The 57,671-nt window shown below is 47.9% G+C and carries 55 protein-coding genes and 1 tRNA gene (2 of these 56 only partly in view); 25 read left to right on the top strand and 31 right to left on the bottom strand.

Annotated elements, in window-relative coordinates; translation table 11 throughout:
* The 19 genes from L0Y31_RS12455 to L0Y31_RS12365 all read right to left on the bottom strand — a co-directional run.
* Window positions 1-80: the 5' portion of a hypothetical protein gene (locus tag L0Y31_RS12455; RefSeq protein ID WP_234733397.1), read on the bottom strand. 118 nt of this gene lie to the left of the window's left edge; 80 of the gene's 198 nt are visible here — the first part of the coding sequence; it begins with the start codon at window positions 78-80; the stop codon falls past the left edge of the window.
* Between the two features lie 12 nt (window positions 81-92).
* Entirely contained in the window at window positions 93-3,131 is a 3,039-nt protein-coding gene (locus L0Y31_RS12450) for an SGNH/GDSL hydrolase family protein (protein ID WP_234733396.1), read from the bottom strand.
* Complete coding sequence (locus tag L0Y31_RS12445) at window positions 3,128-5,959, bottom strand: discoidin domain-containing protein (RefSeq protein ID WP_234733395.1); 2,832 nt, start codon at window positions 5,957-5,959, stop codon at window positions 3,128-3,130. The genes L0Y31_RS12450 and L0Y31_RS12445 overlap by 4 nt, the downstream gene beginning before the upstream one ends.
* A 1-nt stretch (window position 5,960) precedes the next feature.
* Window positions 5,961-7,862 carry a hypothetical protein gene (locus L0Y31_RS12440; RefSeq protein ID WP_234733394.1) on the bottom strand — a complete coding sequence of 634 codons (1,902 nt, stop codon included), beginning with the start codon at window positions 7,860-7,862 and terminating at the stop codon, window positions 5,961-5,963.
* Window positions 7,846-8,172 carry a LytTR family transcriptional regulator DNA-binding domain-containing protein gene (locus L0Y31_RS12435; protein WP_234733393.1) on the bottom strand — a complete coding sequence of 109 codons (327 nt, stop codon included), beginning with the start codon at window positions 8,170-8,172 and terminating at the stop codon, window positions 7,846-7,848. The genes L0Y31_RS12440 and L0Y31_RS12435 overlap by 17 nt, the downstream gene beginning before the upstream one ends.
* Window positions 8,169-8,429, bottom strand: coding sequence for a hypothetical protein (locus L0Y31_RS12430; protein ID WP_234733392.1), 261 nt, complete (start codon window positions 8,427-8,429; stop codon window positions 8,169-8,171). Before L0Y31_RS12430 ends, L0Y31_RS12435 begins: the two co-directional genes overlap by 4 nt.
* Before the next feature lie 17 nt (window positions 8,430-8,446).
* On the bottom strand, window positions 8,447-14,152 hold the full coding sequence (locus L0Y31_RS12425) for a tape measure protein (protein WP_234733391.1): 5,706 nt from the start codon (window positions 14,150-14,152) through the stop codon (window positions 8,447-8,449).
* An 88-nt stretch (window positions 14,153-14,240) separates the two neighbouring features.
* Window positions 14,241-14,987 (bottom strand): hypothetical protein, encoded by a 747-nt coding sequence (locus L0Y31_RS12420; protein ID WP_234733390.1) that lies wholly within the window; start codon window positions 14,985-14,987, stop codon window positions 14,241-14,243.
* Complete coding sequence (locus L0Y31_RS12415) at window positions 14,984-15,685, bottom strand: hypothetical protein (protein ID WP_234733389.1); 702 nt, start codon at window positions 15,683-15,685, stop codon at window positions 14,984-14,986. Before L0Y31_RS12415 ends, L0Y31_RS12420 begins: the two co-directional genes overlap by 4 nt.
* Entirely contained in the window at window positions 15,682-16,200 is a 519-nt protein-coding gene (locus L0Y31_RS12410; RefSeq protein WP_234733388.1) for a hypothetical protein, read from the bottom strand. The genes L0Y31_RS12415 and L0Y31_RS12410 overlap by 4 nt, the downstream gene beginning before the upstream one ends.
* Entirely contained in the window at window positions 16,197-16,667 is a 471-nt protein-coding gene (locus L0Y31_RS12405; RefSeq protein WP_234733387.1) for a hypothetical protein, read from the bottom strand. Before L0Y31_RS12405 ends, L0Y31_RS12410 begins: the two co-directional genes overlap by 4 nt.
* Window positions 16,667-16,834: a hypothetical protein gene (locus L0Y31_RS12400; protein WP_234733386.1), complete on the bottom strand. Its 168-nt coding sequence runs from the start codon at window positions 16,832-16,834 to the stop codon at window positions 16,667-16,669. The genes L0Y31_RS12405 and L0Y31_RS12400 overlap by 1 nt, the downstream gene beginning before the upstream one ends.
* Window positions 16,835-16,923: 89 nt before the next feature.
* Window positions 16,924-17,223, bottom strand: coding sequence for a hypothetical protein (locus L0Y31_RS12395; protein ID WP_234733385.1), 300 nt, complete (start codon window positions 17,221-17,223; stop codon window positions 16,924-16,926).
* A 44-nt stretch (window positions 17,224-17,267) separates the two neighbouring features.
* Window positions 17,268-17,507, bottom strand: coding sequence for an Acb2/Tad1 domain-containing protein (locus L0Y31_RS12390; RefSeq protein ID WP_234733384.1), 240 nt, complete (start codon window positions 17,505-17,507; stop codon window positions 17,268-17,270).
* Between the two features lie 60 nt (window positions 17,508-17,567).
* Window positions 17,568-17,807, bottom strand: coding sequence for a hypothetical protein (locus L0Y31_RS12385; protein ID WP_234733383.1), 240 nt, complete (start codon window positions 17,805-17,807; stop codon window positions 17,568-17,570).
* Window positions 17,808-17,830: 23 nt separating this feature from the next.
* A complete protein-coding gene (locus L0Y31_RS12380; RefSeq protein ID WP_234733382.1) occupies window positions 17,831-18,808 on the bottom strand; it encodes a hypothetical protein in 978 nt (325 codons plus the stop codon).
* Entirely contained in the window at window positions 18,801-19,001 is a 201-nt protein-coding gene (locus L0Y31_RS12375) for a hypothetical protein (RefSeq protein WP_234733381.1), read from the bottom strand. The genes L0Y31_RS12380 and L0Y31_RS12375 overlap by 8 nt, the downstream gene beginning before the upstream one ends.
* On the bottom strand, window positions 18,995-20,260 hold the full coding sequence (locus tag L0Y31_RS12370) for a hypothetical protein (protein WP_234733380.1): 1,266 nt from the start codon (window positions 20,258-20,260) through the stop codon (window positions 18,995-18,997). Before L0Y31_RS12370 ends, L0Y31_RS12375 begins: the two co-directional genes overlap by 7 nt.
* The gene (locus tag L0Y31_RS12365; RefSeq protein WP_234733379.1) at window positions 20,250-20,714 is read right to left on the bottom strand and encodes a DNA-packaging protein; all 465 of its coding nucleotides are present in this window, start codon (window positions 20,712-20,714) and stop codon (window positions 20,250-20,252) included. The genes L0Y31_RS12370 and L0Y31_RS12365 overlap by 11 nt, the downstream gene beginning before the upstream one ends.
* A 1,004-nt stretch (window positions 20,715-21,718) precedes the next feature.
* Between L0Y31_RS12365 and L0Y31_RS12360 the strand changes: the two genes are divergently transcribed.
* Entirely contained in the window at window positions 21,719-22,423 is a 705-nt protein-coding gene (locus L0Y31_RS12360) for a hypothetical protein (RefSeq protein WP_234733378.1), read from the top strand.
* Entirely contained in the window at window positions 22,407-23,246 is an 840-nt protein-coding gene (locus L0Y31_RS12355; RefSeq protein ID WP_234733377.1) for a patatin-like phospholipase family protein, read from the top strand. The genes L0Y31_RS12360 and L0Y31_RS12355 overlap by 17 nt, the downstream gene beginning before the upstream one ends.
* Window positions 23,247-23,380: 134 nt before the next feature.
* Here L0Y31_RS12355 and L0Y31_RS12350 read toward each other — a convergent pair whose 3' ends face one another.
* The 5 genes from L0Y31_RS12350 to L0Y31_RS12330 form a co-directional block, all read right to left on the bottom strand.
* Complete coding sequence (locus tag L0Y31_RS12350) at window positions 23,381-24,637, bottom strand: Y-family DNA polymerase (protein WP_234733376.1); 1,257 nt, start codon at window positions 24,635-24,637, stop codon at window positions 23,381-23,383.
* Window positions 24,634-25,092 (bottom strand): LexA family protein, encoded by a 459-nt coding sequence (locus L0Y31_RS12345; protein WP_234733375.1) that lies wholly within the window; start codon window positions 25,090-25,092, stop codon window positions 24,634-24,636. Before L0Y31_RS12345 ends, L0Y31_RS12350 begins: the two co-directional genes overlap by 4 nt.
* A 545-nt stretch (window positions 25,093-25,637) precedes the next feature.
* Complete coding sequence (locus tag L0Y31_RS12340) at window positions 25,638-26,153, bottom strand: putative molybdenum carrier protein (RefSeq protein WP_234733374.1); 516 nt, start codon at window positions 26,151-26,153, stop codon at window positions 25,638-25,640.
* A 3-nt stretch (window positions 26,154-26,156) separates the two neighbouring features.
* Window positions 26,157-26,513, bottom strand: a complete 357-nt coding sequence (locus L0Y31_RS12335; RefSeq protein WP_234733373.1) for a DUF3127 domain-containing protein — start codon at window positions 26,511-26,513, stop codon at window positions 26,157-26,159.
* Between the two features lie 109 nt (window positions 26,514-26,622).
* A complete protein-coding gene (locus L0Y31_RS12330) occupies window positions 26,623-27,243 on the bottom strand; it encodes a hypothetical protein (protein WP_234733372.1) in 621 nt (206 codons plus the stop codon).
* A 688-nt stretch (window positions 27,244-27,931) separates the two neighbouring features.
* On the opposite strand from L0Y31_RS12330, the gene L0Y31_RS12325 reads away from it, so the two are divergent.
* Both L0Y31_RS12325 and L0Y31_RS12320 read left to right on the top strand, forming a co-directional pair.
* Window positions 27,932-28,198: a hypothetical protein gene (locus L0Y31_RS12325; RefSeq protein ID WP_234733371.1), complete on the top strand. Its 267-nt coding sequence runs from the start codon at window positions 27,932-27,934 to the stop codon at window positions 28,196-28,198.
* Window positions 28,199-28,210: 12 nt separating this feature from the next.
* Entirely contained in the window at window positions 28,211-28,360 is a 150-nt protein-coding gene (locus L0Y31_RS12320) for a hypothetical protein (protein ID WP_234733370.1), read from the top strand.
* A gap of 66 nt (window positions 28,361-28,426) precedes the next feature.
* Here L0Y31_RS12320 and L0Y31_RS12315 read toward each other — a convergent pair.
* Window positions 28,427-28,500: transfer RNA gene (locus tag L0Y31_RS12315), tRNA-Ile, on the bottom strand.
* A 142-nt stretch (window positions 28,501-28,642) separates the two neighbouring features.
* Between L0Y31_RS12315 and L0Y31_RS12310 the strand changes: the two genes are divergently transcribed.
* The 11 genes from L0Y31_RS12310 to L0Y31_RS12260 all read left to right on the top strand — a co-directional run bounded on the left by L0Y31_RS12310 (window position 28,643) and on the right by L0Y31_RS12260 (window position 42,983).
* Window positions 28,643-29,881 (top strand): HD domain-containing protein, encoded by a 1,239-nt coding sequence (locus tag L0Y31_RS12310; RefSeq protein ID WP_234733369.1) that lies wholly within the window; start codon window positions 28,643-28,645, stop codon window positions 29,879-29,881.
* 99 nt (window positions 29,882-29,980) lie between these two features.
* Entirely contained in the window at window positions 29,981-31,009 is a 1,029-nt protein-coding gene (gene lpxD, locus L0Y31_RS12305) for a UDP-3-O-(3-hydroxymyristoyl)glucosamine N-acyltransferase (protein WP_234733368.1), read from the top strand.
* Window positions 31,010-31,061: 52 nt separating this feature from the next.
* Window positions 31,062-32,456: a bifunctional UDP-3-O-[3-hydroxymyristoyl] N-acetylglucosamine deacetylase/3-hydroxyacyl-ACP dehydratase gene (locus tag L0Y31_RS12300; protein WP_234733367.1), complete on the top strand. Its 1,395-nt coding sequence runs from the start codon at window positions 31,062-31,064 to the stop codon at window positions 32,454-32,456.
* Window positions 32,457-32,550: 94 nt separating this feature from the next.
* Complete coding sequence (gene lpxA, locus L0Y31_RS12295) at window positions 32,551-33,345, top strand: acyl-ACP--UDP-N-acetylglucosamine O-acyltransferase (RefSeq protein WP_234733366.1); 795 nt, start codon at window positions 32,551-32,553, stop codon at window positions 33,343-33,345.
* A 62-nt stretch (window positions 33,346-33,407) separates the two neighbouring features.
* Window positions 33,408-34,022, top strand: a complete 615-nt coding sequence (locus L0Y31_RS12290) for an ABC transporter ATP-binding protein (RefSeq protein WP_234733365.1) — start codon at window positions 33,408-33,410, stop codon at window positions 34,020-34,022.
* A gap of 95 nt (window positions 34,023-34,117) precedes the next feature.
* Window positions 34,118-37,351: a DUF7948 domain-containing protein gene (locus tag L0Y31_RS12285; protein WP_234733364.1), complete on the top strand. Its 3,234-nt coding sequence runs from the start codon at window positions 34,118-34,120 to the stop codon at window positions 37,349-37,351.
* A gap of 143 nt (window positions 37,352-37,494) precedes the next feature.
* The gene (locus L0Y31_RS12280) at window positions 37,495-37,950 is read left to right on the top strand and encodes a DUF4920 domain-containing protein (protein ID WP_234733363.1); all 456 of its coding nucleotides are present in this window, start codon (window positions 37,495-37,497) and stop codon (window positions 37,948-37,950) included.
* Between the two features lie 205 nt (window positions 37,951-38,155).
* On the top strand, window positions 38,156-38,665 hold the full coding sequence (locus tag L0Y31_RS12275) for a hypothetical protein (protein ID WP_234733362.1): 510 nt from the start codon (window positions 38,156-38,158) through the stop codon (window positions 38,663-38,665).
* 171 nt (window positions 38,666-38,836) lie between these two features.
* Entirely contained in the window at window positions 38,837-40,525 is a 1,689-nt protein-coding gene (locus L0Y31_RS12270) for a glutamine--tRNA ligase/YqeY domain fusion protein (RefSeq protein WP_234733361.1), read from the top strand.
* Between the two features lie 105 nt (window positions 40,526-40,630).
* The gene (locus L0Y31_RS12265) at window positions 40,631-41,308 is read left to right on the top strand and encodes a hypothetical protein (RefSeq protein ID WP_234733360.1); all 678 of its coding nucleotides are present in this window, start codon (window positions 40,631-40,633) and stop codon (window positions 41,306-41,308) included.
* Window positions 41,309-41,333: 25 nt separating this feature from the next.
* Window positions 41,334-42,983 (top strand): S8 family serine peptidase, encoded by a 1,650-nt coding sequence (locus L0Y31_RS12260; protein ID WP_234733359.1) that lies wholly within the window; start codon window positions 41,334-41,336, stop codon window positions 42,981-42,983.
* Window positions 42,984-43,056: 73 nt separating this feature from the next.
* On the opposite strand, the gene L0Y31_RS12255 is transcribed toward L0Y31_RS12260, so the two are convergent.
* Together L0Y31_RS12255 and L0Y31_RS12250 are read right to left on the bottom strand one after the other, a co-directional pair.
* On the bottom strand, window positions 43,057-43,461 hold the full coding sequence (locus L0Y31_RS12255; protein ID WP_234733358.1) for a hypothetical protein: 405 nt from the start codon (window positions 43,459-43,461) through the stop codon (window positions 43,057-43,059).
* A 126-nt stretch (window positions 43,462-43,587) separates the two neighbouring features.
* A complete protein-coding gene (locus L0Y31_RS12250) occupies window positions 43,588-44,142 on the bottom strand; it encodes an NUDIX hydrolase (RefSeq protein WP_234733357.1) in 555 nt (184 codons plus the stop codon).
* 96 nt (window positions 44,143-44,238) lie between these two features.
* Between L0Y31_RS12250 and L0Y31_RS12245 the strand changes: the two genes are divergently transcribed.
* A complete protein-coding gene (locus L0Y31_RS12245; RefSeq protein WP_234733356.1) occupies window positions 44,239-45,129 on the top strand; it encodes a DUF2911 domain-containing protein in 891 nt (296 codons plus the stop codon).
* A gap of 53 nt (window positions 45,130-45,182) precedes the next feature.
* On the opposite strand, the gene L0Y31_RS12240 is transcribed toward L0Y31_RS12245, so the two are convergent.
* From L0Y31_RS12240 to L0Y31_RS12235, 3 genes are all read right to left on the bottom strand, one after another.
* Window positions 45,183-46,886 carry a sodium:solute symporter family protein gene (locus tag L0Y31_RS12240; protein WP_234733355.1) on the bottom strand — a complete coding sequence of 568 codons (1,704 nt, stop codon included), beginning with the start codon at window positions 46,884-46,886 and terminating at the stop codon, window positions 45,183-45,185.
* Window positions 46,883-47,005: a hypothetical protein gene (locus L0Y31_RS21010; protein ID WP_255772813.1), complete on the bottom strand. Its 123-nt coding sequence runs from the start codon at window positions 47,003-47,005 to the stop codon at window positions 46,883-46,885. The genes L0Y31_RS12240 and L0Y31_RS21010 overlap by 4 nt, the downstream gene beginning before the upstream one ends.
* A gap of 205 nt (window positions 47,006-47,210) precedes the next feature.
* Window positions 47,211-49,481: an OmpA family protein gene (locus L0Y31_RS12235; RefSeq protein ID WP_407084033.1), complete on the bottom strand. Its 2,271-nt coding sequence runs from the start codon at window positions 49,479-49,481 to the stop codon at window positions 47,211-47,213.
* On the opposite strand from L0Y31_RS12235, the gene L0Y31_RS12230 reads away from it, so the two are divergent.
* Window positions 49,390-49,659: a hypothetical protein gene (locus L0Y31_RS12230; protein WP_234733353.1), complete on the top strand. Its 270-nt coding sequence runs from the start codon at window positions 49,390-49,392 to the stop codon at window positions 49,657-49,659. The genes L0Y31_RS12235 and L0Y31_RS12230 overlap by 92 nt on opposite strands.
* 8 nt (window positions 49,660-49,667) lie before the next feature.
* Here the strand turns inward: L0Y31_RS12230 and tilS are convergent, their stop codons facing one another.
* Window positions 49,668-50,954, bottom strand: coding sequence for a tRNA lysidine(34) synthetase TilS (tilS, locus tag L0Y31_RS12225; RefSeq protein ID WP_234733352.1), 1,287 nt, complete (start codon window positions 50,952-50,954; stop codon window positions 49,668-49,670).
* Between the two features lie 178 nt (window positions 50,955-51,132).
* Between tilS and L0Y31_RS12220 the strand changes: the two genes are divergently transcribed.
* From L0Y31_RS12220 to recN, 8 genes are all read left to right on the top strand, one after another.
* Window positions 51,133-52,854, top strand: a complete 1,722-nt coding sequence (locus tag L0Y31_RS12220; RefSeq protein WP_234737168.1) for an OstA-like protein — start codon at window positions 51,133-51,135, stop codon at window positions 52,852-52,854.
* A 105-nt stretch (window positions 52,855-52,959) separates the two neighbouring features.
* Window positions 52,960-53,607, top strand: coding sequence for a T9SS type A sorting domain-containing protein (locus L0Y31_RS12215; RefSeq protein ID WP_234733351.1), 648 nt, complete (start codon window positions 52,960-52,962; stop codon window positions 53,605-53,607).
* A gap of 165 nt (window positions 53,608-53,772) precedes the next feature.
* Entirely contained in the window at window positions 53,773-54,660 is an 888-nt protein-coding gene (locus tag L0Y31_RS12210) for an outer membrane protein assembly factor BamD (protein WP_234733350.1), read from the top strand.
* Between the two features lie 14 nt (window positions 54,661-54,674).
* The gene (locus tag L0Y31_RS12205) at window positions 54,675-54,989 is read left to right on the top strand and encodes a DNA-directed RNA polymerase subunit omega (protein ID WP_234733349.1); all 315 of its coding nucleotides are present in this window, start codon (window positions 54,675-54,677) and stop codon (window positions 54,987-54,989) included.
* Window positions 54,990-55,106: 117 nt separating this feature from the next.
* On the top strand, window positions 55,107-56,318 hold the full coding sequence (coaBC, locus tag L0Y31_RS12200) for a bifunctional phosphopantothenoylcysteine decarboxylase/phosphopantothenate--cysteine ligase CoaBC (protein WP_234733348.1): 1,212 nt from the start codon (window positions 55,107-55,109) through the stop codon (window positions 56,316-56,318).
* A complete protein-coding gene (gene porD / locus L0Y31_RS12195; protein WP_234733347.1) occupies window positions 56,315-57,226 on the top strand; it encodes a type IX secretion system protein PorD in 912 nt (303 codons plus the stop codon). Before coaBC ends, porD begins: the two co-directional genes overlap by 4 nt.
* A 78-nt stretch (window positions 57,227-57,304) precedes the next feature.
* The gene (locus L0Y31_RS12190) at window positions 57,305-57,532 is read left to right on the top strand and encodes a hypothetical protein (protein ID WP_234733346.1); all 228 of its coding nucleotides are present in this window, start codon (window positions 57,305-57,307) and stop codon (window positions 57,530-57,532) included.
* Window positions 57,533-57,577: 45 nt separating this feature from the next.
* A protein-coding gene (gene recN, locus L0Y31_RS12185; protein WP_234733345.1) for a DNA repair protein RecN crosses the window boundary here: on the top strand, window positions 57,578-57,671 show its 5' portion. The gene runs 1,574 nt beyond the window's last position; only the first 94 of its 1,668 coding nucleotides appear in the window; it begins with the start codon at window positions 57,578-57,580; its stop codon lies beyond the right edge, outside the window.

Genomic DNA, 57,671 nt, shown 5'->3' with positions numbered 1-57,671 from the left:
TCTGGCGCTCGGGTCGATAAGACGACCGTCCCGGACACCTGATCGACACTGAGTAGTTTGGGCTTATAGGCTTTTTTCACAGTTATGCATTTTTAGTACACTGTCGCTTTTGAGCCTTCGCATAAGGCCCAATCTAGCCAGGAGTGGTTACCCCCTCCTGTTTTATAGTAAATCCGGAAGACTCTGTTTGCCCCCGCAAATAGCTCACTAGGAGGCATCTGGAAGGTGATGGCAAACGTTTTGCCTCGGTAGTGACGCGTGTTGGCCAATACGTCCGGTGCGGTGCCGTGATTGCCGCCATCGTTCGCCCAACTTCCGTCAGCACGAAGCCCTAAATAAGTAGCGTTGCCATACAACTGCACTGAGATGCCAGTGGCCTCGCCCGGAATCGCACCCACTAGCGTAAACGTCTTACCGGCAAACGTGTCGTTAAACGTTCCCGATGCCTGAGCGTATGCCTGGTTGGAATCAACTGTCGTTAGGTTCGAGCCGTACTTTTCGGAGTAGTTATTATTAACCACTGTTCCTACAATGGTGAATTCGCGCAGATCGACCTCCGTTGTGTTTTGGAGCCGATACAGCCCGAAAAAGCCGCTCTGGAATGGCTTGTAGATTTCTTTCCCGATAGCGACACTCTTGACTGACTTGCCATTGACGGACTCAATATAACGCTGCCCAATGTTGATTTTCTCCACTGGAATTTCACCCGCCACAACGGCACTTGGAATCATGTCACGCAGCTTATCCAAGGCTCGTCCAGGGATACAGGCGTGCTCGGTTCCAGTCAAATAAAACCCATAGAGCTTGGTTGCTGAAAGAGTGATGAGCGGGAAAGCCCCCCCAATGGCCTCAACCGTGTAGTGGCAAATAATTGGGGTATCCGACTCATTTTTGATGCTGAATCCACTGGTAACGGCGTGAGCCGGGGTAAAAACAACGCCCTTGATAGATTGATTGATAACCGCACTGTTCGAGTTGGTATTGATTCGGACTGATGCAGTGCCTTTTCCAACCACGAGGGTGATCGTGAAAACTGCTGGATTATTGACAGCATTGCTGATGCTGCCACCAAGGTTGCTAAAATTGAAGGAGGCGTAGGGTCCATACGTGTCCACCGCCCCGGCTGCAATTGTGGTGTTTACGTCAGGCAGGAAGTTGATCTCTTCGCTCGATGCCCAGGCGGCCTCAATTTCGCCCGTGGCTACGTGGGTAGAGACTCCAATATTCCTGTAGGTACAGAAGGCTCCGTACGCATTTTTCTGGGTACGCTGGACACCGGTCAGACCGACAAAACTTTCTGCATATAATTTGGCGGCCAGCGAAAGAGGTGTGCGCGGTCGGTTGTTGAGCAACGCCACGTCAAATGCCTCGCCTTGTTTCCCGTCGAAATTAAGCCCAGTAGCCGCGTGCAACATATCCAATTCAACCGCGTAACCCACGTTGTTGGGGTGGATGAAATCCCCCGCGAATGTTCCCGCCGCTACGTTCAGGTTGGTAACGCTGTAGTACCGCTTCGACAGCCGATCCAGTTCAACCAGGTCGGTGGTCCTCATGCCACTTTTGCCGTGCCAGTCCAGCACGGTAACGTTGGGCTTTCCGCGCTGATCCAGTAGCAATTGACTGTGCTTCTGGAAGTTTTGGTAGCTACCACTGGCGGGCATAGACATATGCCCGCCCATTTCCACCACCGCGATTAATTGTATCGCCAACTCATTGCATCGCTGAACGATGTACTCAATGCCGGGCTTATAATACTGGTCGAAAAGGCTGGCGGGTCTACCGGCATCGTTGACCAAACTGTGCAGAAATATTACTTTGGGCTTAATGGTGGCATTAAAACCAAAGGCTGCGTCGATGCCATTCCAGCCCTGAATGGCAATCCCATCGATTTGGTTAGATTCTTTCCCCTTCAGGGTTAGGTAGTTGTTAATCGCACTACCTCCGTAGGAACCATCAACGATATACAAACCAGGCCGATCCAGACAAACGTCGTGGCTCTCAATATAGACCGTACCCACCATGTTCTTGATCTCAACCGTGTGCATTCCCGCGCTCGGCCAGGTGAGCGTCACTTCTTGCCCATAGGCCTGTGCGCCCGCGCAACTTACTGTCTGTTTCAGCACGCCATCGGCCCATACTTCGAACGTACCCCCGCTCACTTCTTTCGAATAGCGCAAGACGTACCGCTTCATGTTATGTTGGAATTTTAGGGGCTGTGAACCGGCTTTACTGGCTAGTCGTGAGAAAACGTGGCCACCGTACACCTGATAATCCCAGCCTAACGAAGCGAGCGAACCACCTGTAGATCCCAGATGCCTGGTCTGGTTTCCCGAATCGCCAAGTATCTTGGTAGCAGAAGCTAAGAAACGCTTGGGGGCCGAATTGGAATTATTGAGGATGCTGGTGCCGATAATTCGAACTTCGATGGTTTCTAAGCCCGCGAATTGAAAAGCGCTGAAATTAGCGAGCGTCTGCGTCTTGGAAGCCGTCATCTGTTCAACCGAAAGGGTCAGATTGAGAGCCGCAGACATAGCTAAATCTTTGGACTGCGTTGCAACCGAAGCGGCATTCTGAGTGTTTTGGAGGAGTGTCTGTAATTCAGGCGTAACGCTGCCAATAGGCCCCCGGTAGTCTAACGCATCGGCAATGTTTGTCACATACCCATTGACCCCAAAATACTTTCCGACATCGGTGGTTGGCGCGGTTCCTTCACCACCAACGTATCCAGTAAGCTTGAAAACAATCCGGCTGCCGTCAACTTCCGATATATGCCGGGGAGTCCACCCTTTGTTACCTTGATCTCCCTTGTTGCCCGGCAGCCCCTGAATACCCCGAATGTTGATGGCGTTGGCGATGTTCGTCACGTAGCCATTTTGCCCAACGTAAGCCGGTACGGAAGTCGGCTTGTTGCCGGTACCACCCGACCAGTCTTTGAGTTGAACGACTAGATTTTGCCCATTAACCACCAGGGCCAGTTCAGGCGTCCAGCCGCCCCGTAGCGAGTCCGCTACGCCAAAAAGCTCTTGCCCTAATACTTTGAGAATAGTGCGCAGTTCGGTCGCGCTGATCGCCTGAGTAATATTGGAAGGGAGATACTGATCGACTTTGGCGTTAAACTCTTCGAGGGTCATAAAAACTCGTCCGTGTATTCGTTGGTGAAGGCTCCCTGATCCGATTCAGCGAGCTGGTTAAACCACGCATTTACGTCAAAATCGGTTGTGAACGGACGGGCTTCGATGATCACCTGGCTTCCTGCTTCGACCACCAACACCGAATCAATGCGGTTCAGAATGGTGGGTTCTAAGATGGCTCGGAGGCTGGCAGTGCCGTTTAGAAAAACGATCACTGCCAAACGCTCCGATGTGCCCTGTACCAGAAGCTGGTATACCTGCGGCTCAATGGCCTGTCCGCCGTAAATGCGTTGAACAAAATTGCCCTCCTGCAACCAGCAATTCAAGGTAGTGTTTGGTACAATCGACTTTACAAATGCATAACCAGCTGACTCATAACTGGATAAGTAGGGCTTATTTTGTGCGTAATTCGTCCAGTGCTTCCCCGTTTCCACCACCGTTGCGACGCCATTCATGAGCCTCCGTTTTCCAACGGCAGCCGATTGCTTGTACTCTCCCTCACTACGGAAAGGCTTCCCGTTTATCCACACTTCACGGTGTTTGAGTGCCGCCCAAAGTGCGAGATGGAATGACTCGGGTAAAGCCCGGGTGATGAGCTCCCGTTGTAGGATGCCCGTGGTTCGGTCCCGCACCCGAATTTCGTCGAGCGTGTCCCAGATGTTTTCTTGTTGCTGAAGCCTGCCCTCATTAAGGCAGATGGGTAAGCGCATTTGCTGAAACAAGCCGGGCTCGGAGTATTCGTAGCCGTAGACTTGTTCGGGGTCACCATAGCGGATCACCAGCGTATCTTTTTCGGTTGGTCGAATGCGCAGGTAGTTCGACTGGGCAATGACTTTTTTAGCTTTCCAATCCCACAGCGCTAAGGCGTACCGGTCACCTTTCAAGCCTTCGGGGATAACGACATCGGCCACGAGTTGGCCGCTTTTGGTCCAATTGGCCCCCTCGATGACTTCGACATCCGCAATATGTTCAGGCCCGTAGAGCAGTCCCGGCGTGGCGTAGGCGGTAAGCTGTTGACCGGTCGGGATTTCAACCGTAAACGGATTAGACCCATGCCCAAACTTACGGGCAATGTCGATCGTGGTGTCGTCCTGATCGGCAATGACCGTGGCCGCTCCCAACACGTACTGGTTTCCGCGCCGAATGCTCGACCCAATCGAAATGGCGTACCGATCCACGACTTTGGCCGGGGTGGTTACCTTTCCGGTTAGTCCGAGCGATGGGTTATTCGTGTTTTCGTAGGTTCGGGTACCCGCTATCGCCACAGCGGTCGGGACTTGTCCCTGCGGAATAGCCATTCGCCCGGGATCGCCGCTGTTATTGAAAAAAGCCTCGATGCTGACTTTCGTGTCAGACTCCGTAGCGATTTTCGAGCGCGTGGTCAGGCCCGGAGCCGAAATCTGATACAAGTTTCCGGGTTGTACGTCGGCACCGACAAACGCCTGGTAGATATCCTGACCACCGCCGTTATTACCTGTATACAACAGCTCGATGCGCGGCTGGTTGGTGTTGGCCAAGGTATAGTTGCCTTTCTGAACGCTCAGACCGACAGGCGTACCCGAAGGAACCGTGATTTTCCCGTCCGGAACGCCTAATGCCCGTAAAATAGCGGCAGGCTGCTCCTTCCCGGAGGCGGTGTAGCTCTTACCGGCCAACGTGAAGACGTTACCCGCTTCGATGTCATCACTGAGTACCAATGTGTAGGCATCTTTTGCGCCAATGGTAACCGTCTCCATTTTTCGCGCGGCCATCGTCGGCTGGTTGGTGTTGGATTCAGTCACGGCTCCGAGACCAACGCGAACCGGCGCGTGTCCCAGTCGGAACCGTTCGGAGTGGTGAAAGCGAATTTCCAGTTCGTTCCCATCCTCGATGACACTGACGGGCGTGTATGGATTGGCCTGAAAGTGGGCTTTGATAGCCTGCACATACTCAGTCAGATCGCTTTTTTGCCCCGAAAAGGTACCGCCCAATGTCCGCACTTCGTCGGCTAGTTTTCCCGCAATCTGGACTTCGCCTAACTGGAAACGGTAATACGGGTCCAACGGGTTGATGTACCGTAATTTCGTGGCCCGAATCCTGACGTACCGCCCGTAAGCCTTGGCAGGCATGGCGAAGGTTTGTGGAGCCTGCGGCTGAACAGCCCCCGTTTTGGTAATGGCCGTTGTCCACGTCGAATTATCGTCTGATAGATCAATCGTAAAATCAATGGGCCAGCCTTGGCCAAAGGTCGGCACCAACGTAACCGATTCAATGAGCGCGGATTCTTCCAGATCAATCACCACGTATTCGACATGATCCTGAACCGACAGCTGACCATCTGAACTCCACCCAATACCGCCTAATCCATCGGTCAAGTGCTCGGATGCCCAGGCTGGACCCGCCGCGCTACTTACCATAACCGGCTTATTCAAAGCCAGATTATTATTAAACGAGTTGAGCGCATTGGGAATATCCACTAACAGCGCGAATTGGCGGTGTTCACCTTCTTTCGGCGCGGAATTAACGCGCAGCCTGACCACGCTGCTGATTTCCCCCAATTGTGGCCGCAAACCGCCAATCGGATCGGGTAAAACCGGTTCGGGAGGGGGGTAGTTTATGATCGAATCGTTCGGGGGCGGAAAGTCCACCGGATGACGAAGTAAATGGATGGCTAGACGACTAAAATCAAGTCCACCTAAATCCGAACGGGGCACCAGAAACCGCAGGCGATCACCAGCGACAACGGGCAGATCAGCGTGGGTGCTGTCGGGTTGGTTGTAATTATTCGGCACCGCTTTTCCGTTGTCAGCCAGAGTAAAAAAGCGGAGGAAATGTATGAATGGATTCATGCTACGTGTAAAGAAGAAAAGTGACAGTATTGCCTTCCAGCGATCGGCGCCAACTGGCATCCATGAGCAGGCCCTGTTTCCAGCTTCCAGTGATCGGGTCAGGATATTCAATCAAGTCCGTGAGCTGCGAATAACCCAGCATTGACATAGGTGCTTCGATTTCGGTGATGGTTGTCCCGACCAAGGGCACATCAACCACGAAGTGAATGCCCTGTTCGCTGTATTCGCGGCCATTATAAGCGATCCGGGCGGCGGCATTGCCAACGGACGATTCCAGGCGTAAGGGCAGACAATCAGCCAGCAAATTGGTCCAGCGTTGCAGGTTCGCCCGGGGATTGATACGCAGATTATACGAGCTGGCAGGCTCCAAAACCCCTGAAATAAAGTCTGTATTTTCAAGGCGCTCAGCTTGCCAACCCGTCGCTTTCCGAATGGCGCAAATCACAAATAGGGCTTCGTCAAGCGTGTCAGCTTTGGAACTCGATGCCGTGTCGGGTTGAAACTGCTTTCGCCGCTGTTCTTCGATGAGTGTTCCCGATGCAATGAGTTTTGAGCGTAAATCCAACGTATTGCGCAACGTGGTGATTCCGGTGCGATACTGACGCTGGCTGTTGACTTCTGAGCCTGACGCGAGCGACTCCCCCCGCCACGTCTCGAAGCCTGTGAACACTTCTGAAAACAATAAATCAGTGTTGGGAATCTGGCGAAAGTTGTTCAGTTGGGGAATGCGAGTCACACCGTGCGACGGACCGCCCCTGAAGCTCTTCGGCTCAATGACAACATGACTACCCACAATGTCCATTTTCAGGTTGTATAGCGCGTTCAGCCCTTCGAACACCTCCTGAAAGGAAGCAATAACCGGTTTAGCCAACCCCCGAATATTACCTCCGTTGGTGAGCAGCATCGTAGAGCCTTCGCCGGAACTGAAGAAATTCGATTGGAACGATAACGCTCCGTCCGACGCCCGGTCGATTAGCTTTTCCAGCAATTCGCCAGCGGTAAAGCAGGCGGCTTCCGAATCGGGAATCGTGGTCGATTCCTGAACGGTGATGGCCGTGTCGGGATCGTAGGCAAACGAGTAGCTGCTCACGCTGTCGGAATGAGACCAATCAAGCCACAGTTTTTGGGTGGGGTATACAACAACCGTTAGACTTACCACCGCCGTTATTAGCTCCGGTGTACTGGAAACAGAGAATGACCCGATCGGTATAGGCTCCTGTTCGGTGAGTCGAACCCGCAGGGTTGGAACCAGTGAGTGACTGGCTGAAGCCGTCACCTTGACGAGACCCGAAATGACCAGGCTTTGCGGTCGGTCGGTCGTGTTCTGGTAAATTTCGGTGTTGAGTTCCGGACGAATGATGCTGGCCATGGTACCGGGCAAGGGCTGCTCCCGTTCATCAACCCGTTTGAGCGGCACGCTGTGATTGATCAAAATGTTATACGGAGCCGACCGGCGAACCGTGGCCACGTCCGCATTGAGAACGAGATTGGCCGGACTCGACAGCCGACGGGCGTGAAGCTTCACGCGGTCAGTAGGTTCGAAACTATAGCGGGTTGTTAGGTTCGTGGCCAGGCTGATCACTGTCTTATCGTCCCGCAATGCCGCTGAAACGCGTTCACCATCGTCCGAATACTGCGTGTAATCGATATAACCGTCATAAAGAGTGTAGTCCCCTTCCAGAATCCGAAAGCGTGTTTCAGCCTGCACACCGAACCGGCCAAATCGATCGCGCAGAAGCCGCGTAGCTTTGGGGTCAGCAAAAATGACGCTTCCCGTGCCTTCGACGTAGCCGATCTTTTGAAACAGAAAGCCCCAATAGAGCCGATGGCGGTCCTTTCGCAGCTTCAACCCATCACTACCAAGTGGGGCCTGTATTTGTAGTTCATCAAGCAGGAATCGCATCAGCCACGTCGGTTTTTATAATCAGTTGGGATACGATTTTGCGCCTACGGCGTGATATGGGGAAAACGGTACCATCAATGGTCACTGACTCAGTGTCCATGTCGGTAATGAAGGCCGGATTCACCAGATTGCCCTTGTGCACCAAGATGAAGCCCGGCAGCTTGGTTTCCCAGTGCCCCAGATGCCGGGCGGAAAGCACCGTTCGACCATCAATCAGAAAGAAAACCGCATAATTGCCTTCTCCCTTTACCCGAATGATCCGTTCCGGCTTTACTTCAATAATTTTGTTGCCTATGCTTAGCTTGATCATTCTTTTATCAGGTAATGGTTTTTGGCGTCACTTAACTTTTGGCGGCATTCCTGAAGGATCATCGTATGCCGCCGCTCCAAACCCCGTTGGACATTCTCGGGTTGAGCGTCTTTAAGCCCCAAACTGACCAAGTGATGGATCAGGCGTTCGAATTCACCCATTCGCAACACAATGACAGGTTCATTAATGTAGTAGCGATTGCGAGGTTGTGGCAATTTGCGCACCTGATTGCCCTGGTCTCCTTTCTTCTCCTTCATGTTACGGTAGGTAGGTTTTACTGATGAAATAGGTTGGTATAGTAATGCTCGATGGATTGGCCCTTCATCTCCGAGATTCTAAAGCCGTTTCGGTCAACGTTAATGCTGGTATGCTTTTTATTGGCAAACGTCTGGTTGAGCTCGTCCATCTTGGCCAGCATAGCGCTCAAATCAATCGTCGAGCCTCCGCTGGCGCCCGTTGCCCAGTCGGGCAAGCCCATAATCGGCACCTCAAAGCGAGGAATACCCATTAGCAATTGATCAAACGCTTGAACCTTCTGAACCAAGGCTTCATTGCTAATACCCGCCAGGGCTTGATTCTGATCAACGGTAAGCACCCGTTCGCCTTTAGTAAGCATTGCGGGAATTGTGTCAATGCCATCCGGGTGTTTATTGGAGTCCACAAATTCGGTACCCTTGAAGAACTTCAGGCGTTCGATCTCATCCTCTTTGGCTTTGATTAGACGAGCGATTTCGTCGATATTTGCTTTGTAGCTGTATTCTTGAGTAGAAAGGCTACTTAGTTCTATCTTCGCTCCCCAGCTGTCCTGTCCAGCAGCCTCAGCAGCGGTGATTTCAGCCTTTTTTACTTCTATGGCACTCTGCACTGCCTTTAATTGATTTTCCAGTTCAGGAATCCTCGCTTTCAGGTTTTTCACCTCTTCGGCCAGTTCCTCCTGACGCTGCATCTTATCAATTACTTCAGACCGGCCACCGGCACCATTAATCTCATTAATGGCGTTTTCAATATCGGCAATAGCATCATTGATTTTGCCCTTATTCATAAACCAACGCTTGGAACGAAGCAAGGCCTGTTCAGCCCGAAGCTCGGCAATGGCCACAGCCTTTTTGGCTTCCATGATCTCGTATTCAGCCATGATGACCTGCTTGGCGTAGCTCTGATTCTCGGCCTTCATTGCCTCGGCAGTTTCTTTATCCTTGGCCGCGATCTGGTCTTTCAGCTTATTGATTTCGGCTGTAAGGTCGGTTTGAATTTGAGATATCTGAGATTTTGCGTCAGCTTCCAGCTTTGTAATCTGCTCTTTCAGGTCTTTTTCACGCTGGAGATTATCATCCTTCATTTTCTTTAGAAGGTCATCTCTCTCCTGGCTTAGTCGCTTAAACTCCTGCTGCTGCTGATCCTGCAAGGCTTTAACCGTAGCGGCCTCTTCCTTTTTTAGTCGTTCTGCCTCAGTTTTTTCCTCAGTACGTAATTGAGTTGTGGCGAGCGATACGCCTTTTGTTTTATCAAGCTTGGCCTCTTCTACCTGTTTGTGAACATCCGCAATTCGATTGGCATATTCATTAGTCACCTGCATCCGTTCACCTTCATCGGTCAGGGTACTCAGAATACGGTCACGTGTGGCTTGCAAACGAGCTATCTCATCAACACGATAGCGCTCTAGGGCTTCTTGACGAACCCGGTCAAGAATGCCGACGGTTGTGACCTCATCAGCTTTACTCTGCTCAAGCAATTGTTGTTTAAGGGCATACGTTTCTTTCAAGGCGGCCTGTTCAGCTGCCTGCCTTTCTCTCAACGCAGATAGTTGAGTCTCATAGCTCTCTTTAACCTTTTCGGTTTCTGCACTGTATGCCTCTTTAACTGCATCGAGCTGGAGCTGTAAGGCTTCCTTCTTTGCATCGCGCGCTCGTTCAATTAGATCTATTTTAGCATCAGCCGCTTCCTCAGCCGCATCAATTTCTTGCTCTTTAGCCTGAGTGTAAGCAGCCAGTTCTTCCTCTAAGGCCTGAATCTTGGCATCCCGTTCGGCGGCAAAACGTTCGATGTCGAGTTGAAGCTGGTTGATCTTCGCCCGTTCCAGATTCGCCTGATGGTGCCATTCAGCGGCCTCCATCTCATCTTTGTTTGCTTTCCAGGCAATAAGCGTTTTAGCCAACGCCACCATGAAGAGCGGACCAAATGCCCCTTTCTTGATGTCCCAAATTTCCCCCATCTTGGTGGTGGTATCTGCCTGAATCTGTAATACCTCCTGCGAATGAGCAAGCTGAGCGTCTACCAGGTCGCGGGATTCGACGATCCCCTTTTGCTTGGCGTAAAACTCGTCAAGCACTTTTTTCCGTTGATCGTAAGAGTCCGCAAAGGCTTCCAGTTGCACATCCAGCGCGCGCTGATTCATCTCAATCATCGCATCGTGATAGCCAGTAATGATTTCCCGCTGACGCTGGATTGATTCGGCGGCGGTGCGGCTGGCCTCGGCTAAGCCACCGACCACGAAGTCGATTGCAGAAGCAATCATGTCTACGGCGGCCATAATGAAATCAACCTGAGCCTTGGTCGTCATTTCACTCAGGGCGGCGAATTTTTGCGTTGCCTGATTTACCACTTCCACCTGGTTTTTATACCTCTCAGCCCACTTATCACCCTCTTCACCGCCGACCTTCATCATCTCCTGATAATAACCAAGCAGATTCTGAGCGCTTTTTAGATCCTCCTCCGCTTTGGCTTTAGTTTTCCCGGATAACACATCGAGGTTGCTGGTAGCTTGCAAGGTTACATTAGCCATCTGGCCGATTAAGCCCTCCATCTGGCTTAACTGACCGATAACGAGCTTGATTGTCTGCATACGATTTTCCCGCTCCCGCATCGCTGTTTCAAGGGAAACCTTCTCCGTTTTGAGATAATTGTCCTGAATCATCTCCTCGACCTTCTTATGTTGCTCAGCCGCACTGGTCGCTTCTTTCAGGCGGGTATCAGTCGTGTTTTTAGACTGACTTAGTAAAGCCTGGCTGAACTCTTTTTCCAGTTTGAGGTAATCCAGATAAGCCGCGTAGTATTCCTTACTTTTGGCTCCCTTTTCGGCCTTAATTAGATCCACCTCAGCAATAGCCTGGTCACGACGGATCTGCAACCGTTCGATCTGCTGATCACGCAGCTCATCGGTCGTTTTCTTACCATACTCTTTGATGACCTCGAGGCGCTCTTCCTGAGTAGTAATCTCACCGAGCCGGGCCGCGATCGCATCAGCATCGTCACGTTGGGCATTGATCTCGGTAATCTCAGCGTTGAACTTGATGACCTTATCGATAAAAGCCTTTTCTTCTTTTGCCTGCTGTGCTAGGTCGAATACGTGGCGTTTTTCAGCATAATCCTGCTGAATTTTTAAAATTGCTTCCTCTTTATCACTCAGGCGCCTTTTACTCTTATTGACATTTTCGATTTCCAGTTTTTCCCGCAGATCAAGCAAACGCTCCTGCTCCTTGAGCGTTAATTCACCCTGCTTGTTTTCGAGCTCCTGAATAGCAATCAGAGTTTGGGAAACCTTTTTGACTTTCTCCTTGCCATGTTTTTCAATGGTAGCGATTTCTTCCTGACGAACCTTGCCATTGATTTCATCAATCCGGGCTTGCTCCTGCTTATCGAGATCCGCAAGCATTTTCTTATTGCCAGCATGCTGTTTGCGGAGTTCGTCAAAGTATTTTTCAACCGCAGCAATATCGGCTTTTTGGGCCTCCCCCTTGAACTTCTGAACGTCCTTCTCGGCCTCCTCCAGCTGCTTTTTGTTATCCTCCAGCCCCTTCTTAACCTTCAGGAACGTATCCATCGGCTTACCGGCAACTACATTGTCAAGCAGGGACACCCAACCGTCAGAGCCATTGACCTTGCGAAAGTCTTCAATGTTCTTGTTGAGGTGATCCAGAATGGCCGCTGAATCATTACCATATTTCTTGAGATCGGGCACCCGCTCGGTCAGCCGGGCAATGGCCGCCGCCTCTTGATCCCACAACGATCGACGGTTCTCATTGAGTTTTTCGACTGTATACGCCTGTTTGGCCAAGGCAATCCGTTGGTCATATGCGACGTTGACTTTATCTAGGATGCCTTTTAGTTCGGCATTACTGGTCTTCTCCGAGTTTAACCCGGCAAAATAATCTGGGTAACGGGCAAGCAACTGCTCGATAAGCTGCTTTCGGCGTCCGGTTGTATCGGACGCGTTCGTAGCAGCCTCTGCCAGGCGATTCATTTCTTCCTGCTCCCGCTTTAGGGCGTACTCCTGCTCACCCATCGTCTCGGTCACTTTTTGGTTTGCCGCCTGAAAAGCAAAGTAGGCAGACACAGCCAGCCCAACCACTGTTACAAGAGCACCGATAGGGTTAGCGGCCAGGGTTGCCCACGTGGAGCGAGCCGCTACAGCCGATTCCTGTTGCGCCCGGGTGAAACCCTCGGTGGAACGGGTAGCTGTGATCATCACCAGGTTTAAAGTGCCGGTGGTCAAGCTTAACGCCTCGGTAACTACCTTATTGGCTGTCGAAGCGATTGCCTGCGCGTTAGTTGCTATTCGCCAGGTACCATATGCCGCAACCGCTGAGGCAATGGTGCTTAGTGTTCGCTTGATGGCGTTATCCGAACCAATGGTGGCGTCCATAAAGTCGCCCAACATTTTGATTCCGCCCTTCAATTCACCCTCGAAGAAGTCTCCGATCTTCGCTTTAGCCAGAAAGAAGCGATCAGACAGGTTTGACACCTCGCCACCCAGCGTTTTCGACTGGAGAGCCATCATCTGGTAATACTTGCCGCCCTTCTCGGACGACTCCAAAATGGCTTTCTCAATATCCTTGAAGCTGATCTGGTGCGCCTTGGCCAAATCATCAACCTCCTTCCGGGTTTTGCCCATTGAGGCTGCCAAAAGGTCATACATGGGCACACCAGCCTCGACGAATTGATTCAACTCGTCGCCCATTAAACGGCCTGTTGCGGCCACCTGTCCCAGGGCTAAAGTCATCTGCGGGAGCTTGTCTTTTCCCACAGCTGCGGCCATGTTCCCCAAGGCCAACATATCCGGGATGAGGTTTTTAGTCTCGACGCCGAAGCCTTTCAGCTTCACCGCATTCTCGGTTAATTCTTCTAACGTAAATGGGGTTTCCTTGGCCACGCGAACAATCTCCTGATAGATTGCGTTGGATTCGCGTTTGCTTCCCAACATCACATCCAGCGCAATCTTCAGTTGATCAATTTTCGATTTAGCATCGATAACGTCCATCCCGAACTGCTTGATCTCGCCAAAGGTGAAAGCGGCGGCAATCACGGCGGCATAATCCTTCACGGTATCCGTAAGGCTGCCATACTCCGTTCTGGCTTCGGCCAGTTCGGACTTTAAGAGCATGGTCCGACGGCGCTCTTCTTCGCGAAGAATCGCGGTTTGGCGATCCTGCTCGGCTTTAATAACGGCGGTCTGCTGGGCTACTTCAGATTTTACAACGGCGGTCTGTTGGTCGAGTAAGGCCTTGCGCTCAGACAACTCGGCTTTTTGAGCGGCGGTTTGGCGCTCCTGTTCCCCGCGGACAATTGTCGTCTGCTGCTGGGCTTCCGCTTTGGTGGCCGAGGTCTGTTGATCCAGTAAGGCTTTTCGTTCCGACAGTTCATTCTTCTGAATGGCTGTCTTTCGTTCCTCCTCGGCTTTAAAAGCGGCGGTTTCCTGCGCTTTCTCGGCCCGAAAAGCGGTGTTCTGCTGCTGCAGTTCGGCACGTTGGGCCGCCCCTTGCTGCTGCAATTCGGCTTTCTGAGTGGCGGTCTGTTGAGCCAGTTCAGCCTTTTGCGCATCAGTGAGCTTACTAAATTCACTTTTCATAGAAGCCGCCGCTTTGGCAGATTCCTGCGCTTGCCGCTGAGTCAGACTAATTAACTGCTCATACTGTTCCGCGACGGTAGGCAGATCAGAGACAGACTGAATAACGACACGGACATTTTCCTGACGAAAAGACATCTCAAGTTACGGATAGTGATTGTTGTTTACTGCTCGGCTTCCAGATTGAATGCCGGTTTACTTTTGCCGCTTCGCTTTTCGGCTTCCTCTACTTTTCGTCGCTCATCCCGGAGCCAGGCGGCGGCGTAGTCGTGGTACTGCTCAACCGTGAATCGATCAAACTGTCGCATCGCAGCAGGGTTTCCCTGAGTGATTCGATAGCTGAAGTCGTGGCGTTCGTCAGCCCAGATTGCGGTGATTTCAATAACTGAATGCTCAATCTGAATATCTCCTCCCGATTTACGCTCTGGATATAGGTCAGGGTACCGGGATCGACAAGCCCGGACGAGGGTAGAAAGCGACCGAAAGGCGTGTTCAAAAAAAAAGCGTACAATTCGGGATGAAGTAGCCACTCATCAATCTTCTTCTGGTTGATATCCGAACTTACCGTGGCCGGGTCTTCATCCTCTCCAAAAAACCAGATGGCCGCCGCTTCGTAAATCATGGACACATCAATTCCCAACAGGCGCCGCTCCCGGAGACGAGTCAACGTGTACTGGCACTGCTGGATATTCTCCTGCGCCCGCTCCGGGTCGATACTGTACTGAGAAAGAGCCGTACGGATCAGGCTTTTAAAACCTTGCAGGGTAACGCGAAACAGTTCGCTGTTTAGTTTCAAGGTGTCGTGTTTACGCAGCGTGTCCGTGAACGCGTGGAAGCGTCCCATCATTAAATTAGTGCCACTACCAGTAGCTTCGTAATACTGAACTCCTCCTATAATAAACGGACGGCCATCGGGTAGGCTGGCTTTTTGGATAAACCCTTGTTCTAGGGCTTCCTGAAAGGCTTTGATCATTCGGCGGCGGAGTTAGGGGTGGTAAGTGCTTTCAGGGTCGCTTCGTAATTAAGCAGCGTTTTGCGACGGGCATCGAGGGCCACTTGATCTTCCGGCGTTAGGTCCTTCACCATCAAATTCAGGTCAATCACCTCCGCAATGTTCATGTCTCGCAACTTTTCCAGCGTCTTGAGATCGAATAGCTCCTCAACCGGCACGAACTTACCGATCGGCAAGCTTAGGAATAGTCCGTAGAGATGCGGGTGACGAAGCCAAGCCTCAACTTTATTCTGATGCAATCCAGCATCTATGCCCTGAGGATCTTCCTCTTCGGAGAAGAACCAGACAGACGCGATGTCGTAGACCTGCGCGATGTCCAGACCAAAGTTGTGCCGCTGTTCCAGGTGTTCGACCGTATAGAGAAAACGACGCAGGTTATCCTGCGCCTGCTCAAAGTCGAGATCAAACTGAGCCAGCGCCACGGTGAGGTTATGCTGCATCGTTTGCAGCGAAGTAGTCAGCAAATCATCCGACAGCTTGAAGATATCGTGCCTGCGCAGGAGGTCGGAAAAGCGATGATGCCGATACATCATCAGGCTTCTTCCTTTTTCAGTGGCTTGGTAGTACTGAATACCCTCGACAATAAATGGTTTGCCATCAGGCAAGCTAGCTGGTTCAATTAGTCCGGCTTCAAGTGCATCACGAAAAGCTTTGATCATACGTCTGAGTTATCTATAAGGTGGGTGAATTCATTAAAGTCGTCATCGCTCACATCCTGAATGGTGTAGCGAATAGCAAATGCCCACCATGCCGGATCGTGATTCTGATCTTTGTTGGCTGGCAGCTTCCAGTAGCGATCCAGCACCGACAGCGTGTCATTGTCGAAGCCTTCAACCAGAATCGAATCAATTTCCGATAAAGCGGATAACGCAGTTGTGAGGCCGGACGCCGATTTGCACACACCGATCAGGATCATATTGAGCCCGAAGAAGTAGGAGCGCTGCGTACCCCATAGCCGCGAATTAGCCGTCCGGCCACCAGCCATCAAGTGACAGGATTGCCAGGCCATTTTGTTGTTAGGCGTAATACGGGTCTTGCCATCAGGCAGAAACAATCCTTGCCGGCTTGTCTGCTGGTCAAACATGGTTTTGGCTATACCAACAACCTGAGTATTTCTTTCGCCAAGCGCCTCGGTAATCAGAGCATTGATCTGCTCAATTCGTTCATTAATCATTGTCGTAAATCATCTATCAATCGTTCAGCAATGCCGTCTACAATCTGGCTTTGTTCTTTATCCGACAGGTCAAAAATCGGTTGGCCGTAGTAGGCTTCCTGATAGCCTGCAATGTCAGCTGAGCGATCATCCCGAAAGCCGACGATAGCCTCTTTCGGAGACACAGACAGCACATCCCAATTCCGCATCAAATCGCCTTCCAGGGTCAAATCCACATGGTTCGTTTGCCTTCCACGCTCAGACCGGCGCTTACTATGCTGCCGGGAGTAGACGCCACTTCGAATCACTGCTTTGGTAACTAGCCGAGAGTTGATCCCTTGCCCTGACTGCTGGACGCGATCCGCAATAATGGCCAGGGCATCATGAGCGGCGATGCGGAGGTTGTCCTGCATTCCATTCTCAGCACGCTCGACTGATCGAAGCAGGTCCCTGAACACATCTTCGGCGTTTGACTCGAATGAATACATCAGCGGTAGATGAGAATGATTTGGTTGATCGCGTTCAGTAAAAGCAATAGAGCAACGCCAAGAACGAAGCGCCGGCCATTCACATGCTCCATATCCACCACCGCAGTGGTCAAAATGATAGCAATGATCAGGCTCAGTACAATACAGGTGATAGTGATAGCGGTCATTCTTTATGTAAGGTTTAGCCCGTAAGCTTAATTATGAATTTCTATGATTAAGCTTACGGGCATCTTATGTTAGCTCTTGCTTATAAGTTCTACGCTTGTAAAATGCCCCGCCCAAACAGGACTGACATCAAAATTGCAGTCACCAACATAGAGGCAATCAATGAGCCCCCGCTGCGCCAGGCAGAACCACCGAAGAGCTTAATCATAGCCTTGATTAGCACTTCCAAGAACTGGAGGGTTGCAATCTTCACTGTACCCAGCCGACCCGGTGGAGTTTTGATGAGTAAGGGTTTAGCGAACCGCTTATTATCCCGGTGAACCATGCGATAAAGCAGCGTGGACAGCGACAGAAGTATGCTGGCCAAAAGAGAGATATTGAGAACAAACATGATTAAAGCGAAATTGAGTTTTAAGGTTTGGAAAATGAGATGGATTAACCCAGATGGATAGTGGCCGCCTTGACTGCCCACATTGACGCTTCTTCGACGGCTGTCAAGGCCAGTGCTTTCAGTCGCAGGAATTCGCCTGGATTATTGGCGAGCTTTTCCGGTACCGGAATCGCGTTGATCTTGTTGATCAGCGCGGCTGAATCCTGTTTGATTTGCGACACTTCGTCGGTTTTAGATGGGTTGAACGCCATACGTACGCGCTCTTCTCCGATAGTTTGACTCATTGTATTGGTAGTTAAATTGGTTACGATGATTGATTGAATGGCATAATGCCGTTGTGCGAATTATTGCCAGCGAATAGTCCGCTTACCGCCAATTCTTCGTTCAGAAATGATTTTATAACCATCCTGTTCAAGTCGATCCAAGACGGGTTTCTTTATCACTTCATAGGTTTCAAGTTGGACAGCGCCATTATTGGCATGAACTTGGATGTCCTGATAGATGCGGTCGAGTTGCGCCTGATCAATGGGTTCAACTTTCTCTTTTGCCTGCTCTGCAAGCCTTTTCGCTTCGGATGCTTTCATTATATTATTCTGACAATGGTTGCTTAAACGAATGAGCCGCTATAGTACCCGGCCTGGTCATCAGCGTTGGGCTTCAGATTGCCGACCTGCATCAGGTGATCCCTAATGAGTCGAACGACCGGCTTCAAGGACGACTTGAACTGCTTTTCCAATGCGGCTTCCTGCTCAATAGTGAATTCGCGGTTCGTGTTGGTGAACAGGTTGAAGTTGGGCGAGCCTAATTTTTCCGTCATCAGGAGTGATCCACAAAGATTCAGGTAGGCAAAGCGCAACTGCTGAGCGAAACGGGGCAGTACTGCGGCCAGGGTACGCTGGTGCTCAGCTTCGAGGTAGACGTAACAAGCCGGTAGGTTCTCGTTCGTTATGCATGCTGCTACACTTTCAACATACTGTGCTTTAGCTACCTTGTACGAGTCGTTACACACACTCCACGTTGGCTCAGACAACTTGACTAGTGACAAAGACGTTGACTTAATGCCAATAAAAAGGCGAGGGCTTTCTAAGAGAGCAATGTTATGATCAATACCAATTGGCAACGTATTGACACCGGGCAGGACCAAGTGAGTCATACGCTGAAGCTCCCGATGCGGCTTGCGCTTTAAATCGATGATAACGAGTTCAGCATTTACTGATGACTCGATGTTGGCCATGAACGTCAGGTTCATTAAGCGCAACCGGCTGTTTGGCGAAGCAGGAACCTCAATAGTGACTCCGTTGAAGCAAAGGGCAGGCTCCGAAACCCCGTCTAGCGGTTGCGGCTGTTCCATTTGTGCCAGAACGGAGTTGTAGTTGGCTTCTTTGGCCAACAGTCCCTCAATTTCAGAGATCGTCCGATCAAGGGCGGCCCGGTGCGTACGGTCCCAGACAGCTTTGGCATCCGGCGCATCGCTGGTTTCCAAGGCTTCGACGAGCTCAGTCGAAAGACCAGGCAGATCATTGACGTAGCTGACGGCTGTGGTGACGTCTTTCAGTCCGACAAGGGTAGTAAATGGATTAGTCATCTTGCTTGCTTAAAATCGTGTCCCAGTCAGTAATACACTCGTACTCATCATCTTTGTACTTGCTTCGAAAACGGACAGTGCGACGCTCGATAGCCCAGAACACGCCGTAAACCAGCAGTGCAGCCGACCACAAAGCCAGGATGAGAACGACGATGGTGAGTAGCCAATCGGCTATTAAGTAGTGTTTTACCATGCTGTCTTGCTGATTTCTTTGAAAGTGGTGTATTCGAAGTTTACCAGGTCGTAGCGGAAGCAATCGCCTATATGACCATAGTCATACTTATCACAGTCAGGCTTATCTAAACCTCCATCCGAGGCTGTTTTCATTCGGACTACATCAGAAGCCAGAATGGGGCATTTATCCCGATCGATAATAAGTTTTGCACCATAGTGCTTGATAAGCGAGTTGCAGATGAATCGACTACTAGCTGTCGAGGGATTGCTCAGAGGAACGGCCATATAGTCACAGAAGTTAGCGCCATACTTGGCCATGTAGCCTTTGATAAGGCTCCAGGCAGATTTATTGCCGGTCGTATAGGCAGAAGCACTGTTACCGGATGCATCACCCGTAAACATGATTAAGTAGCGACCGAACCGGGTAGCCAGTTGCTTACAGATCGCCTCTAAATCTTCCTCATCCCCACCCTGATGAATCTCTTCCAGATAAACCAGCGCGCCATTCTGCTTTTGACGAATGGTCACCGAATTCACCTTGTTAAAGTCCATGCTTACGTAAACCGGTTGCTTCGGATCGAAAACTGTACCGGTTTTGAGATTGACCGCCTCTTTGATCTTGAAGTAGAGATTACCCGCCAGCTCTACAAACTCGGCTTCGTACTCCTGCTGAAAGGTTAATAGATCCAAATCGTTTTTGGCATCCAGGACCTCCGCCGGATCGATGTACGGGTTAGCGACGGTTTTATAATGAAATTCCTTCCACCCCGGCTTCATGCCTCCATTTTGACACAACTTGTAGAAGTAGTTCTGCCGACCCTTCGGCGTCGACATAAAAAAGGCGTCTCCTTTGAAGTCTGTTAGTGTTGGCCGAATACACTGCGTCCAGGCGGTTTCTAAATCATCCGCCATGGCCGCCTCATCAACAATCACCCGTTTGTACTTCCGACCACGACCAGCGTTCTTATCCTGAAGTGACCAGAAGTCAATTCGACCACCACCCAGCAACCAGATAGTCTTTTGCTGCTCATCCTTGTCCGTTCGAATCGGTTCAATCATATCGTTGAACTCGTCCCAGAACTGAGCCATCAGTTTATAGGTAGCGTTGAAGTAGGCCGCTGACATGGAATGATCCAGCGCCGTTTCGATAAGCAGGTCTTTGGCTAAGTCACTCTTTCCAAAGCGCCGTCCGCAGCGAAGCGCGTTGAAGCGAAGAGCATTGTCAACAATGTATTGTTGCGCTTCGTGTAGTTCGGGCAGGATCAGGTCAATCTCCATCGTGTTTCGGTCGTTCTTTGCGTTGACGTTTCACATTGATGGTGACCGACCCGGTCTGCTCGAATTTCTCACTTAATCCGAGATCACGGGAGATGATGTTGGCATTGTAAGCGCCTACAACTGCCCCCTCGTACTTTTGATTTCGAATGATCTCTTCTATACGCGTAATGACCGACAAAAAATCTTCAGGAGCGTTCTTTCTGAACTCTCGAAACCAACTACTCGTCGTATTACAGTACAAGCAAAAGGCTTCAATGGTGTAGGGTCTTGAGGTAGGAAGTTGTACCCGTTCAGCGTCTTTTCCTTTGAAATCTACTTTAACCCACGGATTAGCGTCGCACCATTCGAAATACTCTGCTGCTGCCTCCCAAAGCAAATCAGGAGTAGCAAATAGCTTATCACGGCCATGCTTACTTCGTATCTTCCAAAACTGATTTCCTTCTGGCGCTGGCATACTAAAAGATAGTAGCCGCCTTTATGCCGTGTACAGAATATGCCCGCGCTGTGGGTATCAGCCGGGCTTCTGATCTTTTCCTATAACGTTCAAGTACAAGTTTTACGGCGCTAATAGCGGTAGGCAAATATACACTTGTACTTATAAATATCAATACATATACAATTACAAAATAATATCGATTTAGATGATTCGTTATAGTATGCAACAACTAGTTACATTAACATATTTTAATGTATACTTAAAAGATCAGAAGAGGTCTTTTGAATAAATCTTTATACTACCTGATCACTGAATAATTTTCTACTAATGTTGAAGAATCGGCCTGCAAATTACTTTGTGCATGGCTAGTACTACTTTCTAAATCTATTGTAAACACAAATACAATATAAGACAAACACCCTCCCCTTTATTTGTCATATTTAATTTAGGTTTGTAACCCAAAGACAATAAAAAAAACACAACATAGTATATTTTTTAAATATTCTTAATCCCTTGATATATCTACAAAGTATAATCACTTTTTACCGTATGATAAAAACGTAGTTATTTCTGTACTGATAAAATGAAAATATATAAATTGACGAATCATACTATCTTGTTAATATTTGTGAGCTAACAAGATTGGTTAAAATTTACTTTAAGGTGCTAGCGAAAATTATTCATTCAACAAAAGCTCTATTTATTTGAACATTCAAGTAGGTAAGGGCTTTGTGACTTTAATTACTATCTCTGTTCTATAGTTTCTACAATTGACTCAACGTCATCTAATGTGTTGATATTTGTATACTCAAGTATCAAACTAAATTTGACGTCTCCTTTTTGTAGATTCCTGTTTATATACCCTCTGATATTTAAGTCCTCGACTGAAATCAGGTAATCCTTAAACAAGAGATGTCCATTGCACCAATTGATGAAGCGGCTCTCCTCCCACTCACTTTCAAATACTGGATATTCTATCTTGTAGTTCATTTTTTTAGCTTTTAATCAAATATAATAAAAATATGGAAGCGAAGCCGTTTGACCTATTTGGTCTTGGAAACTTATCTAGCATTTTTACAATAATAGGTGGAATAGCTGCTGTCCTTACTCTGTTTGTAAGAAATATTTCATTAAAAGGAGTAGCAAAAAATTTATACAAATTTAATCCTTCCCTAGATGTCATGGAAAATTACGATGATATGTGGAAGAAATTAAAACAAATATTACAAGATGAGTTTAACAAAGGATATCCGATTCAAATTAAGAATGTTGGTTTAGATCTAGAAAAGATATTACCAGATCTAGCTAATCTTGCAGATGATATGTACAACAAAAGCAATAAGCTTTCATTTTCGTATAGAGGCCTAATAATAAATTCTGATTCAAATCATATTGCTCCCTTAATAAATGGAGATAGTAACATACAATCTGAATTTATAAAATCATCTCACAAAAGATTAGATTTACTTTTACTAAAGAATAAAACCAGACAAAACATTAAGTTTGCTGCTCGAAAATATGATTTTCCATTAGTTTTCCATGGCTTGATGATTAATAATAAATATCTTTTCTTGGGCTTTACTGAAATTACAAATGATAAAATGTATGGTTCAAATAAACCATATATATATATTGAGCACAAAATTAAAAATAAAATCACTAACCATTATTTTTCATTCTATAACCATTGGTTTGATTATTATTGGAATTATGAAGACCAAAAATAAAAACATACTATCGCTTGATGCTGGAGGTGTGAAGGGTGTATATTCTTTGCATATAATTTCATATATTGAGAAAGAGCTTAACATCAGCTTTTCTAAGCATTTTGATTTTTTAATTGGCACATCAATAGGTGCTGTAATCGCTACTAACTTAGCATATGGACTAAGTGTAACTGAGATGCTTAATCATTTCAAAGGAATAAAAGAAAATGCTCATCAAGGCCAGTCTAGCCTTATGACTTTTCTATTTGAATATATAGATTATATTTATGGGACAGAAAAGATATCAGCAGTAAGCAAAAAAGTATTCTTACCTATATATAATTCCTCTGAAAAGAGGATTACTTCTTTTGGTATTAACTCAAATACTGATGATAATATTAAAATAGCTGATGTACTAAAAGCTTCTTGCTCTGACATTCGGATTACACAACCATACAATATTAATGAATTAAAAGCAACTTTTGTTGATGCAGGCTTTTTCGCTTATGATCCAACTCTATTTTTCCTTCGAAAAAATATTGACTTATTAAATAAACATACTAATTGCCTGTCAATAGGCAGCGGCTTAATAGAAAACTTCTCAAATGATTTAAATATGGGTTATCCATTTGATTTAGTTTATGACGCTATCATTTATGAACAATTTGAGGAAAATACTTTTATTTTTAATTATTTAGTTGAAAATAAAAAGATAAGTTATTTGAGAGTATCAGAATTTCCTAGTAGCTATATTAATCCTCTATCCATTGATGATATAATAGAATTAGCCTTAAAAAAGGCTAACAGTATTGATAGGGCAAAATTGAATTATTTCTTTAAATAGATCGCTTTTAATACTATTATCGATTTACTATATATAATAATATTTTTGATATGTAGCACACATATTGAAAGTTCACTAGGATATAGCTGGCTTTTACGATAGGTTAAGCGGGTAAATAATACAAATAAGAGAGATTATCCCTTTGTTACTAGAATATCTTTCCAGCGCGTGGTGTAGCATCTTGATAGCCACTTTTGTTTCATTGGCCAGGTTCTATCGTAGCCCTGAGCGGCCAGACGCACCTTATCCCGGCCAAACTGTCGATTTATCCCATCAACCGCTTTACTGAGGGCGGCTAACTTTTCATCCGGCAACTCGGTGAACAGATTGATCTGTCGGTGGTCGTCTGGTACCAGATCGTTTAGAAAGATGCCTAATTTCTGATACTCGTATCCGAACTGAAAAATTTCGTCCAAGGCAGCGCTGGCGTATTTTAGTAGCTCGGTATTGCTACTGGAGGGATGGGGTAGGATAACCGTGCGGGAATTGTAATAATGCTTCGCATTCTTCTTGAACCGGTTGGTATGGACAAAAACCGTGATGCTGGTCGCTGCCGACTCCTGTTTTCTAAGCTTTTCGGATGCTCTGGCCAGATAGGTTGCCAACGCCATACGGAGCCGGGCCAGATCAGGAACGCCAACTCCGAAGGATGGAGCGACACAAATATTTTTTTTCTTGGCAGGCTCTAATTCCAGCAGCTTGACGGGTATACCCCTGAGCTCGTACACCAGTCGTAGGCCGTTTACCGTCATTCGCTCGTTGATCCAATCTTCGTCGGTTTGGCTGAGTTCCCAGGCGGTTTTGATTTCATTTCGCTTCAACATCGACTCAAACCGGTACCCAATGCCCCATAAATCTCCAATCGGAAAAGCCATCAGCGCGTCTCGTATCTGATCAGCGTGTCGGAGCGCCAATACACCGCCCGTGCTTGGGTCTTTCTTCGCTAACTTGTTGGCCACCTTCGCCAAGGTTTTCGTGGGTGCAATGCCGAACGATACCGGGATGCGCGTCCACTGGCTGATTGTTTCGCGCAGATTCCGGCAAAAAGCTTCGGGATCGGGTTCGCGCGATAAATCCAGAAACGCCTCATCGATGGAATACACTTCGATCGTTTCCACAAACCGAGCCAGGATAGCCATCACCCGCGATGACATGTCCCCGTAAAGGACGTAGTTCGAACTGAACACCTGAATCTGAGCCGAATCAATGAGTTCGTTTATCTCGTGGTAAGGCGTTCCCATCTTTACGCCAATATCTTTTGCCTCATTCGAGCGGGCAATCACGCAACCATCGTTATTACTCAAAACGATGACAGGCCTGTTTTCCAGTCCCGGATTAAAACTACGCTCGCAACTAACGTAGAAGTTGTTGCAGTCCATGATCGCTATCATGCTAGTTTCTGTATGACGTGCGTAACAACTCCAAAAAGCCGGAAATCATCGCCTGGATGCACGAAAATTGGCGCGTACTTCGGATTCGAAGAGTGTAGCACAACCATCTCTTTCAGCCGCTGCATCCGCTTCACGGCATGGTCACCGTTCAGCCAGACTACGACGACTTTTCCCTCGACGTGCTCCCTGGTGCAGTCCACGATCAAAACGTCACCCGGTTCAATCCGGTCACCGGACATACTATCACCACCCACCCGGACGAAGTACGTGGCTTCCTTGTCGGTAATACAGAGTTCATTCAGGTCGCATACCTTTTCAATGTGATTCTCGGCCGGGGAAGGAAAGCCAGCAGCTACCTTGCTTTCAAAGAAAGGGATAGGCAGACGCTTGCCAACCTTAGCCTTGTAAAAGCTTTCAGGCGACAAACGATCCTGTAGATGGAATTGATTTATCATAACATATTGGTGATGAGTGAGGATGTATAAAACAAAACAACTACAATATGTAACAGAAAAAATATATACTACAAATAATGTTACTAAAATGTTTGATTTGTAACACAAAAGGACAGTATTAACACAAAAAACCGGCTGATTTGCCGGTTCTGTTTGCATTCTATGACTGAGTTGCGTCGCGTTCTATAAAGTAAATGCTTTATTTTGCAGCCATTGTTTTATAGGATATAATAGATTTGCCTTAGTTATTATATGTAGGTATTTAGTAATGATATTCAACCGGCCTTTGTCTACAGTACTTGATATATTTGCTTCTCTTGAAGAGAATGAAGTGTATCCAATTGATCGCATGAACTTGACAGAGCAGCAGGATGGTATCATTCTATTTTTTGATCAGCGTTATAAAAGTAAGTTCAGCCTTATTGATGCTATTCTACAGGAGCATAATCTTAAAATCTCTTGTTGCCGATCCGATAAAATAACTAATGACATGATATTGACGATCAAAGAAGACCTCTCAACAGAGGATTGATCATTTTTTACGATTAGTTCCGTGTCATTAACTTAATCTTCCGCTTCACGGTTGCAATATAAGTAGCGTAAAGGGTCGGCAAGTCAGGCAGCATTAAGGCCTTCACGAGGATTTCGGCGTATTTATGCGCATCGCTCATCGGTAACTTACTCCCCCGCGTGCCTGCTACGTTCAATATTTGAATGCCACGCTGCTTAATCCAGGCGCGCAGCTCCTCGGCCGTTGGGTTATGAATGTAAGGCTTGCCCAGTTCAGCCGCAATTTTGATTGTTAATGCCGTACCTCCGCTGTTTTCCCCAAACATTACGGTTCCATCACTATCCAGTACGTTTTGACGGGTGCGGGGCGGGTATTTCGAACTGAAGTGCTGGGTTAAACCGAACTCAGCAAGGCTAGGGTTTGGACCATCTTCGGTTAAATAACCTTGCGGCGCCGTGCCACCAGTCGCAATGCTGAGCGACTGGGCAACAGCTAAGCCAATCTGGTCGACACCTGTTTGGCCGCCTGAAATGATTTTGATTATTGACATGCTTTAAAAGGGCAATTCATCAGGTCCAGAATTATTCAACGCATCACTCCCCATTTGTTCAATTGAAGACGACCTACTTTCTTGCCTCGGTGCCTCCCCTATCTTCTCAGTACTATACGCCTTGAGCACAGTATACCACCGCCCATTGTACTCCTTACTGGATGCACTCACCTGCACTTTAACCGCCTGACCAGGCGCAAGCCCTGACGCATCTTTATTGCTGAAATAAGTCACGATCACATCGGAAGGAAATTTATCCTCATTTTGAGTAATTAATATTTCCTGTTTGGTCCAAGTACCTTTCTTACTCTGTCCGGACGTTTCAGGAAAAATGATTTTTACGATACCCTTAATTTCCATTGGTTGTTGTTTACGTACTTTAAGAAGTAAATGTGAGCAAAGTTCCTGTCAACCTCAGTCCGCAGAATAGATAGTCATTCTCCTCAATTCAAACGCGTATTGAGTTATTTCACACCGCTGATTTCTCATTGATCTGGTTGAATCTTTCCGTGGCTGCTTCTTTAAAATCACGGCTATTGAGCACGTATTCGGGCAATTTTGCTTTGATATCTTTCAATTGCTCGACGGTTTCGCATTTCTTGATACCCATCGCCGCTTTGCTAATCTCCAGCTTTACCCGCGCCTCTTCCATTTTCAGCGCCTGATCATGCTGGCCTTTGAAGACATCAATCCCAATCCCCATATACGAACAGATTTTGGTGATGGCGTCCGTAGCTGCTCCTTTTGCCGCATCACCCATATCGTCGTTTGACGCTCCAGCGATGCATTCATAGTGAATGCCATAATCCGGAATTTCCAGTACCGTTTTAGCAACGGCAAAATATTCCGTCCGTTCCTTCCCGTTTGAAGTTGTATAAGACCTGATGGTAAATAAGCTACCGTCGGCAGTCGCGGGAAGCAAATCGGTTTTTATGGTCCATTTACCGATTCCAAAAACGTCGTTAAGCCGTTCTGTCACGTAAATAGCCTTAATCGTCGACATACCTTGCTTGGTCGGATGCGGCTTGACGGCCTCGGCAGGCAGCGGCTTTTTAATGAGCAGTTGTTGTTCAGCAGTTAAGTCTTTCATGGCTTTAAGTTTTAGCGATTGATTTGCTATGGATTCTTATTGGAGACATAAACAGACCCGTTTTCTCGCATCACGATTGCAGAGTATCGATCAGTCCGAAGTACAATATGAGCGCCCATTAGCCTAGCCGTCCACTTTTCTTTCCAGGCGCTTATTGCTTCTTGTTCGTAATAGTAGATGCCTCTAAACTCTGTAACAGGAGTAAGCCCAAAGACTCGCTTAAGAGCTTTAAATGCAGATATTGTCAACCTTAGTTCATTACAGATCCTTAGTCGAGACCAGTAGCCTAATTGAGAAGCAGCCCCAAGACAACGATTAAGTTTTGGGTTGAAATAAATAATCGCCTCTTGTTCAAGCTTTTTTAAATCCTCAATAGCACAAGGAAAGAAACTGAACGAGGTAAAAACTTTGTCCCTATGAACTGGTAGCCTATCGTATAGATTCACTGTCTGTCCTACATATATGACTTGCTGCTTATCATCCAGCAAATAGTATATTCCGGTAAGAGCTTCAAGCCTTTGATAGAATTGGATTATTTGTATTAAATCTAGATGATCAGTAAAACTCTGCATATAACTGCTCGTTGGATTCGCTGAAACTCTACCCAAATATACAATACCTATGCGTAACAATCAATAATTATTACGCATAGGTATTGTAAAAATATTCCCTTTGCTTACTTTTAATTATGAACCGACGCAATCAACGAAAAGGAATAACCCAAGGACGTTATTTAGAAGATGCCATCAAGGCTCAAGGGGATTCAATATTGGGTGCGGCCAAAAAGCTAGGGCTGAGTCGTGCCGAAAAGTTTTATAATCACATCAACGATAAGACGTACCTAAGCTTTGAATCCGTGGCCGAATTGCTGGCGCTATATCCGACATTGAACCCAACGTATATATTCACTGGCAAGGGACCAATGAAGCTTGATAAGTCCGAAGTATCTTTCTAAAACAACCTTGAAATGAGCAGAGTAAAAAAAGAGATTAAGCCATTTACCGACGAAGAAAGAGACGAGCAGATACGTCAGATTAACGAGGCATTTCCCCTGGAAGAGAAACGGGAAAATGAAGCCGATTCCGAGAATATCAATGTGCCTACAACCGAAATGTAGGCACATTTGTAGGCCAGAAAAAACAAAAAAGCACTTAACATTTCTGCTAAGTGCTTGATTCTGAAGTGGGCCCAGCAGGGCTCGAACCTGCGACCACCTGATTATGAGTCAGATGCTCTAACCGACTGAGCTATGGGCCCTGATTGCTGTCGAAACAGCAAATCGTCCGCAATTTTACAACTCTTTTTGCCATTTTCAAAGCCGCGCTCCCTCCAAAATTAATATCTAGAACAATATGCTTCGTTTGGTGGTATATTTGCCAATCACTTTCTCCGCAGCCATTTGACCAGTCCGAACAAGAAAAAAATCCTTAACGATCCCGTCTACGGATTTATCAGTATTCCCAGCGATCTGATATTTGACCTAGTCGAACATCCTTATTTTCAGCGTTTACGCCGCATTAAACAGCTGGGAATGTCGGAGTTTGTCTATCCGGGCGCCCTTCATACCCGCTTTCACCACGCCCTCGGCGCGATGCACCTGATGGGCCAGGCCATTCAAACGCTACGGGGAAAAGGACACCTTATCAACGATCAGGAATGCGAAGCCGCCCAGGTGGCGATTCTGCTGCACGATATTGGCCATGGACCCTTCTCGCACGTGTTGGAATACGCTATTCTCAACGGGGTACACCACGAAAGCCTCTCGCTGTTGCTCATGCACGAATTGGACCGGCAGTTTAAGGGTGCGCTCCAGCTGGCTATTAAAATGTTTGAGGGATCTTACCACCGGCCTTTTTTCCACCAGCTGATTTCCAGCCAACTGGACATGGACCGCATGGATTACCTCAACCGCGATTGCTTCTATACAGGGGTTGCGGAAGGAACCATCGGCGCCGATCGGATCATTAAAATGCTGGATTTGGTAGACGATCAACTCGTTGTGGAAGCCAAAGGAATTTTAAGCATTGAGAATTTTCTGAACGCCCGCCGACTCATGTACTGGCAGGTTTATCTGCACAAGACGTCAATTTGTGCCGAATCCATGTTGCTCCAAATTATTCGTCGGGCACGCTTTCTGATTAGCCAGAATAAATTGACGAGCGTATTTCCCTGCCTAAAGCTATTTTTATCGCAAGACGTTACGCTGGAAAATTTTCAGCAGAGCCCCGCTTATCTGGAAGCATTCACCCAACTAGACGATTACGACATCTGGGCCAGCATTAAATCCTGGAGTTTGCACGACGATTTTATTTTGTCGTCGCTTTGCAAGATGCTGCTCGATCGACGCTTGTTCAAGATCATGCTATCCAGCGAACCCTTCGCTGGAGAACTGGTTGAGGAGATCGAAATGCAACTCTTGGCCAAAGGCATTCCTAACGACGAATTGTCCTATTTTATGGTTGAAGGCGTCGCGACCAACGCGGCTTATCTACCCGCTATTGACAACATCGTCATTAAACGTAAAGATAATCGACTGGTTGATATTGCCGATGCTTCCGATCTGCCCAGCATCAAAGCATTGACAAACATTGTCCGAAGATACTATGTCTGTTGGGCTAAAAACCTTTCATTTTCCTGAAATTATCCGACAGGTCTATTAATAGTCCTACTTGTTGTCTACCTTAGCGGCTTAATATCGTGAACCAGGCTAGCCGCTACTATTGGCCTGTATAACTCTATGGAATTTACAATAAAGCAGATTGCGACCTTGCTTAATGGGACTATTGAAGGCGATGAAACATTGAAAATCAGCCAACTATCCAAGATTGATGAGGGTAAAGAAGGTAGCATCTCTTTCTTAGCAAATCCTAAATACGAATCGCATCTGTATTCAACTGCCGCCTCAGCGGTTATTGTTGACAAGTCATTTCAGCCCAAACAAGCCGTTCAGACAACGCTTATTTTCGTAGATAACTCCTATTCTGCCTTTACGCAACTCCTTCAGGAAGTCAATAAACTAGTTAATTCGGTACGGATAGGGGTTGAAGAACCCGCTTTTTTAGGCAACGGAGCTACGGTAGGTGAGCAGGTATACCGGGGGGCTTTTTCTTATGTCGGCGCTAACAGCCGCATTGGAAATAACGTCAAAATATACCCCCATGCTTATCTTGGCAACAACGTTACAGTCGGGGCGAATACCATCATCTACGCTGGGGTTAAAATTTACGACAACGCCGTTATCGGGCAAAATTGCATTATTCACGCCAACGCTGTTATTGGCAGTGATGGTTTCGGATTTGCTCCGCAACCCGACGGCTCATACCATACCATTCCGCAGTTAGGCAACGTCGTTCTGGAAGATGATGTCAGCATTGGCGCTGGCTCCACCATCGATTGCGCCACCATGGGTTCGACTGTTATTCGACAGGGCGTCAAAATCGACAACCTGGTTATGATTGGGCATAATGTCGAAATCGGAAAACATACCGTTATTGCAGCGCAAAGTGGCGTGTCGGGCTCAACCAAGATTGGCGAGAAATGCGTCATTGCTGGTCAGGTTGGCATTGTTGGCCATATTTCCGTCGCTAATGGAACAAAAGTAGGCGCTCAATCGGGTATTGGTAAATCGGTGAAACAAGAAGGAACGACCCTCAAAGGCTCTCCTGCCACCGACATAAACGAAAATCTCCGTTCTCTTGCCGTCTTTCGTAAGCTGCCAGCTCTGGAAAAACGCGTTCAGGAACTGGAAGCCAAGCAGAAAAACTAAACCTAACCAGCTTGTCAACGCATCAACAAGCTCTTAATTGGTAAAAGCATACATGAATACAAAGCAACAAACCATCCAGAAGGCGGTCTCTGTATCAGGCGTTGGCCTGCATACGGGCGTTCAGGCAACGATGACTTTCCTGCCAGCGCCACCGAATCATGGTTATAAATTTCAACGCGTAGACCTCCCCGGACAGCCCATCATCGATGCCGACGTTGATAATGTGGTCGATCTTTCGCGCGGAACCACCATCGAACAAAGCGGCGCCCGGGTTCACACGGTTGAACATACCCTGGCCGCACTGGTTGGTCTGCAACTGGATAACATCCTGATTCAGCTCGATGGTCCCGAACCACCGATCATGGATGGTAGCTCCATCAAATTCATTGAAGCCTTAGAAGATGCTGGCGTTGAAGAACAGAACGCTACCCGTAACTACTTCGAAATCAATGAGTACGTACATTACAAAAATCCCGATAAGGATATTGAAATTGCGGCTCTACCCCTAAACGACTACCGGCTTACGGTGATGGTCGATTATAACTCACGGGTTATTACCAGCCAGCACGCGTCCCTGAACGACATTACCCAGTTCTCCAGCGATATTGCCATGTGCCGGACGTTTGTTTTCCTGCACGAGCTGGAAATGCTCTACAAGCAAAACCTGATCAAAGGCGGCGACTTGACGAATGCGATTGTCATTGTTGACCGCGATGTTGAAGAAGGTGAATTAGACTACCTCGCTGGACTGCTTAACAAATCGAAAGTGGGCGTTAATCGGCAGGAAGGAATTTTGAACAACCTGAAGCTGCATTATCCGAACGAGATGGCGCGTCACAAGCTGCTTGATCTCGTGGGAGATCTGGCGCTCGTGGGACGACCGATCAAGGCCCAGATTCTGGCGGCTCGCCCTGGCCACGCTGCCAACGTAGCATTTGCGAAGAAGATCAAGAAATTGATGCAGAAAACAGCGGCTAACACCGTACCTACGTACGATCCGAAGCAGCCACCGGTTTTTGATATTCAGCAAATTGCCGACCTGCTGGCCCACCGCTACCCGTTCCAGATGATCGATAAGATCATCGCTCTGGACAAAAGCAGCGTTGTTGGTATCAAAAATGTAACGATCAATGAGCAATTCTTCATGGGTCACTTCCCGGGCAACCCGGTTATGCCTGGCGTTTTGCAATTAGAAGCGATGGCTCAAACAGGTGGTATTCTGGTACTTACCTCTGTTCCTGATCCAGAAAATTACTGGCCTTATTTAATTGGTATAGAAAATTGTCGTTTTCGTCGCAACGTTTTACCCGGAGACACCGTCATTTTTCGTTGTGAATTTATATCACCCATGAAACGAGGCATTGTAAAAATGCAGGGTCGTGGCTACGTAGCGGGGCAACTCGTTTGCGAAGCAGAAATGATTGCTAGTCTTGTCAAAAAGAAATGAATGAAGTAAACAGTTGCAGCAAGTGGCTGGCAGTGGGCAGTTTATGCAACCTGCTTTCTGCAAACTGCCTGTGGCACACTGTCCTATGCAACCCATGATTCAACCCCTTGCATATATCCACCCAGAGGCAAAATTAGCCCAAAATGTTGTCGTTGAGCCTTTTGCTATTGTCCATAAAGATGTTGAAATCGGCGAAGGGACTTGGATTGGTTCGCACGCCGTGATTAACGAAGGTGCTCGTATCGGTAAAAATTGCAAGATTTATCCCGGTGCTGTCATCTCGTCCACTCCCCAGGATTTAAAGTTTAAAGGAGAGTACACCCGCGCTTACATTGGTGATAACACCACCATCCGGGAGTATGCGACCATTAGCCGGGGAACCGAGGAACATTGGAAAACCGAGATCGGTAAAGACTGTTTGGTGATGGCTTATGCCCACATCGCCCACGACTGCCGGATCGGCGATAACTGCATCATTGTCAATAATGTACAGATGGGCGGACACGTCCATCTGGGTGACTGGAGTATCATCGGTGGATCGAGCTCGGTACATCAATTTGTAAAAATAGGTGCTCACTCGATGGTTTCCGGCGGTTCGCTGGTGCGGAAAGATGTTCCGCCGTTTACCAAAGCGGCCCGTGAGCCCCTTACCTATGCCGGTATTAACTCCATTGGTTTGAGACGGCGGGGTTATTCGAACGAGAAGATTAACGAAGTCCAAAATATCTACCGCTACATCTACCTGCGCGGCCTGAACAACGCCGAGGCGATGTCGCTTATCGAATTGGAATTGCCCCCTTCCAATGAACGCGACGAGATCGTGAATTTCATTCGCAATTCCGAACGAGGCATCATGAAAGGGCCATCGGGCCGGGAAGTTGGAGACTAGTTTTAAATGAGTAATGAGGGTAGGAAATGGCTATTTCCACAACTCATTACTCATTACAGCGTATGAATATCAGCATTGAGCGGGTTGGAAAGCGGTTTCGGCGGGAATGGATCTTTCGGGATGTCGCATTGACGCTGGAAAAGGGTCAGAGCTACACCTTCGTCGGACCAAACGGGAGTGGAAAATCAACCCTCCTGCAAGTGCTTTCCGGCGCAATTCCCGCGACGGAAGGCGAGATCATATACCAACTGAACGGCAAAAAGCTGGATATTGATAGCTGGTACCAGCATATTGTTATCGCTGCGCCCTATCTGGAATTAATCGAAGAGCTGACACTCACGGAGCTGCTCACGTTTCACCAGTCGTTCAAACCGTTTAAAGACGGCCTTACACCGCATCAGCTTACCGAACTGATGTTTCTGGATCACGCCCGCCACAAGGAAATCAAAGCTTTTTCGTCGGGCATGAAACAACGCGTTAAACTCGGACTTGCCTTTTGTTCCGAAGCCTCGGTTGTTATTCTGGACGAGCCCACCTCTAACCTTGACCGCCAGGGCGTTAGCTGGTACCAGGAACAGGTTCGGAAACTAACTACTCCCATTTTACTCATCGGCTCCAATCAACCCGACGAATACGACTTCTGCCCTAACATAGTCGACATTACACGCTGGAAATAATTTGTTTTTATCGAGCATCTTGCAACCCTTTGCATCGCGAGGGAGTCAGGAATTGGTGTATCTTTAAAGTACTTTTCAGTGTTTAAGCCGACTCTATGTTTCGAAGCTTTACCTTATTATGTGTGTTTTGGTTGCTGCTTTTTCCGCTAGCCAGCCAGGCCCTCGATCAGCCTGCTGCGGTTAGCTTTGTGCAGAATAAAGGCCAATGGGCAGATGATGTGCTTTACCGGGCCGATTTACCGGGGGGTTACCTGTTTTTAAAAAAAGGGTCGCTTCACTACGTCTTTTACGACGCTGCCGCTGTTGGTGCCATTCATACGCGTCGGCCTGCTCAACCCACCGCCCGAACGAGCAGCACCCCGCCTGATGAGTCGGCCAAAATTCGCGCCCATGGTGTCGAAATGATTCTGGAAGGCAGCCAGACCACCCAAATAGAGGCCTTGAAGCCAAGCAGTCAACACATAAACTACCTTTTTGGTAACGACCCAAAGCGCTGGGCTAGTGATGCCTCCCTGTTCGGGGAGATTGTTTATCATGACGTTTATCCAGGTATTGATTTACGTCTTTTTGCCTATTATCAGACATTAAAATACGAATTTATCGTACGGCCAGGTGCCGATCCATCCCGCATTCAGCTTCGCTATGACGGCGCCGAACGCGTAAAAATTGACAAGGAGCAATTACTGATTGAAACCAGCCTCCTTCCCTTCCGCGAGGCCAAACCCTATAGCTACACTGACCAAGGCGACGTTGCCACCGAATGGCGCGTGAACGGCTCTACAGCAAGTTTTCATTTTCCTAAAGAATTCGACAAAAGCAAAACCCTTACGGTTGACCCCACCCTTATTTTTTCCACGTACTCAGGCTCTGTTTCTGATAACTGGGGACACACGGCTACCTACGACACCGGAGGCAATCTTTATTCTGGCGGCACCGCTTTTGGCAATCAATTTCCGGTCTCTACCGGAGCTTATCAGGTGAAGTTTGCGGAAGTGGTTGATGTAGCCATTATGAAATTTAGCCCTAATGGTCAGCAGTTGCTTTACGCCACCTACATTGGGGGACGAAGCGTCGAGGTTCCGCATAGCATCTGGGTCAACGCCGCCAATGAACTGCTTATCTTAGGAAGTACTGCCTCCAACAACTTTCCCACGTCCACCAATGCCTTTCAGCGACAATTCAACGGAGGGTCGTCGATCACGCCGATGGATGGCTTCGAATTTACGCAGGGCAGTGATTTGTTTGTTGCTAAACTGGATGCAACGGGTCGGAATCTGCTCGCCGGAACCTTGATTGGCGGCAGTGCCAATGATGGGCTAGGCCAGGTTAGCCAGTTGCAAATTCGCAATTACGGCGATCCATTTCGGGGGGAGGTCATGACTGATGCTGCTGGCAATGTCTACGTTTGCAGTGTCACGACATCAAGTAATTTCCCGCTCGTAAAACCCTCCCGCTCTACTGTTGCTGGTGGCCAGGAGGGCGTTGTCTTTTCACTTTCGCCTGATCTGTCGGTTCTGCAATGGAGTACGCTGGTCGGCGGAGATCGGTACGATGCGCTTTATGGGCTTAAACTGGCTCCATCGGGTGCTTTGTACGTCTGCGGTGTTTCACGCAGCACCGACTTACCTGTTCATAATCAAGCGCTTAACAGGCAGTTGGGTGGAACCGCCGGTCTGGAAGATGGTTTCGTCGCCAAATTTGTGAATCAGCAGTTAACAAACCTTACTTACCTGGGTACGGCCAATGCCGACGCGGCTTACCTGCTGGATCTGGACAACGAGGAAAATGTGCACGTTTTCGGACTTACCAATGGTCGTTATACCACCACAGACAGTGTTTACCGAAATGCCAACAGCTGCCAGTTTATTCACGCGCTGGATAAAACGCTTTCCCGAACTTATTTCTCAACTACCGTTGGTTCAGGTCGAGCGGCACCCGACATTGCGCCGACGGCGCTGTTAGTCAATGAATGCGGCAATATCTACCTGTCGGGCTGGGGTGGCATCGTCAATATTCGAACCATCAATAACACGCGGAGCAGCACCGTTGGACTACCGGTTACCCAGGGGGCGTTTAAGACAAAAACCAATGGCAATAATTTCTGGCTTGCGGTCCTCGAACGAAAAGCGCGATCCCTGCTTTACGCCACCTATTTTGGCAGTGAAAGCCCTGCCGACAGCACCGAAGCCGACCGGGGCGATCACGTGGATGGTGGCACTTGCCGATTCGATAAGAGTGGTGTTATTTACCACGCCGCCTGTGCGTGCGGAGGCACTCGCTTTCCGGCACCCCCCCAAGCCTGGTCACGGGAGAACCGAAGCACCAACTGCAACAATGCGGCCTTTAAATTTGATATTGATCGGTTAAAAGCCGCTTTCGACACGTACGAAGGGACTAAAAAAGGCGTCGTTGAAGGGTGCGCTCCCCTATCGCTCACGTTTGTCAATACCAGCGAAGGAGGCATTACCTACGAATGGGATTTCAGCGGGCGAGGCACGTCAACCAATCCCGCGCAGGCCACTCACACATTCGACAAGGCGGGCGAGTATACCATCGTGTTGAAGGCGTATAACAAAATGACTTGCAAGGTCGTCGATGTTGCGCAACAGGTAATCAAAATATTTCCGGCTTCATTCAAGGTGAGTGCCGATACATCCATTTGCGCTGGTCGAAGCATTCAGTTGAAAGCGGAAGGAGCCACAACCTACGCCTGGAATCCGTCGCCCACGCTGAGCAGCACCACAATTGCCAATCCCATCGCCACGCCCGAAACGACAACTCCCTATACGGTTACCATGACAAACCAATATGGTTGCCGGGTTCAACGGACGGTTACGGTGCAGATTGACGACTCGTTCAAACCTGCGGTTGAGCTGCAAACCAGTAATGACTGCGGAAAGCCCATGCAGGTGCAACTCACCAACCGCACCCAGGGAGCCGACTCCTTCCGCTGGGTGATGGGCAACGGCGACACGCTCAGCACGGCCAATATTGACCCTTATCAATACCCGCATTCCGGTCAATATACCATTACAGCAACCGCTTACAAAAATGGGTGTTCAATTTCCTTAAACCTGCCCGTTGAGGTGGAAAATCTGGGCGAGATTCCCAACGTAGTCACGGCCAACAATGACGGCAAAAATGACATATTTAACGTAGGCTTTTCGGGCGCACAACTGGAGATTTTCAACCGTTGGGGCAAGCTTATATACCGAGCTGACAGCTACGCTAACAATTGGGGAAATAATGCGGCCCACGGCACGTATTATTATTTGCTTACAACCCCCAAAGGCGTGAAATGCAAGGGTTGGGTAGAAGTATTAAAATAAAAGGCCAGCGCGGATAGCCAGCTGTTTCTTGTCACTGTAATGAATTAACTATTACCGGATTACTAGCCAATTATAGTTCTTATCCAGCTTAGAAATTAGGCGTTCATGTATTACTTTTGTATCATTCTAAATAAACAAATCGTATGAAGCACCTTTTGACATGGTGCCTGGCGCTCGGCATTACATTTGGCGCAATGGCCCAGGATAACTACAGCTACCACGGCAAAAAAATTACGACTGATAACGCCATTCCGGCCTCACAACTGGTTAGCAAAATTGGTAATCAGAAATCCCTCCCCGCTAAGGTTGAGGGCACTGTTGAGTCCGTTTGTAAGATGGCTGGTTGCTGGATGAAAGTAAAAACGACCGACGGCCAAACCATGCGGGTAACCTTCCGCGATTATGGTTTCTTTGTACCGAAAGACATCGTGGGAAAAAATGTTGTTTTTGAAGGGACAGCGCAAACTACCACCACTTCCGTAAGCGAACTGCGTCATTACGCCGAAGATGCCAAGAAGAGCAAAGAAGAAATTGCGGCCATCACCGAACCAGAGAAAGCCGTTACGTTTGTGGCTGACGGTGTGATCGTAAAGAAATAAGAAATTAGTCAGGCAGAAGCGCAGATTGGGTGGGTTAACGGATTTCAACTAGTTGGGATCGCTGAATTCACCCAATCTGCGCTTTTGTTATTTGTGGCCAAAAAAGGAAAAATAAACAAACTGTACTATATTTTGAACATCCGTAAAACGATGATGTTTTATAGATATCTTGATAATAACCATTTCTCTGTAAACAATACTTAAAATGAAACACCTGAATTTTATGCCAGCCAATTTTGTATGGACCTCGTTTAAGCAAGGCTTTATTGCGCTCATGCTGGTAGTTCTTTCAGTATCGATGCCAAGCTGTAGCCGGGATGACGATGAGATTATTCGGGATGCCTCTAACTCAGGTCTGAATCCCGCTATTTACCAAAGTGTACGTTCTGCCTATCCAAACGCCACGGACCTGCGCGGTCAGCAATACACCAGCGACGGGTGGCTTGTATCCTTACGGGATGGGTCAATGAATCGCGTTATCTACGTAAATGCCAATGGCGCGTTCAAGAATGGCGAAGAAGATGTTCCACTTACTTTTTTACCAACATCTACCATGCAGGTGGTGATGAAGGACATGCCTGGCGCTGCTATCCAGATGGTCAAGGCCGTTGTGGCCAATGGACTTCTGACGGGCTGGCGGGTAACTGCTGCTGCCAACAACAAAACCGTAGTTTACCTGATTGGAACCAACGACGCCATTATTGAGAAAAAATAAGCATAATCTTGTACTAAACCTTTAGTACATCGAAATGCGAAGCCCATGCCTTTTTGGATGGGCTTTTTTTGTAACCATCTGCCCGCGAATCTTACGGCTACCGCGAGGTTTCGTTTGTCAATTCCGGTCAATCAGTGTATTTTCGGGGCATTAAACAAGGGAGTACAATCCATGACGGAAGCACCAAAAGAACCCGCCGAGCGTTCGCTCAACTTTATTGAACAAATTGTCGAAGAAGACATTGCCAGCGGTAAGAATGGTGGCCGAATTCACACGCGCTTTCCACCCGAGCCAAACGGCTATTTACATATTGGGCATGCCAAGTCGATTTGTCTGAATTTTGGCCTGGCCGATAAATACGGCGGTAAAACCAACCTCCGTTTCGATGATACGAATCCGATCACGGAAGATACCGAATACGTAGAATCCATCAAGGCCGATGTTCGCTGGTTGGGCTTCGACTGGGAAAATGAATTTTACGCGTCTAATTATTTTGATCAGCTGTACCTTTTTGCCGAGCGGCTGATTGAGAAAGGATTGGCGTATGTGGATGATTCAACCGCCGAGCAAATTGCCGCGCAAAAAGGAACGCCCACGGAACCCGGTCAGGAAAGCCCTTTCCGCAGCCGGACAGTAGAGGAAAACCTCGACCTGTTTCGGAAAATGAAAAACGGTGACTTTGCCGACGGACAAAAGGTGTTACGGGCCAAAATAGACATGGCCTCGCCAAACATGCATTTCCGCGATCCGATCATGTACCGCATCAAACATGCGCATCATCACCGGACGGGCGACAAATGGTGTATTTACCCCATGTACGATTTCGCGCACGGCCAGTCGGACTCTATCGAAGGAATTACGCACTCGCTTTGTACGCTCGAATTTGAAGTGCACCGCCCGGTTTACGAGTGGTACATTGATCAGCTGGAGATTTTTCCTTCGCGACAAATCGAATTCGCCCGACTGAATCTGACCTACACGGTTATGTCCAAGCGGAAGCTTCTGCAACTGGTTAACGAACGATACGTTAGTGGTTGGGACGACCCACGGATGCCAACGATTTCGGGGCTGCGTCGGCGGGGCTACACTCCTTCGAGCATTCGGGAGTTCGCCGACCGGATTGGGATTGCGCGGCGCGAAAACCTGATTGATGTCGGACTGCTGGAATTCTGTATCCGCGAAGAGCTTAACAAAACGGCTCCCCGCGTTATGGCCGTGTTGGATGAGAACCCCATTAAAGTGGTGATTACCAACTACCCCGAAGGAAAAACAGAAACGCTTCACGTTGAAAACAACCCTGAAGATCCGGAAGCGGGCGATCGGGACGTGCCATTTAGTCGGGAAATCTGGATTGAACGGGAAGACTTCCTGGAAAATCCACCGAAAAAATATTTCCGTTTGTTTCCCGGCGGGCTGGTTCGGCTGAAGGGCGCGTATATCATTAAATGCGAGGAAGCCATCAAGAACGAGGCAGGCGAGGTAACGGAGCTGCATTGTACGTATATTCCTGAAAGTCGCTCAGGTTCAGACACGTCGGGCATCAATGTCAAAGGAACGATTCACTGGGTTTCAGTGGCCGATGCGGTCGAGGCCGAAGTTCGCCTGTATGATCGCCTGCTAACCGTTGAAGATCCGTCCAGCGAAGAAGGTGATTTTAAGACATTTATCAATCCTGAATCACTGGTTACCGTGCGCGGACTGGTTGAGCCAAGCCTGAAGGTATCTCCACCCAGCGGTAGTGTTCAGTTTATGCGCAAAGGGTATTTCTTTGTTGATCCAGACTCAACGCCCGATAAACTGGTTTTCAACCGGACGGTGACCTTGAAAGATAGCTGGGGCAAAGTCCAGAAAAAGGGATAAACTAGTTCTTCTTTATAGAAAGGTCGCGTTGTCTAAGCAGCTAACGCGACCTTTTTTATTGAAATTAGTCGAACTGATTTGAGCAAAAAAAGCTAATTTGGGTCTATGAAATATTCCTATCTATCCCTACTTGTTTTGCTTTCTTTTTGTCTGATTACTTGCCAATCCAAAACGGAGCCGGTTGCGGCAGGTTACGATTTTTTTCCTTTGGAAACAGGTCGTTTCTGGATTTATGATGTAACAGAACAACAGTATTCATTGGGGGCAGCACCGATTAACCGAACCTACCAAATCCGCGAAGAGCTTACCACATCATTGGGAGCTGCCACTTACCGGCTTGAGCGTTCCCGCCGTTCTACCGAAAATCAAGCCTGGCAACCTGACTCCATCAGCAGCGTTCGTTTAAGCCATGATCAGCTGATTCGGACAGACAATAATCTGGATTATGTTAAACTAATTTTCCCCGTTGATGATCAATCGTTATGGAACGGAAATGCTTTTAATACGCTGGGGGCGGATGACTATCAATTTCGCAATATGAGGCAGCCTTTCAGCGTTCTGAATCAGACGTTTCCAGAGACTGTCACGATTCTTCAACAAAACGACTCAACGCTGGTTAATCAGGATAAGCGAGTGGAAGTATACGCCCGAACAGTCGGCATGATTTACCGCGAACGCATCCAGCTTCAGTTCTGCTCGTCAACGCCTAGCTGCGTTGGATCGGGACAGATTGATTTTGGAATTCGGCAGTTTGTCCGGCTACGGTCGTACGGAAAACCATAACTAAATTATAATAGGCTTTACGGCAATGAAAAAGACGATACTGCTGCTTTCTCTGGTTCTGACTTTGGTTACCACTGAAATTTGGGCGCAAACAACTTCCCGCAAATACCTCGTCCTTTTGACTGATAAAGCCAATTCGCCTTATTCGATTGCACGACCAGAACAGTTTCTATCGGTGCGGTCTATTCAGCGACGCAACAAGCAAAACATTGCCTTAACCGAACGCGATTTGCCTGTTAACCCGTCCTACGTAAGTGCCATCCGGGCCGCGGGCGCAACGGTCTGGTTTACCTCGCGTTGGAGCAATGCCGTGCTTATCCAGTCCGACGAAGCAACGCTGGCCAAGGTACAGGCGCTCCCCTTTGTAAAAGGCATTGAAAATAACCGGGCATTGGGTAATGTTCGGGCCAGTTATACTTTATCGCCTCCAACTACCGCTACTCAAAATCGATCAGCAAGCAAACTAGACGGCATGGAAGGGCCAACTTCGTACGGTATTTCCACCAACCAGCTGGTTCAGATTGGAGTTGACAAAATGCACGAAAAGGGGTTTCACGGCGAAGGGATGCTGGTGGCTATTTTGGACGCGGGCTTCCGCAATGCGAATACCATGCCTTACCTACAACACCTGTTTCAGGATAACAAGATTGTTGGCACGTATGATTTTGTTCGGAAAGAATCCAGCGTTTACGAAGATGACTCGCACGGTCTGAATGTATTATCGATTATGGCGGGGTATTCCGAAAGCCAGTTAATCGGCCCTGCTTACCGGGCTTCATATCTACTGCTTCGAACGGAAGAAGGCGGCTCCGAAATGCCCATCGAAGAAGCCAACTGGTTGCTAGGCGCGGAATATGCTGACAGCACCGGTGCCGACGTAATCAACTCGTCTTTAGGCTATACCACCTTTGATGACCCAGCTCAAAATCACACGTACAAAGACCTCGATGGACAGACTACACTGGTGAGTCGGGCGGCTCGCTGGGCGTCGGAAGCAGGCATGGTTGTGGTCGTTTCGGCGGGCAATGAAGGGGCTAGTAACTGGAAATACATTGCCCCACCTGCCGATGTCGCTACGGTGTTGGCCATCGGGGCCGTCAATGTCGAGGGCCGAAAAGCCTCTTTCAGTTCCTTTGGACCCACTTCAGACGGACGTGTCAAACCCGATTTGGTTGCTACGGGACTTGGCACCGTGCTTGGCACACCCGGCGGCAGCATCGCCACGGGTAACGGCACCTCTTTTTCGGCTCCTTTAGTAGCCGCTCTGGCGACCGGTTTGTGGCAAGCCTTCCCGCGCCTGTCGGCCCAGCAAATCATTGAAAGTTTGCGGCAGTCGGGTAGTCAATATGGCACGCCCGACGCCGAGCTAGGTTATGGCATACCGCATTTTAGCCGAGCCAGCACGTTTGCCAACGAAAAATTTTCGTTCCAGATTTACCCAAATCCGTTTACCGACGCCGACCGACTGACCGTGTTATGGAACGAGCTTCCCTTGAATCAGGTTATGGATGCCACGTTAACCAGCGTAACCGGACAGGTGATCTGGAAACAACGGTATTCAACGGATCAAGTGGCCAATCTGACGTTAAGCCCCTTACGGCTGGCACCAGGCATGTACTTTCTAACTCTTTCTAACAACGCTGCGCAACGTACTGTAAAACTACTGAAGCAGTAATAGTATTCTGCCACTAAATGAAAAAAGCCGCCTCGTAATGAAGCGGCTTTCTGGTATAGTCTATTTATGAAGTTTAATTCCCCGTGTTATCGGCCGTTTCAACCTGCGGTGCTGGAACCGGCGTTTTAACCGCTACCTCGACAGGAGCAGCTTTTGCCGTCTTGCCTTTCACCAGGTTGTTTTGCTGCTTATAATTGCGATTTACCGAAGCCATCGAACTGGCCGGAACAGCAATTGCCGATTCTAACTGACCACCGCGACGTTGTTGCTCCCGGTAGCTCGCTATGTTCTGATCTTTCACTTTTGCCCTCCTGAATTCGATATTGGCTTGCGATGGAGCCGCCGCTTTGGCTTTGTCAGGATGCTTATAATTATGTGGTGAGACCATTACATTATTATTCGAATTGTCTTGCGCAAATGCAGGTATGGTCAATGCTATCGCCAGCACACCGGCCAAGGTAAGCAATGAAGGTTTCATAGTGTTTCTGTGGTTTTGTTGTACTTAGTCTTAACGACTTGACAATATAACAACAAAACTATCTACTACGTTTGTAGTTAATATCAATTCTAATAACATTCTAATAAAAATGGAGATTTCCCTAATTTACTGACCCATAAGGTTATTGCTTTTCGTTTTACGGACCATACGCAGGATCGATTCGGAATCGGTCAAGGCGTTGATGGCTTCCAGGGGTACCCAACGGATGTCTTTTGTTTCGGCAGTATGCGTGAACGGCTCGGCGGGATCAGCCTCAAACAGAAAACGAATGTCATAATGATAATGCGCTGGCTCAGCGCCTCGTTCCGGGATAGGATGAACATCTACATCGAATACAGCGGAGTTGAGTAAGTGCAGTCTGAGTAAGCCAGTTTCCTCTTCTGCTTCGCGACGCGCCACGGCTGCAACGTTCGGATCGCCGTCACAATGCCCTCCCGCTTGAAACCAACGGTCCAGCTTCCGGTGGTGAATTAAAACTGCCTGCTGCCGATCTGGGCTAACAAGCCAGGCTGATCCAGTAATGTGGCCAATCAACAAGGTACGCTGAAAACAGTCCGGCTGATTTTGCACAAAGTGAAGGGTTTCTTGCCACATCGCCTGCTCATTCGTGTCGGCAGGCGTGTAGGCTTCCAGTAAAGAAAGTAGAGTTTGACGATGCATAACCACAAAGTTAAGCGCTGTCCCGTTTTTCTTTCTGAGCGAAAAGACGCAATTTCGTAGTTGTTAAAACCACTTGTTACTTTTAATCTATAAGCAATGAAGAAATTACTCCTCCAGGCAGCCGCGCTTTGCCTTGTTGCTCAGTTGGCTACCGCCCAAATCAAGCTTCCTCAGCCAAGTCCTGGCGCAACGAGTGTGCAGACTGTTGGCGTGACCGATTTTACGGTAAAATATTCACGTCCCGCGGTAAAAGGCCGCGAAATTTTTGGTCAGCTAGTGCCTTATGGCCAGCTCTGGCGGACCGGTGCTAACTCCGCAACGACTTTCCAGACAACTACTGATGTGGTGGTAGAAGGAGAAAAACTTACGGCTGGCACTTACTCGCTCTTTACAATTCCGGCCCAAGGTGAATGGACGCTGATTTTCAACAAAAATACGTCCGCCAGCACCGACGCTTACAAACAGGAAGAAGATGCGCTGCGTGTAAAAATCAAGGCCACTCCCAGCAACGAAAAAGTAGAATCGTTCTTCATTGGTTTCAGTGACCTAACTGACAGTACAGCAAAGCTAAATATCGCCTGGGCAAACATCAAAGCTGCCGCTGATCTTCGCGTTGATGTGAACGAGACCGCTCAGGAAAACCTGGAGAAAGCCGTAGCCGAGAAACCCGAAGACCCAGCGGTTTTAACGCAGGCAGCTAACTGGAGCCTGTCAAAAGGCCGTAATCTGGATCAGGCGTTGGCTTGGGTAGATAAATCCATCGGTTTGAAGGAAACCTACCGGAATGTGTGGACCAAAGCACAAATTCTGGCTAAAATGGGAAAGGTAGCCGAAGCGTTGCCCCTCGCTCAGAAGGCATTGGCCTTGGGCGAAACGTCTGGCGATCAATCATTCGGCTTCTTTAAGGACGCCATCGCCAAGAATGTTAGTGACTTTCAGGCGGCACTGCCTAAACCAGCACAGTTGGTAAAGAAAAAGAAGAAGTAATTCTGATGCCCAATTTACAAAAGGCCCGCCATACGACGGGCCTTTTGTCTTTGTTAGTCGCTTGGGACGGGCGCTTTTTCTCCCAGCATCATTTTTAAAATCCAGGCAATTCCAACGACAAGCAGGCAACCGATCACGTTAAGCCATAAAAACGCCGTCACTTCGTAGTAATAGCAAAGTACTACCAGGATCTCACCTAATATAGCCGCCCAGAACGTGGCTTTCGGCCCAATGGATTTGCAGTAAAAAGCAATCAGAAATATTCCCAGAATAACGCCATAAAACAGCGAGCCCAGAATATTAACGGCCTCAATCATGCTTCCCAGGCGGTTGGCGAATTGAGCCACAAAAATGCAGAATACGCCCCAGATAACGGTCGATACCTTCGAAGCCAGCAGGTAATGCTTGTCTTCGCTTTTCTGCCGAATCAGCCGCTTGTAGATATCAACGACGGTCGTTGAAGCCAAGGAATTATACGCCGCCGCAATGGAGCCCATCGAGGCGCTGAATATTACCGCAATCAGTAAGCCAATTAAGCCATGCGGCAAATAATCGAGCACAAAGCGAAGGAAAATGTAATTGACGTCGCTAACATCAGCGGCTGGATTGTTTTTCTTGATCAGATCGACGGTTTGCTGCTTGATGCTTCGCTCCTGCGTATCGGTGGTCTGAATTAACGTTCTTGCTTCCTCAACGGCACGCTCATTGTCGTTGTTCAAAGCCTTATTCAGGCTTATAATCGCTTGCTGGCGTTGGGTTTCAAGTTGGGTGTGCTGCTGCTCCAACTGGTGGTACTGAGCGGCGTAAGGGCTTTTTTTCAGCGCATCCGTTTCGACTTTGTTGAAGAAGATAGGCGACGGCTGGAATTGGTAGAAAACAAAAACCAGCACACCTGCCAAGAGAATCAGAAACTGCATGGGAATTTTTAGCATCCCGTTGGCTAGTAGACCCAACCGACTCTGCCCTACCGTCTGCCCTGTCAGGTAGCGCCCCACCTGCGACTGATCGGTCCCAAAATAAGATAGCTGCAAGAAAAAGCCACCAATTAAGCCCGACCAGACATTGTAGCGGCTATCAGGGTCAAATTTCAGGTCGATGGTATTGAGCCGCCCGGATTTTCCGGCCACCTGCAAGGCGTCCGTAAACCCGATCTCATCGGGCATTAAATGAACTGTCATCCAGCCCGCCAGAAACATGGCCAGCGTTACAATCAGCATTTGTTGAAGGTGGGTATACGAAATGGCCTTTGTACCGCCGGTGACTGTATACATCAGCACAATTCCCCCCATGAGGATATTGGTCCAGTAGATATTCCATCCTAAAATTGTTGACAGAATGATCGAAGGCGCGTAAATAGACAGACCCGTTGATAGACCTCGCTGAATCAGAAAAAGCAAGGCAGTCAACACACGAACCCGGGCGTCAAAACGCGACTCCAGGTATTCGTAGGCCGTAAAAACTTTCAGTTTGTGAAAAATGGGAACAAAGGTGACGGCCAGAACAACCATCGCCAGAGGCAGACCAAAATAAAACTGGACAAACCGCATTCCGTCGGTATAGGCCTGCCCCGGTGCCGACAAAAAAGTAACCGCACTGGCTTGGGTTGCCATCACTGACAAACAAACGTGGTACCAGGGCAGCGAATTTCCGGCCAGCAGGTAATCATCCATGTTTTTATTACCCCGGCTCCGGACTAGTCCATAAATAGTAATGACGGCCAGCGTTCCAACCAGGACCAGCCAATCCAGACTACTCATGAGAAATAACGCATAAATCCGTAGAAAAAGACGATTTCCAGTATCAGGCTACCGATAACGATGGCGTAAAGCTGACGCCAGGAGCGAACAAAAGAAGGTAGATCAGTTTCGTTAGGCATAGGATGTCGGTGAGATGTGAGCTGGAGGCTATTCTTTTGCAACGAAAGTAGTATATTTTAAGTATGTCTGCCCATTCCATTCACTAGAAGATGCACAAACAGCCTGGCGAGTAACAAAAAGGGCATTTTTGGGAAGAAACTAAAATTCGGGAGGCCCCTAAGCAGCATGGCTCATGGATCTCCCGAATGATGAAAGAACGCGTTCTTACTTAACCGCTAGAACCTTAAATTCAGTTCGTCGGTTGAGCTGGTGGTCCCGCTCAGCACATTTTACGCCATCTTCACAGCCATTAACCAGTTCGGTTTCACCCAGCCCCTGGGCAGTCAACCGTGCCGGCTCAATTCCCCGCGACACCATGTAATCTACCGCAGCGCGAGCGCGGTTTTCCGACAAACGCAGATTAAACGTATCCGTTGCGCGGCTATCGGTGTGCGAACGCACTTCGATTTTCATGGCCGGGTATTTTTTCAGGATGCTTACTACCCGATCCAGCTCGCGGGCGGCCGTTGGCCGAATGAAGAATTTTCCGTAATCGTAATAGATATTTTTTAGTTCAAAAATATCCCCTTCTCCATATAAACCCTGATCGCTTTCAATGACTTTCGGATTTTTTCCGGGCTTCATTTTAGGCAATTGTTCTTTATTGGTCGCATACCGATTTTTTTGGGTTGTAATGGTATAAGGCGCTCCCGGTTTCATTTCAAACTCGTACTTCCCATCGGGGCCAGTTGTCACGCTCTGCTCCGACTTGTCTTTTTCGTTGCGCAGAATAACTTGCACTCCTTCCGCCGGGCGTTGGTTCACCTCTGTTTTAACGGTTCCTTTAACGAGTGTATTTTCTGTTTTTTCCAGATAAATAGACACCGACATGACCGGGTTCTGGGACTGCGTTAAGGTTGAAAAACGAACCGTATTGGGCGAATATCCTTCTTTGATAGCCCGAAACTCATACTCGGTATTGCCAGCCAGACAGAACGTTGTCCGTCCCTCGGCACTGGTCAGGCGCAAATCCTGATTAACGCCGTTTCGCAAGGTTCTTACGTCGGCCAGCGAAATTGGTTTTTGGGTCTTGGCGTCAAACACCAGCACATCCATTTGCTTGCAAACCCGACTGAAGCGGTAAATATCATCGTCGTAAATGCCCTGTTTCCGGTTGCTGCTGAAATAACCCGACTTGCGGTTTTTATCCGTAATCAATCCGAAATCATCTTTTTCCGAATTAATCGGTGCGCCCAGGTTCTTAACGCCTTTGTAAGCAACGCCCTCGTGCAGTTCGGCAAAGAAAATATCTAGCCCCCCCAAGCCTTCATGACCGTCGGAGGCAAAATAAAGATGGCCGTTTGGATCAACGAAGGGAAACATTTCATTGCCCTCCGTATTGATTTCCTTGCCCATGTTGACTGGCGTTCCCCACTGGCCGTTATTGTATTCGACAACGTAAATATCCGTTCCACCGTAGCCGCCGGGCATGTCCGACACGAAGTAGAGCTTGGTATCATCAGGCGATAAAGCCGGGTGCCCCGTTGAGTATTCATTGGAGCAAAAAGGCAACTCTTCTGCATTGCGCCAACTTCCGTTGTCATTTTCGGCAATAAACAGTTTCAACTTCCGCACCCCTTCCGAGCTTTTCCCATTTTTGCCTTTACTGGTATTGTTCCGGGTAAAAATCAGTTTTGATTGGTCTTTGAAAAAAGTAACCGGCCCTTCGTGGTATTTAGTATTTAACGTCCGGCTAAAGACTTCCGTCCGCGAAAGAGGGAGCGGCTTAGGCTCCTTAGCCGCATCCGCCGTTGTATTCCCTCCTCCTAACGCACTCGTTCGTACCGGATCAACTATGCGTACTAACTCGGTGGTATCTGGCTGGAAATACAAATCAAAAAAAGGCGTCTGGTTCCACTGAAAGATCCGCTTGATGATGCCTGATTCTTCACGCCCTGAAACAAAAACCAATCCACCCTGATAGTACATCGGGCTGAAATCGGCCTGTCGGGAGTTGATCGGCAGAAAATCAACCTTGTAGGACGCAGAATCCTGATAAAATTTACTCATGTCCATGTAAGACACCGTAAACGTTCGCCCCCGGAGGTCATTGGTTTGTTTTTCTCCGTACTGGCTATATAGCTTTTGCGACTCCCGGTATTTTCCGTTGGAAGCCAGCGCTTGTGCGTAGTAAAGGTAATTTTTGGAATCTGTGTCTGGAAAATCCCGAATCAGGTCTGCATACACCCGTTCTGCATTCCGCGAATCCTGCAATAAGCGGTAGCTGTAAGCTAGTTTGGTAAGCGCTTCCTGGGTTTCCGCAGGGTCTTTTTTCTTATCTGACCGCAAAAAATCTTCGTACCCCCGGGCAGCGTTGAGATAACTCATCGTTTCAAACTGCTTGTTGGCAGATCGTAGCCGTGTGCTCTGCGCATACCCATTTAGCGCCAGTAAGCACAAGCAAACACAAGCCACCAACAATCGTAAAGGTTTCATAGAAGATATCGAATTAATTCTGATCATTCGCCTAGCAGGTAACAAAATAGATGCCAAAATGCCAATTAAAAAACTTACCAAGTTAATAACAGGCGAAGTAGCCAGCAAATTATTTAACCACAAAAATAAAGCCAATTTGCTAGAAATCAATAAGTTAAATAATAACCATCAAGAGTAACATTTAAGTTACAATACCTTAATAAATAACAACTTATGGGTTTGTTCTTGCAGGCGAAACCGGTTATCAATTCGGTAGCCAATCAACCAGACAATCGTCTCTCCCGACAAGAGCACATAACTGGATTCCCGCTTGTGAAGTGCGATTTTTCGGTTCGTAAACCAATCTCCAATTGCCTGACTACCTTTCATTCCCAGCGGCTGAAAACGGTCTCCCGCCCGCCACCGACGAATGGTTAAGGGCCACTTCACTTGATCAGCGTCCAGACAAGCCACCCGCGCATCAGCCGGAATGATAAAATCAGTTGGCTTTTCCTGGCAACTAAATACCAACGAAAGATGCTCATCTATCCGTAGAGGCTCCGTTGGCAACTGATCCAGACTTATTTCCGTTGTTTCGTTGGCCCCTTTCGGGGTAATCACCAAGGCTTCGCGATCCCGCAGAATCCGGTGCGTCCCCGACTCAAACGTTTGGCCAAACGACGTTCCGCGAACCGCTTCGGCTATCGGCTGAATTTGCGCATAACGAAACCCAAATGGCCGTAACCATTCGGATAGTCTGAAGGGCCATTCCGGTAGTGCCTGAAGCGCTTGCAAAGGAATAAACAGGCGCTCACCCTGCTGCTGAATAAGTGCTTTCCAGGAATGACTCAGTGCTTGCTCCACTAAATTCTCAGCCGCTCCCACTCGCTCGTACGTAGCCTGGATTGTTTGCAGTAGATTCGGATTCAGCTCTTTCAATACCGGCACAACCTGGTGGCGCAACCGATTCCGCCGGTATTTATCCTCCACATTAGAGCTATCTTCGCGCCAGGGCAAACCCTGCTCCTGCACATACTGCTCAAGATCAGCCCGGCTAGCAAACCAAAGCGGTCGGACCAGGCGCCCCCACGGAAAGTCCTGCTGAACCGAAATACCACGTAAACCTGCTACGCCCGTACCACGAATCAAATTTAACAGCACCGTTTCGAGATTATCATCGCTATGGTGGGCGGTTGCCACGCAGCTATAGCCATATTCCCTGGCGAGTTGTCCAAACCAGTCATACCGCAGTTGCCGGGCCATCATTTGCGTAGAGACTCCTTGCTCACTGGCGAGCGATAAGGTATTAAAACGGGTAGTATAAAAGGGAATGCTGTGTCGCTTCGCTAGGTCCCGCACAAATTGTTCGTCGCCCTCAGATTCTTCGCCGCGCAACCCAAAATTGACATGCGCAATCCCCACCGAAACTTCCGTTGCCAGAAACAGGTCTACCATGGCCACAGAATCAATTCCGCCGCTAACGGCCAAAAGCACTGAATCAGTTGGTTGGAAAAGTTGTTCTTTGTTAAGAAAGCTTAAAAACGCGTCTCGCATCGTTGGGTTTCAGACCGAAGCCGTAGTTTTGTAGCGTGAAAATAACACAATATGTTCCGGAAGAAGGCAAAAAAGTTAATCCGCTTCCAGAAGTAAAAAAGCAGGGAATTATTTCGTGATGAGTTGCAACGATTTACCGGTACATCGGGTCATTAATAACAGAATTGTCCAGGGTATTCTAACGATACTCCTAAGCTTCTTTGTGGGTAGCGCCCAGGCGCAGGTTAGTCAGCCAGCCGCGGGTGACGATGTGGTCGAAATTGTCCGCGCTCAAACCTTAAAAGGGTTAAAAACCGGCAGTGAAGAGGTCCGCGAACTGACGGGTAATGTGGTTTTGAAACACAAAGGCGCGCTCATGTATTGCGACCGGGCCATTCAGAACCGGACGACCAACACAATTGAAGCGTACGGACACGCCCGCATGGTGCAGGGCGATACGGTTAGCGTAAAAGGTGACACAATGTATTATTACGGAGCAAATCGGCAGGCAAATGTACGCGGAAACGTGGTACTCCGCGACCGTAAAATGACGCTTACAACCCAGCGCCTCAACTACGATATGGCCATTGGGAAAGCCAGCTATCCGGTGAATGGCCGCATCATAGATAGCGAAAATATCCTGACGAGTCGGGAAGGCGATTACTATACCCAAACCAAACAATTCGAATTTCGCCGGAATGTCAAAATTGTTAACCCCAAGTATACACTAACAGCCGATTCGCTGCTCTATAACTCGCTGACCAAAATTGCAACGTTTCAGGGGCCAACGAAAATCATCAGTAAGGATGGGACCCTGATTGCCAAAGAAGGCCAGTACAACACCATTTCCCGAGTCTCTAATTTCCAGCGCCGCGCAACCGTAGAAACGGACAAATATACCCTGACGGGTGATTCACTTGGTGGCAATAGCACCAGCGAATTTTATGTAGCAAAAGGAAATGTGGTTCTCGTTGCTAAAAATGATAAGACAACCTTAACGGGCAATTTTGGCCGCTATAACCGACAGGCTGGCGTAGCGCGCATGGTTGGGAATGCGGTCGTGCAAAGTATTAGTGGAGCAGATACACTTTTTATGCGTGCGGACACACTTTGGTCGTTCGAAATACCAGACAAAAATCCTAAAATCACCAAGCCCGGTAGCACCACAGCAAATAATACAAAACGAAGATTGATTGGTCATCATAACGTATTGATCTTCAAATCTGACCTACAGAGTAAATGCGATTCTATTGTCTATGAAACGGCCGATTCAACCATCTATTTTTTCCGTGATCCGATTGTTTGGAGCACGAATTATCAGATGGAGGCAGACTCTATGACTGCCAAGCTGAAAAATAATCGTATCCATACTATGTATCTTCGGACCAAATCTTTTGTCATATCTCAAGATACCTTGCAACAATTCAACCAGGTCAAAGGACGAAGCATTACGGCATATTTCGATTATAAACCCAAATTTGATCGCTCCGATATTGAGCTGGTTGTAGTAGAAGGCAATGGAGAAAGCAACTATTTCGCGCTGGACGAAAAAAATAAATTAGTGGGAATGAATCACGTCCAGTGCAGCAAGATGAACATTCGATTTGACGACCGGAAAGTGAAAAATATTAAGTTTATCGGTCAACCAGATTCGCAGTTTGTGCCACCTCATGAATTACGGGATGGAAAAAAGCAATTGGATGGCTTTAATTGGCGAAAAGAGGACCAACCGACTAAAGCTCAAGTCTTAGGCTTGGAGAATAAACCGGACAAGCAACTTGAAAAGCCAAAGGAAAAGTCATTAAAAACCACTGTTTCGGCTAAACCTTTGGGGGGTAAAACAGTTCTAATAGACAAATAATAAAAATATTGCAATTTTTTAAGGAAGTGCTCGTTTGCTTTCCTTTTTTTTTTAATATGTTTGTGGTGGGCACATATATCCACCCTACTATGAAGAGTACCAACTATGAAAAAATCTATACAATTATATTTTTGTTTAACCGGACTAGCCTTGCTGCTGTCGACGAGCTTACAGGCTCAGACAGATAGTACGCCTAAAAGCCGATTAGAAATGGGGCGAAAACCTGCTTCGACCGAGCAGCGTGATATTTCCTCTAAGAAATTGCCTTTTTTAAAGCAATCTGCTGTTAATGTACCTGATCGTGGTGTGACTGTTCGAAAGAATACGGCCATTAGTGAATATTTCCGCACGAAACTGCTTTCTTCTTCGACGCCTAAAGTGCTAGCCCGGGCAACCTCCTCAGAAGCCAGCAGCGCCTCAGTGGCTGAAACACGTCATTCAACGGCTGAAGAATCGAAGAAATCGGAAGAACGGATGTTTGCCAATGAACGAATTTCCGTCTCAAATATTTACCCTAATCCAGTTGTTGAAGATTATGCGGAGGTAGATTTTCAAATAATAGGAAACGTTAACGAGGCTAAAATTTTACTGTCTAACGTACTTGGGTCGCCTGTTGCTGAGCACTCCCTTGACCGCAGTGACCGCAGGCTTCGTATACCAACCCGTGATTGGAACAATGGCGTTTATTTTTATACGCTTTCGCTGGATGGCAAGAAGGTTGCTACCAAAAAGTTTTTAGTTCGACACCAGTAAGTAATTTATAACAAGGCCGCCGCTATACGCGAAGTTTAGGGTGTTTCACTACCCGGACTTCAACCATAGCGGCGGTTTGCATTCACCGCTACTGCACTATTTCAATCCGATCTTCGTTATCTGAATAATAGTGATTTGGCTGATTTTTATTATTTTTGCAGTCTTATGCAACATTGTCGGAGAGCAGGGATTATTGGAGTGGCGTTGCTGGTGTTTTTGGCTTCGTGCAGCCCATTTCAGAAACTTCAGAAAAAGGGGACGGACGTTGAGAAATATCAAGCTGCCGTTAGTTATTTCAAAAAAGGAGACTGGTACCGATCTGGTCTATTGTTTGAAGAAATTATACCCATCCTAAAAGGAAGTACCGAGTCAGAAATGGCCCAATTTTACCGGGCCTACACCGAGTACCACCAGGGAAATTACCAATTGTCGTCTTTTCACTTCAAGCAGTTTTACGAAACATTTGCGCGAAGCGATTATGCCCAGGAAGCCATGTATATGTATGCGCTTTCTCTGTATAAGGATTCACCGAGTTACAACCTGGATCAGTCTAACTCACTGACCGCCGTTGCCGCTCTTCAGGATTTTGTTAACACATTCCCAACCAGCCCCTTTAGCAAGGAATGTACCACCATGATTCTGGATCTGCGCAATAAGCTAGAGCGTAAATCATACGATAAGGCCAAACTATATTATAAAACCAGCGCGGCAAATATCGCTAATTACCGGTCAGCCGTCGTGTCTATCAACAATTTTCAGCGCGAATACCCAGACTCCGGTTTTAATGAAGAATTAGCTTATTTACGGGTTGATGCCCAGCATAGCCTGGCGCAAAATAGCTCGGTAGAAAAGCAGAAAGAACGGTACCAGGAAGTGGTTACTTTTTATCAGGGATTTGTTGATAAATACCCAAACAGCAAATATGCCCGCACGGCAGAAAAGCTGTTTACAGATAGCCAGAAAGAACTGGAACGCATCAACAAAGAAGAAAAAGAGAAAAAGCCTGAATCACAGCCTGCCGGCAAAGTCTCAACAGCAACAGCATCAAATTAAGCAGTACAAACGATATGGCATCTAATCCTTCACTGACTACGCGCGACGCGGATACAATCGCCGCTAAAACCGGTAACTTATATGAATCTGTATCGGTAGTTTCTAAACGCGCACGGCAGATATCTACCCGCATGAAAGAAGAACTCAGCAACAAACTTTCTGAGTTTGCTTCGGCAGTAGATAATCTTGAAGAAGTTTTCGAGAACCGCGAGCAAATCGAGATTTCAAAATATTACGAACGGCTGCCAAAGCCAACAACGCTGGCAACCGACGAATTTCTGGACGATAAAGTACAGTGGCGTTATACCGATCAGGACGCGACCAACTAGTTCTAACGTAAAGACGATCCTCTAATTGCAAGACGCTACGTCTGTAAAAGTTCGCCCTGAAATTTTCAGCGAATCTTGTGCAGACGTAGCGTCTTTGTCATTAAGCCTTCTCCATTTATGTCTCTACTTACGGGTAAAAGGATCTTACTGGGCGTAACTGGTAGCATCTCCGCCTATAAATCGGCCCTTCTCATTCGGCTTCTGGTGAAAGCAGGCGCGGAAGTTCAGGTGGTAATGACCAAAGCCGCTACGGATTTTATTACCCCTTTAACGCTGGCTACCCTTTCGAAAAAACCGGTGCTGACCCAGTTTGTCCATGACGAGACAGGCAGTTGGAACAACCACGTTGAATTGGGCTTATGGGCTGATTTGGTGGTAATTGCTCCGGCCTCCGCCCATACGCTGGCCCGAATGGCACATGGCTTTTGTGATGATCTGCTGTCGGCTGTTTACCTGTCCGCCAAGTGTCCGGTTTTTGTAGCTCCGGCTATGGATCTGGATATGTACCGCCACCCCACTACTGTAGAGAACCTACAACGGCTGGAATCATTTGGTAATCGAGTTATTCGAGCTGAACACGGCGAGCTAGCCAGCGGTTTAGTTGGCGAAGGCCGGTTGGCCGAGCCAGAACACATTATTCAGGAGTTGGAGCGTTACTTCGCTCATCGGTCCCTTCTGGCGACTAAACACGTTCTGATCACGGCTGGACCCACGCAGGAACCCATCGATCCGGTACGATTTATTAGCAATCACTCTTCTGGTAAAATGGGCTATGCCCTCGCTAAAGCCTTTGCTCAGGCGGGCGCTACGGTCACCCTCGTTAGCGGTCCGACGGCGTTGCCTCTCCCCGATCCCGCGATTCGGCGGCTTTCGGTGCGTTCAGCGCAGGAGATGTTTGAGGCTACTTCCGAGCACTTTTCTAGAGCAGACATCATTATATTGGCTGCTGCCGTGGCCGACTATACTCCCGCTCACCCAGCCACGCAAAAGATCAAGAAGCAAGACGCCCATTTTAACATTGAGTTGAGCCGAACGATTGATATTGCCGCTACTTTAGGAAAGCAGAAACGCGCAGACCAGTTTATGGTTGGTTTTGCGCTTGAAACCAATGACGAACTGGCTAATGCCATTAATAAACTTCACCGCAAAAATTTCGACTTTATTGTTCTTAACTCCTTACGCGATTCAGGGGCTGGGTTTGGACACGATACCAACAAAATTACCGTTATTGATAAAAAGGAAAAGATTCACGAGTTTGCTCTGAAATCGAAAGATGAAGTGGCCGCTGATTTGCTGCAACTTGTGGAAAAAGAGGTATCAATCGCATGAAACCAACATCTATACTATCGCTTCTTGCTGTCCTTCTGCTCTGCCTGCTCGGTAGGCAGGTTCATGCCCAGGAACTGAATTGCCAGGTGATTATCAATACCGAGCAAACGGATTTTAAAGCATCCACAGACCGGCAGATTTTTCCCCAGCTTCAGGCGTTCATTACGGATTTTATGAATAATCGCCGCTGGACAAACGACAATTACAGCCCTGAAGAACGAATTAATTGCCGGTTGCAGATTAATGTTATCCGCGTTCCGGTACAAAATACATACGAATGTCGTACACAGATACTGGTTACGCGACCGGTTTATGGCACTGGCTATGAAACCGTTACGCTACGATACATGGACAATACGTTCAATTTTAATTACCGCCAGAACGACCCCATGTATTTCAACGAAAACACCTACCAGAACGAGTTAACCTCGCTGCTGGCTTTTCACGCCATGATCATTCTGGGCACCGATTATGATACGTTCGGGAAACAAGGCGGAAAACCTTTTTACCAGCGTGCTTTCAATATCATGAACCTGGCTCCGAGCGGTGCAGGCTGGAATGCACAGGGTGATTTAAGAAATCGCTACTGGATGATTGAAAACCTGCAAAGCCAGCAATTTATTCCTTTTCACGAAGCGCTTTATACGTATCATCGGCAAGCGCTGGATACGTTTGCACAGAATCCGGCTGGCTCACGGCAGCAGGTTATTGGAGTATTGTCAGCGATCCAACAAGTTAGCCAGCAACGCCCTAACTCCATCGTTATCAATACGTTCTTTGATGCCAAGGGCGAGGAACTTTACAACATTCTGTATGAAGGAACGCGCGATGAACGGCAGAAAGCCTTTACTGTACTTTCGTCACTCGACCCTAGCAAAACCGAACTTTACCGAAAATTGCTTCGCTGATCGTTCTTCCATTTGAATCACTAATTTCGGTACTTATTAATTTTCATTCATTATACATCGAAAATCCGGTGTAATTTCATGGGTAAACGTTTAATTCGCATCCGGGCAGCAAACCTTCTCGAACAAACTGCTCGCCTAACGGGAACCGAAGTTAATCTGGTGTTTCTGGATGGTCGAACGCTACACGGGCGTCTGACCGCTGTCCAGGAGAGCCAACTAAGCTTGCGTGACAACATTGGTCACCGGCATACTGTCCCCGTTGCGGAAATTGACGAAGTAGTGTTCGACGAGGTGGCTCCATTCTGAACCGGAGCTTACCTGGCATTGTTTATCTCATGAGGATATTCCTATATGCTATCGCATTTACTAATAAAAAATTACGCGCTGATTCAACAACTGGAAATTAAACCAGACCGCTCCCTCAACATCATTACGGGTGAGACGG

Source organism: Tellurirhabdus bombi (assembly GCF_021484805.1).
Classification (GTDB): Bacteria; Bacteroidota; Bacteroidia; order Cytophagales; family Spirosomataceae; genus Tellurirhabdus; species Tellurirhabdus bombi.
The sequence above is the reverse complement of the archived record's forward strand: the minus strand, read 5'-3'. Positions and strand labels throughout refer to the sequence as shown.

Coding starts and splice junctions, on each gene's coding strand:
- L0Y31_RS12450 (WP_234733396.1), bottom strand. CDS start 3,131: ATGACCCTCGAAGAGTTTAACGCCAAAGTCGATCAGTATCTCCCTTCC.
- L0Y31_RS12445 (WP_234733395.1), bottom strand. CDS start 5,959: ATGAATCCATTCATACATTTCCTCCGCTTTTTTACTCTGGCTGACAAC.
- L0Y31_RS12440 (WP_234733394.1), bottom strand. CDS start 7,862: ATGCGATTCCTGCTTGATGAACTACAAATACAGGCCCCACTTGGTAGT.
- L0Y31_RS12435 (WP_234733393.1), bottom strand. CDS start 8,172: ATGATCAAGCTAAGCATAGGCAACAAAATTATTGAAGTAAAGCCGGAA.
- L0Y31_RS12430 (WP_234733392.1), bottom strand. CDS start 8,429: ATGAAGGAGAAGAAAGGAGACCAGGGCAATCAGGTGCGCAAATTGCCA.
- L0Y31_RS12425 (WP_234733391.1), bottom strand. CDS start 14,152: ATGTCTTTTCGTCAGGAAAATGTCCGTGTCGTTATTCAGTCTGTCTCT.
- L0Y31_RS12420 (WP_234733390.1), bottom strand. CDS start 14,987: ATGATCAAAGCCTTTCAGGAAGCCCTAGAACAAGGGTTTATCCAAAAA.
- L0Y31_RS12415 (WP_234733389.1), bottom strand. CDS start 15,685: ATGATCAAAGCTTTTCGTGATGCACTTGAAGCCGGACTAATTGAACCA.
- L0Y31_RS12410 (WP_234733388.1), bottom strand. CDS start 16,200: ATGATTAATGAACGAATTGAGCAGATCAATGCTCTGATTACCGAGGCG.
- L0Y31_RS12405 (WP_234733387.1), bottom strand. CDS start 16,667: ATGTATTCATTCGAGTCAAACGCCGAAGATGTGTTCAGGGACCTGCTT.
- L0Y31_RS12400 (WP_234733386.1), bottom strand. CDS start 16,834: ATGACCGCTATCACTATCACCTGTATTGTACTGAGCCTGATCATTGCT.
- L0Y31_RS12395 (WP_234733385.1), bottom strand. CDS start 17,223: ATGTTTGTTCTCAATATCTCTCTTTTGGCCAGCATACTTCTGTCGCTG.
- L0Y31_RS12390 (WP_234733384.1), bottom strand. CDS start 17,507: ATGAGTCAAACTATCGGAGAAGAGCGCGTACGTATGGCGTTCAACCCA.
- L0Y31_RS12385 (WP_234733383.1), bottom strand. CDS start 17,807: ATGAAAGCATCCGAAGCGAAAAGGCTTGCAGAGCAGGCAAAAGAGAAA.
- L0Y31_RS12380 (WP_234733382.1), bottom strand. CDS start 18,808: ATGACTAATCCATTTACTACCCTTGTCGGACTGAAAGACGTCACCACA.
- L0Y31_RS12375 (WP_234733381.1), bottom strand. CDS start 19,001: ATGGTAAAACACTACTTAATAGCCGATTGGCTACTCACCATCGTCGTT.
- L0Y31_RS12370 (WP_234733380.1), bottom strand. CDS start 20,260: ATGGAGATTGACCTGATCCTGCCCGAACTACACGAAGCGCAACAATAC.
- L0Y31_RS12365 (WP_234733379.1), bottom strand. CDS start 20,714: ATGCCAGCGCCAGAAGGAAATCAGTTTTGGAAGATACGAAGTAAGCAT.
- L0Y31_RS12360 (WP_234733378.1), top strand. CDS start 21,719: ATGGAAGCGAAGCCGTTTGACCTATTTGGTCTTGGAAACTTATCTAGC.
- L0Y31_RS12355 (WP_234733377.1), top strand. CDS start 22,407: ATGAAGACCAAAAATAAAAACATACTATCGCTTGATGCTGGAGGTGTG.
- L0Y31_RS12350 (WP_234733376.1), bottom strand. CDS start 24,637: ATGATAGCGATCATGGACTGCAACAACTTCTACGTTAGTTGCGAGCGT.
- L0Y31_RS12345 (WP_234733375.1), bottom strand. CDS start 25,092: ATGATAAATCAATTCCATCTACAGGATCGTTTGTCGCCTGAAAGCTTT.
- L0Y31_RS12340 (WP_234733374.1), bottom strand. CDS start 26,153: ATGTCAATAATCAAAATCATTTCAGGCGGCCAAACAGGTGTCGACCAG.
- L0Y31_RS12335 (WP_234733373.1), bottom strand. CDS start 26,513: ATGGAAATTAAGGGTATCGTAAAAATCATTTTTCCTGAAACGTCCGGA.
- L0Y31_RS12330 (WP_234733372.1), bottom strand. CDS start 27,243: ATGAAAGACTTAACTGCTGAACAACAACTGCTCATTAAAAAGCCGCTG.
- L0Y31_RS12325 (WP_234733371.1), top strand. CDS start 27,932: ATGAACCGACGCAATCAACGAAAAGGAATAACCCAAGGACGTTATTTA.
- L0Y31_RS12320 (WP_234733370.1), top strand. CDS start 28,211: ATGAGCAGAGTAAAAAAAGAGATTAAGCCATTTACCGACGAAGAAAGA.
- lpxD (WP_234733368.1), top strand. CDS start 29,981: ATGGAATTTACAATAAAGCAGATTGCGACCTTGCTTAATGGGACTATT.
- L0Y31_RS12300 (WP_234733367.1), top strand. CDS start 31,062: ATGAATACAAAGCAACAAACCATCCAGAAGGCGGTCTCTGTATCAGGC.
- lpxA (WP_234733366.1), top strand. CDS start 32,551: ATGATTCAACCCCTTGCATATATCCACCCAGAGGCAAAATTAGCCCAA.
- L0Y31_RS12290 (WP_234733365.1), top strand. CDS start 33,408: ATGAATATCAGCATTGAGCGGGTTGGAAAGCGGTTTCGGCGGGAATGG.
- L0Y31_RS12285 (WP_234733364.1), top strand. CDS start 34,118: ATGTTTCGAAGCTTTACCTTATTATGTGTGTTTTGGTTGCTGCTTTTT.
- L0Y31_RS12280 (WP_234733363.1), top strand. CDS start 37,495: ATGAAGCACCTTTTGACATGGTGCCTGGCGCTCGGCATTACATTTGGC.
- L0Y31_RS12275 (WP_234733362.1), top strand. CDS start 38,156: ATGAAACACCTGAATTTTATGCCAGCCAATTTTGTATGGACCTCGTTT.
- L0Y31_RS12270 (WP_234733361.1), top strand. CDS start 38,837: ATGACGGAAGCACCAAAAGAACCCGCCGAGCGTTCGCTCAACTTTATT.
- L0Y31_RS12265 (WP_234733360.1), top strand. CDS start 40,631: ATGAAATATTCCTATCTATCCCTACTTGTTTTGCTTTCTTTTTGTCTG.
- L0Y31_RS12260 (WP_234733359.1), top strand. CDS start 41,334: ATGAAAAAGACGATACTGCTGCTTTCTCTGGTTCTGACTTTGGTTACC.
- L0Y31_RS12255 (WP_234733358.1), bottom strand. CDS start 43,461: ATGAAACCTTCATTGCTTACCTTGGCCGGTGTGCTGGCGATAGCATTG.
- L0Y31_RS12250 (WP_234733357.1), bottom strand. CDS start 44,142: ATGCATCGTCAAACTCTACTTTCTTTACTGGAAGCCTACACGCCTGCC.
- L0Y31_RS12245 (WP_234733356.1), top strand. CDS start 44,239: ATGAAGAAATTACTCCTCCAGGCAGCCGCGCTTTGCCTTGTTGCTCAG.
- L0Y31_RS12240 (WP_234733355.1), bottom strand. CDS start 46,886: ATGAGTAGTCTGGATTGGCTGGTCCTGGTTGGAACGCTGGCCGTCATT.
- L0Y31_RS21010 (WP_255772813.1), bottom strand. CDS start 47,005: ATGCCTAACGAAACTGATCTACCTTCTTTTGTTCGCTCCTGGCGTCAG.
- L0Y31_RS12235 (WP_407084033.1), bottom strand. CDS start 49,481: ATGAAACCTTTACGATTGTTGGTGGCTTGTGTTTGCTTGTGCTTACTG.
- L0Y31_RS12220 (WP_234737168.1), top strand. CDS start 51,133: ATGAGTTGCAACGATTTACCGGTACATCGGGTCATTAATAACAGAATT.
- L0Y31_RS12215 (WP_234733351.1), top strand. CDS start 52,960: ATGAAAAAATCTATACAATTATATTTTTGTTTAACCGGACTAGCCTTG.
- L0Y31_RS12210 (WP_234733350.1), top strand. CDS start 53,773: ATGCAACATTGTCGGAGAGCAGGGATTATTGGAGTGGCGTTGCTGGTG.
- L0Y31_RS12205 (WP_234733349.1), top strand. CDS start 54,675: ATGGCATCTAATCCTTCACTGACTACGCGCGACGCGGATACAATCGCC.
- coaBC (WP_234733348.1), top strand. CDS start 55,107: ATGTCTCTACTTACGGGTAAAAGGATCTTACTGGGCGTAACTGGTAGC.
- porD (WP_234733347.1), top strand. CDS start 56,315: ATGAAACCAACATCTATACTATCGCTTCTTGCTGTCCTTCTGCTCTGC.
- L0Y31_RS12190 (WP_234733346.1), top strand. CDS start 57,305: ATGGGTAAACGTTTAATTCGCATCCGGGCAGCAAACCTTCTCGAACAA.